Origin of the sequence: Gracilibacillus phocaeensis (assembly GCF_900626275.1) — a bacterium.
GTDB lineage: Bacteria > Bacillota > Bacilli > Bacillales > Amphibacillaceae > Gracilibacillus > Gracilibacillus timonensis.
The window spans coordinates 1,122,711-1,180,381 of the sequence record NZ_LR131144.1; the positions used below are offsets into that span (position 1 = coordinate 1,122,711).

At 40.3% G+C, this 57,671-nt stretch carries 59 protein-coding genes and 1 riboswitch (2 of these 60 cut by a window edge); of the genes, 19 read left to right on the forward strand and 40 right to left on the reverse strand.

Annotation, left to right across the window (positions count from 1 at the left end; all coding sequences use genetic code 11):
* A protein-coding gene (locus tag E0E32_RS13210; RefSeq protein WP_130859939.1) for an ATP-binding protein crosses the window boundary here: on the forward strand, nt 1-386 show its final stretch. 2,665 nt of this gene lie to the left of the window's left edge; only the last 386 of its 3,051 coding nucleotides appear in the window; the start codon falls outside the window, past its left edge; the stop codon is at nt 384-386.
* 145 nt (nt 387-531) lie between these two features.
* Here E0E32_RS13210 and E0E32_RS13215 read toward each other — a convergent pair whose 3' ends face one another.
* Together E0E32_RS13215 and E0E32_RS13220 are read right to left on the reverse strand one after the other, a co-directional pair.
* Entirely contained in the window at nt 532-1,062 is a 531-nt protein-coding gene (locus tag E0E32_RS13215) for a hypothetical protein (RefSeq protein ID WP_130859940.1), read from the reverse strand.
* Nucleotides 1,063-1,075: 13 nt separating this feature from the next.
* A complete protein-coding gene (locus E0E32_RS13220; RefSeq protein WP_130859941.1) occupies nt 1,076-1,528 on the reverse strand; it encodes a LytTR family DNA-binding domain-containing protein in 453 nt (150 codons plus the stop codon).
* A 653-nt stretch (nt 1,529-2,181) separates the two neighbouring features.
* Here E0E32_RS13220 and E0E32_RS13225 point away from each other — a divergent pair.
* From E0E32_RS13225 to E0E32_RS22290, 3 genes are all read left to right on the forward strand, one after another.
* Nucleotides 2,182-2,505: an ArsR/SmtB family transcription factor gene (locus E0E32_RS13225; protein ID WP_066193463.1), complete on the forward strand. Its 324-nt coding sequence runs from the start codon at nt 2,182-2,184 to the stop codon at nt 2,503-2,505.
* Nucleotides 2,506-2,588: 83 nt separating this feature from the next.
* Nucleotides 2,589-3,473 (forward strand): permease, encoded by an 885-nt coding sequence (locus E0E32_RS13230; RefSeq protein ID WP_130859942.1) that lies wholly within the window; start codon nt 2,589-2,591, stop codon nt 3,471-3,473.
* Between the two features lie 14 nt (nt 3,474-3,487).
* Nucleotides 3,488-3,637 (forward strand): hypothetical protein, encoded by a 150-nt coding sequence (locus E0E32_RS22290; RefSeq protein WP_162840602.1) that lies wholly within the window; start codon nt 3,488-3,490, stop codon nt 3,635-3,637.
* An 82-nt stretch (nt 3,638-3,719) separates the two neighbouring features.
* On the opposite strand, the gene E0E32_RS13235 is transcribed toward E0E32_RS22290, so the two are convergent.
* Nucleotides 3,720-4,346, reverse strand: coding sequence for a nucleoside phosphorylase (locus tag E0E32_RS13235; RefSeq protein ID WP_066193468.1), 627 nt, complete (start codon nt 4,344-4,346; stop codon nt 3,720-3,722).
* 662 nt (nt 4,347-5,008) lie between these two features.
* Between E0E32_RS13235 and E0E32_RS22295 the strand changes: the two genes are divergently transcribed.
* Together E0E32_RS22295 and E0E32_RS13240 are read left to right on the forward strand one after the other, a co-directional pair.
* Nucleotides 5,009-5,167: a hypothetical protein gene (locus tag E0E32_RS22295; RefSeq protein ID WP_162840603.1), complete on the forward strand. Its 159-nt coding sequence runs from the start codon at nt 5,009-5,011 to the stop codon at nt 5,165-5,167.
* 172 nt (nt 5,168-5,339) lie between these two features.
* Nucleotides 5,340-6,329 carry an LAGLIDADG family homing endonuclease gene (locus tag E0E32_RS13240; protein WP_130859943.1) on the forward strand — a complete coding sequence of 330 codons (990 nt, stop codon included), beginning with the start codon at nt 5,340-5,342 and terminating at the stop codon, nt 6,327-6,329.
* 552 nt (nt 6,330-6,881) lie between these two features.
* On the opposite strand, the gene E0E32_RS13245 is transcribed toward E0E32_RS13240, so the two are convergent.
* The 6 genes from E0E32_RS13245 to E0E32_RS13270 form a co-directional block, all read right to left on the reverse strand.
* Entirely contained in the window at nt 6,882-7,091 is a 210-nt protein-coding gene (locus E0E32_RS13245) for a hypothetical protein (RefSeq protein WP_130859944.1), read from the reverse strand.
* 88 nt (nt 7,092-7,179) lie between these two features.
* On the reverse strand, nt 7,180-8,001 hold the full coding sequence (locus tag E0E32_RS13250; RefSeq protein ID WP_066196540.1) for an undecaprenyl-diphosphate phosphatase: 822 nt from the start codon (nt 7,999-8,001) through the stop codon (nt 7,180-7,182).
* A 19-nt stretch (nt 8,002-8,020) separates the two neighbouring features.
* Nucleotides 8,021-8,740, reverse strand: coding sequence for an ABC transporter permease (locus E0E32_RS13255; protein WP_066193474.1), 720 nt, complete (start codon nt 8,738-8,740; stop codon nt 8,021-8,023).
* Nucleotides 8,733-9,653: an ABC transporter ATP-binding protein gene (locus E0E32_RS13260; protein ID WP_130860203.1), complete on the reverse strand. Its 921-nt coding sequence runs from the start codon at nt 9,651-9,653 to the stop codon at nt 8,733-8,735. The genes E0E32_RS13255 and E0E32_RS13260 overlap by 8 nt, the downstream gene beginning before the upstream one ends.
* A 60-nt stretch (nt 9,654-9,713) precedes the next feature.
* On the reverse strand, nt 9,714-10,772 hold the full coding sequence (locus tag E0E32_RS13265) for a sensor histidine kinase (RefSeq protein WP_130859945.1): 1,059 nt from the start codon (nt 10,770-10,772) through the stop codon (nt 9,714-9,716).
* Nucleotides 10,759-11,475 carry a response regulator transcription factor gene (locus tag E0E32_RS13270; protein WP_130859946.1) on the reverse strand — a complete coding sequence of 239 codons (717 nt, stop codon included), beginning with the start codon at nt 11,473-11,475 and terminating at the stop codon, nt 10,759-10,761. Before E0E32_RS13270 ends, E0E32_RS13265 begins: the two co-directional genes overlap by 14 nt.
* 137 nt (nt 11,476-11,612) lie before the next feature.
* Here E0E32_RS13270 and E0E32_RS13275 point away from each other — a divergent pair, with 137 nt between their 5' ends.
* From E0E32_RS13275 to E0E32_RS13285, 3 genes are all read left to right on the forward strand, one after another.
* Entirely contained in the window at nt 11,613-12,842 is a 1,230-nt protein-coding gene (locus E0E32_RS13275) for an N-acetylmuramoyl-L-alanine amidase (RefSeq protein ID WP_130859947.1), read from the forward strand.
* A 159-nt stretch (nt 12,843-13,001) separates the two neighbouring features.
* Nucleotides 13,002-14,228: an MFS transporter gene (locus E0E32_RS13280; protein WP_286171916.1), complete on the forward strand. Its 1,227-nt coding sequence runs from the start codon at nt 13,002-13,004 to the stop codon at nt 14,226-14,228.
* A gap of 182 nt (nt 14,229-14,410) precedes the next feature.
* Complete coding sequence (locus tag E0E32_RS13285) at nt 14,411-14,734, forward strand: hypothetical protein (protein WP_066193485.1); 324 nt, start codon at nt 14,411-14,413, stop codon at nt 14,732-14,734.
* Nucleotides 14,735-14,753: 19 nt separating this feature from the next.
* Here E0E32_RS13285 and E0E32_RS13290 read toward each other — a convergent pair whose 3' ends face one another.
* Nucleotides 14,754-15,179 carry an ester cyclase gene (locus E0E32_RS13290; RefSeq protein ID WP_130859948.1) on the reverse strand — a complete coding sequence of 142 codons (426 nt, stop codon included), beginning with the start codon at nt 15,177-15,179 and terminating at the stop codon, nt 14,754-14,756.
* Between the two features lie 79 nt (nt 15,180-15,258).
* A complete protein-coding gene (locus tag E0E32_RS13295; protein WP_130859949.1) occupies nt 15,259-15,975 on the reverse strand; it encodes an FAD-dependent oxidoreductase in 717 nt (238 codons plus the stop codon).
* A 230-nt stretch (nt 15,976-16,205) separates the two neighbouring features.
* On the opposite strand from E0E32_RS13295, the gene E0E32_RS13300 reads away from it, so the two are divergent.
* Complete coding sequence (locus E0E32_RS13300; RefSeq protein ID WP_130860205.1) at nt 16,206-16,556, forward strand: VOC family protein; 351 nt, start codon at nt 16,206-16,208, stop codon at nt 16,554-16,556.
* A 78-nt stretch (nt 16,557-16,634) separates the two neighbouring features.
* Here the strand turns inward: E0E32_RS13300 and E0E32_RS13305 are convergent, their stop codons facing one another.
* The 7 genes from E0E32_RS13305 to E0E32_RS13335 all read right to left on the reverse strand — a co-directional run bounded on the left by E0E32_RS13305 (nt 16,635) and on the right by E0E32_RS13335 (nt 22,376).
* On the reverse strand, nt 16,635-17,537 hold the full coding sequence (locus E0E32_RS13305; RefSeq protein ID WP_130859950.1) for a sensor histidine kinase: 903 nt from the start codon (nt 17,535-17,537) through the stop codon (nt 16,635-16,637).
* Between the two features lie 22 nt (nt 17,538-17,559).
* A complete protein-coding gene (locus E0E32_RS13310; RefSeq protein ID WP_286171918.1) occupies nt 17,560-18,306 on the reverse strand; it encodes an ABC transporter permease in 747 nt (248 codons plus the stop codon).
* Nucleotides 18,306-19,220, reverse strand: coding sequence for an ABC transporter ATP-binding protein (locus tag E0E32_RS13315; RefSeq protein WP_066193497.1), 915 nt, complete (start codon nt 19,218-19,220; stop codon nt 18,306-18,308). The genes E0E32_RS13310 and E0E32_RS13315 overlap by 1 nt, the downstream gene beginning before the upstream one ends.
* A gap of 118 nt (nt 19,221-19,338) precedes the next feature.
* On the reverse strand, nt 19,339-20,019 hold the full coding sequence (locus E0E32_RS13320) for a response regulator transcription factor (protein WP_066193499.1): 681 nt from the start codon (nt 20,017-20,019) through the stop codon (nt 19,339-19,341).
* Nucleotides 20,020-20,179: 160 nt separating this feature from the next.
* Nucleotides 20,180-21,127: a LacI family DNA-binding transcriptional regulator gene (locus E0E32_RS13325; RefSeq protein WP_066193501.1), complete on the reverse strand. Its 948-nt coding sequence runs from the start codon at nt 21,125-21,127 to the stop codon at nt 20,180-20,182.
* Nucleotides 21,128-21,141: 14 nt separating this feature from the next.
* Nucleotides 21,142-21,441, reverse strand: a complete 300-nt coding sequence (locus E0E32_RS13330) for a hypothetical protein (protein ID WP_066193503.1) — start codon at nt 21,439-21,441, stop codon at nt 21,142-21,144.
* Nucleotides 21,442-21,527: 86 nt separating this feature from the next.
* Nucleotides 21,528-22,376, reverse strand: a complete 849-nt coding sequence (locus E0E32_RS13335) for a formate/nitrite transporter family protein (RefSeq protein ID WP_066193508.1) — start codon at nt 22,374-22,376, stop codon at nt 21,528-21,530.
* Between the two features lie 213 nt (nt 22,377-22,589).
* Between E0E32_RS13335 and E0E32_RS13340 the strand changes: the two genes are divergently transcribed.
* Entirely contained in the window at nt 22,590-23,363 is a 774-nt protein-coding gene (locus E0E32_RS13340; RefSeq protein WP_066193510.1) for an arylamine N-acetyltransferase family protein, read from the forward strand.
* 48 nt (nt 23,364-23,411) lie between these two features.
* On the opposite strand, the gene E0E32_RS13345 is transcribed toward E0E32_RS13340, so the two are convergent.
* Nucleotides 23,412-24,053: a cupin domain-containing protein gene (locus E0E32_RS13345; protein WP_130859951.1), complete on the reverse strand. Its 642-nt coding sequence runs from the start codon at nt 24,051-24,053 to the stop codon at nt 23,412-23,414.
* Nucleotides 24,054-24,244: 191 nt separating this feature from the next.
* On the opposite strand from E0E32_RS13345, the gene E0E32_RS13350 reads away from it, so the two are divergent.
* Nucleotides 24,245-25,087: an aldo/keto reductase gene (locus E0E32_RS13350; protein ID WP_066193514.1), complete on the forward strand. Its 843-nt coding sequence runs from the start codon at nt 24,245-24,247 to the stop codon at nt 25,085-25,087.
* 64 nt (nt 25,088-25,151) lie between these two features.
* Here the strand turns inward: E0E32_RS13350 and cls are convergent, their stop codons facing one another.
* Nucleotides 25,152-26,606: a cardiolipin synthase gene (gene cls / locus E0E32_RS13355; RefSeq protein ID WP_130859952.1), complete on the reverse strand. Its 1,455-nt coding sequence runs from the start codon at nt 26,604-26,606 to the stop codon at nt 25,152-25,154.
* Nucleotides 26,607-26,887: 281 nt separating this feature from the next.
* On the opposite strand from cls, the gene E0E32_RS13360 reads away from it, so the two are divergent.
* Nucleotides 26,888-28,015 carry a CAP domain-containing protein gene (locus E0E32_RS13360; RefSeq protein ID WP_066193521.1) on the forward strand — a complete coding sequence of 376 codons (1,128 nt, stop codon included), beginning with the start codon at nt 26,888-26,890 and terminating at the stop codon, nt 28,013-28,015.
* Nucleotides 28,016-28,078: 63 nt separating this feature from the next.
* On the opposite strand, the gene E0E32_RS13365 is transcribed toward E0E32_RS13360, so the two are convergent.
* Nucleotides 28,079-28,807 (reverse strand): YkgJ family cysteine cluster protein, encoded by a 729-nt coding sequence (locus E0E32_RS13365; RefSeq protein ID WP_066193523.1) that lies wholly within the window; start codon nt 28,805-28,807, stop codon nt 28,079-28,081.
* A gap of 159 nt (nt 28,808-28,966) precedes the next feature.
* A riboswitch (Lysine riboswitch) is annotated at nt 28,967-29,150 on the forward strand.
* A 150-nt stretch (nt 29,151-29,300) separates the two neighbouring features.
* Between E0E32_RS13365 and dapA the strand changes: the two genes are divergently transcribed.
* Both dapA and E0E32_RS13375 read left to right on the forward strand, forming a co-directional pair.
* A complete protein-coding gene (gene dapA, locus E0E32_RS13370) occupies nt 29,301-30,191 on the forward strand; it encodes a 4-hydroxy-tetrahydrodipicolinate synthase (RefSeq protein ID WP_392388600.1) in 891 nt (296 codons plus the stop codon).
* 81 nt (nt 30,192-30,272) lie between these two features.
* On the forward strand, nt 30,273-30,716 hold the full coding sequence (locus E0E32_RS13375) for a YaiI/YqxD family protein (protein WP_066193525.1): 444 nt from the start codon (nt 30,273-30,275) through the stop codon (nt 30,714-30,716).
* On the opposite strand, the gene E0E32_RS22300 is transcribed toward E0E32_RS13375, so the two are convergent.
* Both E0E32_RS22300 and E0E32_RS13380 read right to left on the reverse strand, forming a co-directional pair.
* Nucleotides 30,710-30,874, reverse strand: coding sequence for a hypothetical protein (locus E0E32_RS22300; protein WP_162840604.1), 165 nt, complete (start codon nt 30,872-30,874; stop codon nt 30,710-30,712). The genes E0E32_RS13375 and E0E32_RS22300 overlap by 7 nt on opposite strands.
* A 15-nt stretch (nt 30,875-30,889) precedes the next feature.
* Complete coding sequence (locus tag E0E32_RS13380; RefSeq protein ID WP_066193527.1) at nt 30,890-31,642, reverse strand: alpha/beta hydrolase; 753 nt, start codon at nt 31,640-31,642, stop codon at nt 30,890-30,892.
* A gap of 32 nt (nt 31,643-31,674) precedes the next feature.
* Between E0E32_RS13380 and E0E32_RS22305 the strand changes: the two genes are divergently transcribed.
* Nucleotides 31,675-31,851: a hypothetical protein gene (locus tag E0E32_RS22305; protein WP_165445033.1), complete on the forward strand. Its 177-nt coding sequence runs from the start codon at nt 31,675-31,677 to the stop codon at nt 31,849-31,851.
* 3 nt (nt 31,852-31,854) lie between these two features.
* Complete coding sequence (locus tag E0E32_RS13385) at nt 31,855-32,136, forward strand: hypothetical protein (protein WP_235817589.1); 282 nt, start codon at nt 31,855-31,857, stop codon at nt 32,134-32,136.
* 68 nt (nt 32,137-32,204) lie between these two features.
* Here E0E32_RS13385 and cysK read toward each other — a convergent pair whose 3' ends face one another.
* The 4 genes from cysK to rhaB form a co-directional block, all read right to left on the reverse strand.
* Complete coding sequence (gene cysK, locus E0E32_RS13390) at nt 32,205-33,119, reverse strand: cysteine synthase A (protein ID WP_066196549.1); 915 nt, start codon at nt 33,117-33,119, stop codon at nt 32,205-32,207.
* A 384-nt stretch (nt 33,120-33,503) separates the two neighbouring features.
* Nucleotides 33,504-35,570, reverse strand: a complete 2,067-nt coding sequence (locus E0E32_RS13395) for a bifunctional aldolase/short-chain dehydrogenase (protein ID WP_130859953.1) — start codon at nt 35,568-35,570, stop codon at nt 33,504-33,506.
* Nucleotides 35,571-35,664: 94 nt separating this feature from the next.
* On the reverse strand, nt 35,665-36,924 hold the full coding sequence (gene rhaA, locus E0E32_RS13400) for an L-rhamnose isomerase (RefSeq protein ID WP_130859954.1): 1,260 nt from the start codon (nt 36,922-36,924) through the stop codon (nt 35,665-35,667).
* Nucleotides 36,921-38,330, reverse strand: a complete 1,410-nt coding sequence (gene rhaB / locus E0E32_RS13405; RefSeq protein ID WP_130859955.1) for a rhamnulokinase — start codon at nt 38,328-38,330, stop codon at nt 36,921-36,923. Before rhaB ends, rhaA begins: the two co-directional genes overlap by 4 nt.
* A 176-nt stretch (nt 38,331-38,506) precedes the next feature.
* On the opposite strand from rhaB, the gene E0E32_RS13410 reads away from it, so the two are divergent.
* Nucleotides 38,507-38,866, forward strand: coding sequence for a VOC family protein (locus E0E32_RS13410; RefSeq protein ID WP_066193539.1), 360 nt, complete (start codon nt 38,507-38,509; stop codon nt 38,864-38,866).
* Nucleotides 38,867-38,929: 63 nt separating this feature from the next.
* Here the strand turns inward: E0E32_RS13410 and E0E32_RS13415 are convergent, their stop codons facing one another.
* The gene (locus tag E0E32_RS13415; protein WP_130859956.1) at nt 38,930-39,304 is read right to left on the reverse strand and encodes a hypothetical protein; all 375 of its coding nucleotides are present in this window, start codon (nt 39,302-39,304) and stop codon (nt 38,930-38,932) included.
* Nucleotides 39,305-39,444: 140 nt separating this feature from the next.
* Between E0E32_RS13415 and E0E32_RS13420 the strand changes: the two genes are divergently transcribed.
* Nucleotides 39,445-40,359 carry a VOC family protein gene (locus E0E32_RS13420; RefSeq protein ID WP_165445034.1) on the forward strand — a complete coding sequence of 305 codons (915 nt, stop codon included), beginning with the start codon at nt 39,445-39,447 and terminating at the stop codon, nt 40,357-40,359.
* 82 nt (nt 40,360-40,441) lie between these two features.
* Here the strand turns inward: E0E32_RS13420 and E0E32_RS13425 are convergent, their stop codons facing one another.
* The 12 genes from E0E32_RS13425 to gltB form a co-directional block, all read right to left on the reverse strand.
* The gene (locus E0E32_RS13425) at nt 40,442-41,260 is read right to left on the reverse strand and encodes a GNAT family N-acetyltransferase (RefSeq protein ID WP_130859958.1); all 819 of its coding nucleotides are present in this window, start codon (nt 41,258-41,260) and stop codon (nt 40,442-40,444) included.
* A 21-nt stretch (nt 41,261-41,281) separates the two neighbouring features.
* Nucleotides 41,282-42,265: an AraC family transcriptional regulator gene (locus E0E32_RS13430; protein ID WP_130859959.1), complete on the reverse strand. Its 984-nt coding sequence runs from the start codon at nt 42,263-42,265 to the stop codon at nt 41,282-41,284.
* 1,123 nt (nt 42,266-43,388) lie between these two features.
* Nucleotides 43,389-44,648 carry a threonine ammonia-lyase IlvA gene (gene ilvA / locus E0E32_RS13435; RefSeq protein ID WP_066193552.1) on the reverse strand — a complete coding sequence of 420 codons (1,260 nt, stop codon included), beginning with the start codon at nt 44,646-44,648 and terminating at the stop codon, nt 43,389-43,391.
* Nucleotides 44,649-44,728: 80 nt separating this feature from the next.
* A complete protein-coding gene (locus E0E32_RS13440) occupies nt 44,729-45,430 on the reverse strand; it encodes an aspartate/glutamate racemase family protein (protein WP_066193554.1) in 702 nt (233 codons plus the stop codon).
* A 25-nt stretch (nt 45,431-45,455) separates the two neighbouring features.
* Nucleotides 45,456-46,229 (reverse strand): class I SAM-dependent methyltransferase, encoded by a 774-nt coding sequence (locus E0E32_RS13445; protein ID WP_130859960.1) that lies wholly within the window; start codon nt 46,227-46,229, stop codon nt 45,456-45,458.
* A gap of 65 nt (nt 46,230-46,294) precedes the next feature.
* Entirely contained in the window at nt 46,295-46,873 is a 579-nt protein-coding gene (locus tag E0E32_RS13450; RefSeq protein ID WP_066193558.1) for a YgaN family protein, read from the reverse strand.
* Nucleotides 46,874-46,976: 103 nt separating this feature from the next.
* Nucleotides 46,977-47,900 carry a manganese-dependent inorganic pyrophosphatase gene (locus tag E0E32_RS13455; RefSeq protein WP_066193560.1) on the reverse strand — a complete coding sequence of 308 codons (924 nt, stop codon included), beginning with the start codon at nt 47,898-47,900 and terminating at the stop codon, nt 46,977-46,979.
* A 77-nt stretch (nt 47,901-47,977) separates the two neighbouring features.
* Nucleotides 47,978-49,222 (reverse strand): glutamate-5-semialdehyde dehydrogenase, encoded by a 1,245-nt coding sequence (locus E0E32_RS13460; RefSeq protein ID WP_130859961.1) that lies wholly within the window; start codon nt 49,220-49,222, stop codon nt 47,978-47,980.
* Nucleotides 49,215-50,342: a glutamate 5-kinase gene (proB, locus tag E0E32_RS13465; RefSeq protein WP_066193563.1), complete on the reverse strand. Its 1,128-nt coding sequence runs from the start codon at nt 50,340-50,342 to the stop codon at nt 49,215-49,217. The genes E0E32_RS13460 and proB overlap by 8 nt, the downstream gene beginning before the upstream one ends.
* A 322-nt stretch (nt 50,343-50,664) precedes the next feature.
* Nucleotides 50,665-51,744, reverse strand: a complete 1,080-nt coding sequence (locus tag E0E32_RS13470) for a branched-chain amino acid aminotransferase (RefSeq protein ID WP_066193565.1) — start codon at nt 51,742-51,744, stop codon at nt 50,665-50,667.
* 208 nt (nt 51,745-51,952) lie between these two features.
* A complete protein-coding gene (locus tag E0E32_RS13475) occupies nt 51,953-53,449 on the reverse strand; it encodes a glutamate synthase subunit beta (protein WP_066193567.1) in 1,497 nt (498 codons plus the stop codon).
* A gap of 14 nt (nt 53,450-53,463) precedes the next feature.
* A protein-coding gene (gene gltB, locus E0E32_RS13480; RefSeq protein WP_130859962.1) for a glutamate synthase large subunit crosses the window boundary here: on the reverse strand, nt 53,464-57,671 show its 3' portion. 343 nt of this gene lie beyond the right edge of the window; only the last 4,208 of its 4,551 coding nucleotides appear in the window; its start codon lies beyond the right edge, outside the window; the stop codon is at nt 53,464-53,466.

Genomic DNA, 57,671 nt, shown 5'->3' on the forward strand with positions numbered 1-57,671 from the left:
TAGCCATAGAAAAACTTCGCTTTGGTGATCGGCTGACTATTCACTATAATATCGATGAGCAAGCTCAAATCCTTATACCATCTATGACGATTCAGCCTTTAGTAGAGAATGCCATACAGCACGGTCTTTTCGCGAAACCAATCGACGAGCCTACCTTCTCACTGTCGATCAAAGAGGAAGAAGACGTCATTGTCATCCGAGTAGAGGATAATGGTGTGGGCATACCAAAAGAAAAACAGGAGCAACTTTTACGTGGAGAAAGCCAGCGTTTCGGTTTTAAGAATCCTTTTGCAAAGCTTACATTGATTAAAAACGCCACATTTGAACTAGAAAGTGAAGAGGGGAAAGGAACAAGAATTTGGATTCGACTGAAAAGAAACGGGTGACCATTTATAGAACAATACATAGGTCAGCCTTGCTTTACCAAAGAAAACATAAAAAACTTTATAAAAGCAATATTCTAAAAAATAGACGTTCGATAAGAGCGTCTATTTTTATGACATATTTTTAGTGCTAGTGATTGGTATGCCATTACTCCTCATCAGCTAATAACTGGATTTTGAAAATATTTGTAATGCCGGTGCGGTCGGTGAATAGTGTGATGGAAACCAAATCACCTTCTGACAAATCAGAAAGCTGGATAACTGTATCCTGCTGATATATCCTCGAAAATTCTTCCAATATATCATCATATTGAAACTCACCTCGATAATTCTCATCATTGAGGGAAATACCATCAACTAATATAGAGTTCTCGCCAACTTCTTTTACTTCGGCATAGAATGTCTGAATATCAGAATGCGACAGTTCCCATGCATCTTCTTCGTAATCTTTATAAGCATTCATATATCCCACATAATAGCTAATCAATATGCCGGTGAGTAAAACGATAATGGTCATAACAATAGCGACTTTATTGGGGGGAACCATTTTACGCTTGCCTTCGGTTGCTCTTAAAGCCTTATTGATATGCCGTTTATAGACTTGAAAATAAACAACCACCGTAGCGACTAATATCATTAGAATGGCAAACAGTATGAGAAAATAAATAGGAAAACCCATGTAATCACCTCCTCTATATTCCGAAATATTCTTTAAAAATATAATAATAGCTTCTTGTAACATCCACACTTTTTCCGTTTGACATGGTCAGAATAAATTTTGACGAAAGAGTAGGTGTAATTCGCTGAACTCTATCCTTTGCAATGACAACAGAATTACTTATACGCAAAAATTTTGTTGGGTCAAGCAAACGGACAATTCGATATAATCGGTCACTAGCTTGATATAATGTTTCTTGCGTTTGAACTTCAACAGAGTGTCCGAATGTTTCGATATAAACAATCTCATCTACTGATAAAATAATCCGCTCATTGGTTTCTTTTTCTCTCACTGTCAAATGATCAATGAAGCTATTGGTTTCACTTAATACGAAGTCGGCAGTATCGTCTATTACAATCCCTCGTTCTTCGAGCGCACATTTGATTTCATCATAATGCTCATTGCTAATGTCAAGCTTGATTTTCAAATGGCAACCTCCTCTCGCTCCGCTGGGTACATGACCATTTTTCAAAAGTAGTATAGCAAACCGGATATTCATTTTTCAATATAAGAAGAACACTTTACAGAAATAGCCTCATAGATTACATCAAACAGCGTATACAGCAAAATCGGAAGGCAAGGGGCGGAATGAATGGTAACGTCGGGGAATGCGAAAGGCTCTGAGTAGTGAACACAGAGCCAATACGTGAGGAAGTAAACTTGGATATGTTGGCTAGAACGTAAGCCTAGATAAATCAAAGATAACCTATTCAGAGGAGAACCAGGATCAGAAACGAACTTGGAAAAACCGATCGTCCAGGATCGAAGAGTGTACAGCAAATGGGATCCAAATGGATAGATGCGTCAGATAATTCACATCATCTCCTTTATCTATCGGTACACCGATTCGTTTAAGGTCAACAGGAAGACGAAGGTTTAATTATTTCGGGCATTCGGATTATAGTGTGGAAAATCCATTTTAATATTTTTATTCGGACAAATCTCATTCGGAAAATCGTGTGTAAAAGGGACTATAACAATTCCATCAAATAAATTTGATTTAAATGGTTGCAATTTGAAATAATGAATAATATAATAACAATACATCAAACAAATTTGATATAAGGAAGTGAAACCAAAATGGTGTTACAAAATATAAGTGATACGAATCAACAGGAAATATTTAGAACTTACGAAGTTAAATTCAAAGCCTTGTCTGATCAAATCCGCCTGAAGATCATGTATGAATTAAACCAGAAAGGACAAATATGTGTTTGTGACTTAACTGAAATTATTGGTTTATCACAATCAAAATTATCTTATCATCTAAAGATTTTGCTTGATGTCAATCTAATTGAAAGGGAAAAAATCGGTACTTGGAATTATTATCGTTTAAATGAAGAAGAGGTAAGAGGACTACTCTCAGAAGAATTGTGCTGTATTTTTTATCCAGAGAGGAAATAAAAAATTTTAAGTTAAACATCAAATAAAATTGATCTATATATATCAATTTTTTTTGATTTAAAATGGAAAATGGAGGCAAAAAAATGGATAGTTTTTTGCAGTTTTTGAAAACATTTTTTACGCTTTTTATGGAGTTAACAGTGCTATTTATTTTTATCAGCTTTTTGGTGAGCTGGTTACAACAAAAGGTTACTGAGGATAGAATTAAACGGGTACTAGATCGTCCGAATAAATGGAGTGGTTATCTTTATGGAACAGGGCTAGGTGCTTTGACCCCGTTTTGTTCATGCTCCACCATACCAATTTTAGCGGGCTTATTATCTTCCAAAGCACCATTTGGTCCTTCAATGTCATTCTTGATTGCTTCACCTCTCTTGAATCCAGTCATCGTAATATTACTTTGGACCTTACTAGGATGGAAGTTAACACTTTATTATGTTGTCATTGTAGGGGTATTTTCAGTATTGATTGGTGTAGTTTGGAAAGCATTGGGGCTTGAGCATTCTGTTAAAAACGTGAACGTTAGAAAAGCAAGCAGTCAAGAGGACAATCTTAAGAAATCAAAGTGGAAATTAGCGCTTGAAGATGCTTGGGGATTCTTTTATCCATTACTGCCTTATTTATTAATTGGTGTTTTTATTGGGGCATTTATTTATGACTTTATTCCGCAAGAATTTATCGTCAAATATGCAGGAGGCGACAAGCCTTGGACAATTCCAATAGCCGCAGTTGCTGGTATTCCAATGTATATTCGTGCAGAAGCAATCTTACCTATTGGTGACGCTCTAGTAAGCAAGGGGATGGGGATTGGTTCCGTTATCGCCCTCTTAATCGGAGGAGCAGGGGCAAGTATTCCCGAAGTTGTCTTGTTGAGTAAGCTTTTCAAGAAAAAATTAGTGATTACATTTGTAGCTTCTATTTTGATAGTTGCTATTAGCACAGGATTTATTCTTCAAATATTTCTTTAAAGGAGGTGATTCGTATGGCAGAAAAAAAGTCAGGGCTTAAAAAATTGCTCTCTAAGTCCAATAAAGACTGTTGTAGTATTGAAATCGAGGAAGTAAAAGCCAGTGAAAAAGACTGTTGTGATACTACGGAACAGAAGAGTGATAAACAACAGAAAGAGGCTTGATGATCAGTCAGAATTTTTTGGCATCGAAACAAAGGACTTTCTAAAAAAGTCCTTTGTTTTTCGCGAGTGGCAGCACATACCACTAAAGGGTGAAAGTCCCGAATGCGCCGCCCAGCCGGAAAGCATTAGCTGACATGTAGTGCGCGTACTGTGAAGTAGCGTGCGGAGGACATGAAAGCAAACCTCTGACCAGAGCTGGGATCCCATGATGGCATGAGAGAAGGATGACTGTGCAAAACAACAGGAAGTCCAAATAGCTGGCAATCTCGACATGTTTGGTGTTTAGTGCTTGCTTGATGCAGGCTAAAAGCTGAAAGTCTGGAACAGCTGGATAAATTTCTTCCATATAAGCCTTGGTTGTTCCTTCATCACGGATAGCACCCGTTGCGACAAGAAGATCGCCAAGCTGCATTTCAGGTTGGAGGGCCCCGCAACTGCCTATCCGAATCGCATACTTGACCCCAATGTTCGCAAGTTCTTCCACACCAATTCCAGTGGATGGTCCGCCCATGCCAGTTGACATCACGAGTACACGAGTCCCGTTGTAGTATCCAATCAAACTTTTATACTCCCGATTAAAGACTAATTCCTTAGGAGAATCCAACCACTTTTTTAATCGATCTACACGTGCAGGATCACCAGGCAGGAGGACTTTATCAACTGCTATGTCATTTGATAATTGGATATGAGGCTGAACAGTTTTGGGCAAATTTTCACCTCCTTTTGTGAAATATATAACTTAATAAGCTGTTGTTCACTATGAGGTCAATCATAACGGAGATAAAATGTTTTCGTTTTCATCAATTGTATATTATTTTGAACTACCCCCACTTCATTTTCTAATGAAAATTTGAAGTGGGAGATTCCTGCGAACACCGGTGCATCCACCAGTTTTTTAGCAGGCTAACCCCGTCATCCCAACGGTTCGTGCTTTATATCTTGTACGCCCGACTCGCCACACGTCCTACTTTAGCTTGATTTTCGCAACTTCGGGTCGTGTGGGGCGACTGAACGTTGAAGATTTTACGTTGCAGACGATTTTCCTGCAACAACCTCCTATCTTCAGTTTTCAAAGAGCAACTTACAATCATATTATAGCACAAATGTTCGCTGTTTTCAACTATTTAGGATACTACCGACATTCATCTCCCACCTACTCATTGGGCTATGCCCTTCACATTCCTTGAGGTGGGAGTCTTCTGTCGGAGTTTGATAAAGGATTATTGGTAAATAGCAAAGACCAATTTTCATAAAAATGAAAGAAAAGGATGCATTTCCGGTAATTAGAATGAAACAGCCTAATTTTAGAAAAAATTGTCGTACAGCAGCTCCGTTGTTTGGTACATACTAAAAGACAAGGAGGTGTTAGCCATGGATAAGAAAGAGAAGAATAACAAGCAACCATTTGAAGGTGGTAAAGGCGTTCAAACGGTGCAAAATCAGTTGAATGAGAGTTATCAAAGTGGAGTGGTGGAAGACCAATTAAAAAACAATAGAGGAGTACATCATTTTAACAATAAGAGCAGATAATAAAAATAAGAATGTATCTATTTGTTGAAAGGACGTCGCTACTTGTTGATTACGATACTAAGTGGTGACGTTTTACATAGCGGGTGTATGGCTTGCAAATATAAAATAATATGTTAAAATCAATTCAGGAACACTAGTTCTCTTTAGTGGCGGTGGGAGGGGAAGAATAAATATGTGTCGGCGTTCTAGCAAAAGAAATTTAGAGATTAATGAAATTATCAAATTGTATGAAGATGGAGAAAGTACAACCGAAATCGCAACAATTGCAAACGTTTCCTCGAGGTATATTCGAATGCTATTGAAACAGCATCATGTTGAAATGAGACCACGCGGGAGCTGGAAGAGAAAATATACATTAAATGAAGATTATTTTAAAACATGGTCAAATAATATGGCATATATACTAGGTTTTATCATAGCAGATGGAACCATAGCTAGAGATGTTCAATTTGTAAGCATAGCTCAAAAAGAAAAATATATTCTTGAAGCTATAAGAGAAGAATTAGGATCCAATCAACCGATTGTTAAAAATAAAGATACCGGAGTTTATATGTTAACCATAAATAGTAAAGTAATGAAGAATGATTTAATCGAAATACATGGGGTAAAACCTAACAAATCAAGTACTATTGAATTTCCGCACGTACCTAAGGAATATATGAGTCATTTTATTCGAGGTTATTTTGATGGTGATGGTTATATTAATTACAAACAATATACCGTAACATTTGTAAGTGGATCCAAATCTTTTCTGGAAGCTTTGATTAACGTCCTGAAAGAAAAAGAATTTACGCCTCAATTCCAACAGCAAGGTGCAAATTATCGAGTACACATAAGAGGTAGAAAATCCGTTAAGTTATTTTCCGATTGGATATACAAAGATAAAAATGAAGGGCTCTACCTGATAAGGAAATATCATACTTTTAAAGAGGAAAAATTAGAGTTACATCAACTTGCGGATAGAAAACATGTAAATACGCAAGAGGCGATCATGAGACGAAAATTAAATTTTCTAACCATTTATGCCCTCACTCATTCCATGGAATATACATGTGCGTGCATCGAAATAAAACCAGCATCCATAAACAGGTGGATGAATAATGCTAAATTATTTAAGCGTAACTTTGAGTTTATAAAAAATGACATAAAAAAAAGTGAATAAACCGTATTTTCAGTAGATATATGGGATGTTTTAATGAATTTACTCCTTTTGAGTTTTATTTTAAAAGAGAAGGGTAGCTTAGAAAACGTTCAAAGGCAGGATTATAAAAATAAAAATCTAGTTAACATAATATATATTATCGGAAGTCGTAATAAAAAACAAAATTCTGTCTCATATACTAAGTATACTTTAGATAGTGAGACAGAATTTTGTTAAACACTAGGATGCAGTTTGTTTTTTTCTATATTATCTAATACTTCGTTATCAATTTCTAATCTTCAAACCACTCACAGCTTTAAAAAAATCTTTTGCAAATTAAAACAAATTCTTCCCGATGGCATATGCGCGGTTATTAAACCGAATTCTTTATCATTAACTGCATATGTACTAATTCGTTTCTTCATATTTGTATTTATGTCAATTCCCAAATCATCATTTTCTTCATCGCTTTACTATTTTCAAGATAATTCCTTTTGGTATACATTACCATCTTACTAATTCGACGCTGCACTAACAAGCCACCAGCCTACTCCTATGTATACTTAGAGGCAATCAATAAACTCTGGTCAAAAGCATTGCTGTTGGTAAGTATTCTTTAAAAGTGGTAATATCAGAGCTGCACACAACGCTGGTACGAAAGGAGAAATTTCCGCTTGTAAAGGCAATATCCGAATCACTTTCTTGAAATAGAGCCACATCTTCCCCGTCTTCATTTTGACAGGAGGTTGAGGTGTCTGAGATTCGATACGTGATATAGTCCACACCTTCTGGGGCGATAAATTCTTCTCCAGCTAGGATTGTATCCCGTTCCCCTGGATCACATGATACTTTTGAGCCAAAAGTTTCTTTATTATAAAAAAACGAGGGTCATAATGCCGACAATGATACAGTAAAACGCAAAATATTCGAGTTTTCCACGCAGCATGATATGCATAAACCACTTTAATGCAAAGTAGCTTGCGATAAAAGCGGTAATAAAGGCTATCAGATATGGCGCCCACAACTGAGTCATCGCTGGATCTCTTGTGATCTCAGGGATTTCTAATAGACCCGTACCTAAACTGACTGGGATATAGAGTAAAAAAGAAAAACGCAAGGCCGTTTCTTTTTTCATCCCAACAAGCATCGAAGCAACAATGGTTGCACCAGATCTGCTGATGCCTGGTGTCACTGCAATAGACTGCACTAGACCGACGATGATCGCATCTTTTGTCGACAAATCGCCATCTTGTTTACGACCACGTAAGTTGCGAATCATCCAAAGAGCCAGTGCTGTGACTAACAGCGTAATTCCGACGACTTCTGTTCCATTTAAAACTTCACCAAGTACATCTCCGAATAGCAGGCCGATAATCCCAACAGGAATGGTTGCAATCACCAAATAGATCACAAACATAAAGTCCTTTTTCGTTGCTGGCTCTCTTTTTAATAGAAAACGGCATGTATTCATGAATAAACGAGCGATATCCTTACGATATATCAGCATAACAGCAAGCAAAGAAGCAAAATTGACGAATATTTCAAAAGATAATCCCTCTGTTTCCAGGTTAAATAATTTCCTGACAATAATGATATGACCACTAGATGATATGGGTATTGGTTCTGTGACTCCTTGAACAAGACCAAGGATAAAATATTGCAGTAAAGTCCAGATCTGACTAAAAGATTCCATCATTTGATTCCCTCTCTTTTTAATGAATATCTGTTTTCTGAAAATAGGCGATCATCATTACAGCCCCAGCCAGCGCCGTAATGGCAATCATTGTATAAGAATATTCAGCTGGATAAGTGGCCGGAAGTGTTTGATTTGCTATATCACCTGCTGCTGCCCATGGAAATAACCCTCTATGTTCTGAATTACCTGCCATAACGTTGATCAGCGTGATAATAATCGTAAAAATGATGGTGGGGACATAATTTTTCATCACCAATGTAACGAATATGATGGGAGTGGAAAGGATAAATAATAATACGCCACCCGTAACAAATTGCTGCAATGATGCTAATAACAGCGAAGTGCTCCAACCATCAAACTGTAGTAATAAACCTATTCCGGCAGTGAGGCACCAAGCCAGTGCGGTTAACAGTGAAATCCAGATGAATAGTAACATCATCTTGCTCACCATGAAGCTTAGACGGGACACAGGGATAGTTAGTAAATTTTTTAATGTGTTTTCCGTGTATTCCCGATGAAAAAGATAAGTTGTTACTACTCCATATAACGGAACGCCTATAATAAGAACGGTATACAAATTGACTTGAAAGAAAAGCTGATCGAAAAGAATTGTCTCTTCACTAATGTAGCTTGCAACCACTACAACAAAAGGAGCTACTGTAGCGCCAAGTATGCTTATCAACAGCATGCTGGAGCGTTTTAATTTTAAACATTCCGTCCATAATAAACTAACCAATGGCACCACCTCCAACTAGTTTGGTAAAGTAATCTTCCAGTCTGTCTTCGTTTATCATTATTTTGAATACTTCTATCCCATGTTCAACCAACGCTTGATTGATCTTTCCTTGTTGTCCTACATGAGAATAGATACGAATGTTGCCCCCAAGATGAACTACATAATCAACAATACCAAAGTGTTTTTCCAAAATCATCGCTGCTTTATGATCGTTAGAGACCTGAAATTCTAAATACTTGCGATTCCTTTCTTTCATTTGCTGAAAGGAGATTTCTTCTAGAAGTTTGCCCTCGTGAATCATCCCGATATGGTCAGCTAATTGTTCGATTTCCGATAAAATATGACTGGACACAAAAATCGTTATGTTTCTTTCTCTTGCCAGTGTTTGAATCATGTTTCTCATTTCTTTAATGCCAATTGGATCTAAGCCATTGGTAGGTTCGTCTAGTATTAATAATTCTGGGTAATGAAGCAGAGCTCTAGCGATTCCTAACCTTTGCTTCATGCCTAACGAATATTGTCCCACTAGCTTTTTTGTTTCATGCTGTAAATCAACTATCTCTAAAGCCTCTTCCAGTGCATTTCTCTTATGAACCCCCATGATTTTCGCATTGATTGATAAATTTTCTTTTGCGGTTAGATTTTCATAAAAACCTGGCACTTCTACGATGGAACCTATCCGTCTTAAAATATCTTTTTGATGTTTAAAGAAATTCTCCCCAAATATTTCGATGCGTCCAGAGGTTGGTTTAATCAATCCCAATAGCATGCGGATGGTAGTCGTTTTTCCGGCTCCGTTTCTGCCAAGAAAACCGTATATGTCTCCTTGATTTACCGTTAAATGAAGCTGATCTACAGCATGTTGCTGCTGGTAAGTTTTCGTTAAATGGGACGTTTTAATAATTTCGCTTATGGTAAACACCTGCTTTCCCTACTTATAGTTATATTATAAGGAACAAATTTTAAAACGCCCTTAATGATTTCTTAATTGTTTCTTAAAAAGGTTTTTTTCGTCATATTTAGGAAGGGAAAAGCCGAAAGTCGTTCTTGTCCAGGGGTTGCTCTCCACCCAAATCTTTCCGTGCTGTTTCTCTACCAGTGCTTTTGCAATAGCTAATCCAAGACCGCTCCCCTTGTTCCATTGATTTCTGGATTGGTCCACGCGATACATCTTGTCAAATACATAGGGCATATCTTGATCACTTATCCCAGGACCCTGATCCCAAATCAAAAGCTGATACTCATTAGCCGATTCAGTTAGTTCTACTCCTAGCACCTTTCCTTCTTTCCCATAATATAAGGCGTTTTTTAGGAGATTGCCGATAACCCGTGTCAAACTCAAACGATCTGCTTGAATAAAACAGGTTTTCTCTGGAATGGTCGTATGTAATGCAATGGCTTCTTGTTTTAAATCAGGCAAGAACGCAATCAATGATTCTCTTGTTATTTCAGCAAAATCTAACTGCTCTTCTTCCAAATGGATTTCATCCGCATCTATTTTGGCCATATGAAAAAGTTCATCCACTAGATGTTTTAAACGGCTTGATTTTCTGGATATGATATCCAAATACGCTTGTTTTTCTGTTTCTGACGCTGCTATACCATCCTTCAAGGCATCGATATAGCCAATTATGGATGTAAGCGGTGTACGAAGATCATGGGAAATACCTGAAAGTATCTTCTCTCGTGCTTGTTGTGATTGTAACGATTGAATCTGTATTTCCTCTGCTTCTTCTATTAATTCATTGATGGAAAAAATGATATCATCTAACGTATGGTCGGGATTCGTCCATAATCTGGTTTTTAAGTTTCCTTGAACAGCTCGCTTGATGGCCTTATTTATTTGCTTTAACTGTAAAAAAGTACGAATTCTCATCCCAATTAACATCACAGTGATAAGAATTAGCAACGTAAATAGCACATCTATAGCTTGTTCTTTAGCCGGTCCGTTAACAGAAGTATCGATAAGAAAGATACCTGCTAATATAAAAAATTGGCAGACAATAAGTAATAATACCTTATCCTTTTTCATCGTGTTCACCTACAAATTTATAGCCTATGCCCCAGACGGTTTGTATAAATACTGGATTTGATGGATCCCTCTCTATCTTTTTTCGTAGTTTTCTAATATGAACCATGACGGTATTGTCATCCTCAATGTAGCTGCTTCCCCAGACATTGCGAAATAACTGTGTTTTGGTGAAAACCTGTTCCGGATGGGAAGCTAGAAACGTCAGTAATTCAAATTCTTTAGCGGTCAATGGGATATCCTGTTCATGAGCAGTAATGTTATATTTTTTTCGGTCGATGGTTAAATGTGGATACGTTATCGATGTATGCTCGGTCGTACTTTCTTCACTTCCCAGCACCAAGTATCTTCTAATTAATGCCTTTACCCTGGCAATTACTTCATTAATACTGAATGGCTTTGTCAAGTAATCATCCGCTCCAATGCCCAACCCCAGCACCTTATCTACTTCTTGGTCTTTTGCTGTAAGCATTAAGATCGGCACATTAGACGTTGCTCGAATCCTTCTACATACTTCTATTCCGTCTAGCTTTGGCATCATCAAATCCAATAGCAATAGATTATAGGAATGTTGATGACACGCTTGCAACACTTCTTCCCCATTAGCCACTACGTCTACTTGATATAACTCTCTTTCTAAGTATTTTTTTAGCAAATCACGGATTTCTTTCTCATCATCCGCCACCAGTATACGTATCTCTTCCATATGTTCACCTGCTTTTTTAAAAGTTTTTATCTCTTAACCTTCGAAACTTCAATAAATATTGAAATAAAAGGTATATTCATAAACTAGATTGGCAAACCTGTCAATATTAGAAACTATGAATCGGAGGTTTATCCAATATGAAGTATAACATAATCATAGGTATCGCTTTTTGTGTTTGCCTATTTATTTTCTTACCTAATGTGCATGCAAATGATGGAAAAATGTACGAGGTCAATGCAGAAAAAGTGGAATTACGAGACGCACCTGCTCAGGAAGCAAATGTAGTTGCTGAGTTGCAGCGCGGTGCAAAGGTAACGGTGTTTGAAGATTCGTATGGTTGGGGCGAAACCTTTTATAACGGTGAGAAAGTCTGGGTTGCTATCCACCTGTTATCAGAAGTGAATGCGAATCAAGCAGCTGATTCAGACAGAGAAACAGAGACTACTACATCGGAAGAAGATAGACAGTTATATCATGTGCAAGCACCTGCCGTCAATGTGCGTAACGCACCTGATACCCATGCAACGATTATAACAACATTAAATAAGGGAGACAGGGTCACTATTTTTCAAGAAAAAAACGGTTGGGGTAAGACCTATTATCAGAATAAAGAAGTGTGGATCGCTTTATATCTGCTAGATAAAGAAACGGAGAAAGTAGATAACGAGAAACCAACGGAAAAGGAGATAGCGAAGGCATCAGCAAAGCACAAGCAAGTAGCGTCCGCAGTAACCACAGATCAAGAAAATAGTGACAAAGAACAGAAACATGTTGAAAAAGCACAGGAAGAAATACAGACAGATCCAACAAAGCAAGCTAGTGAAAACACGTTAGAGGATTATCATATTGTGATCGATCCCGGTCATGGCGGTAAAGATCCCGGCGCCATTGGATCCGAAGTAAATGAAAAAACGTTAACGTTATCTACGGCAAATAAATTAGCAAAACAGTTACGTGATAAAGGGGTTTCCATTACCTTAACGAGGACGAATGATACGTATATTCCATTAGAAGAACGAGTGAGTATCAGCAATTCCGCACAAAAAGCCATTTTCATTAGCTTACATTATAATGCCTCGACAGAAACAGCGGCACGTGGAATCGAAACGTTTTATCACGATGGTGTAGAAGATCAAAAGCTTGCGAAATCTGTTCAGGCCTCATTGATTGATCATGCGGAACTTCAAGATCGCGGAACAAAGCAAGCAGATTTTCAAGTGTTAAAGGAGAACAAGCAGCCAGCCATTCTAGTAGAGCTTGGGTTTATTAGTCATGGGGAGGAACAGCAGCTGATTCAAACCGATCATTATCAAGAAAAAGCGGTTGCAGGAATAATAGCTGGTTTAGATACTTATGTTCATGGGTAACACCCCCTATCCCTTAACGATGCTGCTCGTTAAGGGATAGAGTTGTTTATTTTTTTACTACCTCATCCAAGTAAGCATAACATTTTCCATTCAGTTAACTTAGCGCTATACTATTATTTAGGGTAACGAAATAAAAAGGACTAAAGAAGGGATAATATAGTGAATGTAGAACAAGTCGCAAAGCGTAATGCAGCTATTATGTGGTTTGCGAATTTTTTTATTGCCGCTAGTTTGACGATGGTCATTCCATTTCTATCCTTATATATTGAAACATTAGGCAATTATTCTGATGACTATGTCCAGCGTTGGTCCGGCTGGGTATTTGCTATTTCTTTTTTAATCGCCTTTATTGTTTCGCCATTTTGGGGTAGATTTGGTGATAAACATGGACGGAAAATATTTTTGGTTTTTGCTGCATTTGGTCTAGGCATTAGTGTATTCTTAATGGGCTTTGTTACCAATGTGACGCAGCTTTTTTTCTTACGCTTATTTATGGGTTTTTTTACTGGTTTTATTTCTATGTCACAGGCGTTTATCTCTACCCAAACACCTCCAAAAATCGCTGGAAAAGTACTAGGTACGTTACAAACGGGTAATGTCACAGGTAGTTTATTAGGGCCGCTTTTCGGTGGGATATTGGCGGATGCGTTTAGTTATTCTGCCACCTTTCAATTAACTGCCGCTACTTTATTTATTGCCGCTTTTCTAGTAACGTTTGGTACAAAAGAGTTAAAACAAAAAACAAAACAAGCAGAAAGTCATTATTCGGTTGGTCAGGTGCTACAGCACATTATTAGTAAGCCGGTATTGGTGGTCATTATGCTTGTCTCGATGTTTGTGCAAGTAGCCAATTTTAGTATACAACCGATTCTTTCCTTATATGTCAGCGAAATTCATGGACCGGCAAGCATTGCCTTCTTTTCAGGTCTTGCTTTTTCCGCTGCTGGTTTAGGAAATTTATTAATGTCGAGAAATTGGGGTAAGTTAGGAGATCGAATAGGCTATGAAAAGGTACTGGTTATTCTTTTATTCTTATCAGCCATTTTCTTCTTACCAGGGGCGTTTGTTGGATCGATTTGGCAATTAGTAGTGGTTCGCTTTCTATTAGGAACAGCAATTGGCGGTGTCATTCCGCTTCGAACGGCCTATATTCGTGAGGTTTCTCCTTATCAAATTCAAGGGGAAGTACTAGGTTATAACACAAGTATTCGTTTTCTAGGTAATATTATCGGTCCAGTAGTGGGTGGCTGGATTGCAGGGCTTTATGATATTGCCGCTGTCTTTATTTTTAGCAGTGTGTTATTGCTATTAAGTGCCATTAGTCTGCTTATGACCATCAAGCGTGATCAGAAACAAGGGTTGGAGCAATCTCCTGTTCATTCCTAAGTTGAATAATCAAACAAAGAGCAGGTTCGAGGTCAATCCACGCAGAACCTGCTCTTTGTTATCTTGCCTTCTCTATGTATGGAACCGATTGCTTATCCCTTGTTTATCATTTAAAATAAGTTATTAAAAATAACATAGGAGAATGCCTTATTTCAAAATTATGCTCAGGGTTTGCCCTTCTTTTGTTAACCTTATTATTGGTCTATGATTATTTCCCTATCCAACAATTAGTAGTTTCTAAGACGACGGTTAGCATGCTGCTTCTTGTCTGTATCCTTATCAGTCTATTTTTTCAGCGTTACACAAAGAATGATAGACAAGATGGACTGAAATGGCAAGCGTTTATAACGATTTATATCCTATGCCTGATCGGGATATTTTCCCTTTTAGGCGGCGAGTCTTCGGTGGGTATTTCATTTCATAACGGTTTTTTCTGGATTGTTTTATTGATTTCTCTAGCTGAAATGTTCTTTCAATGGAAAAAGCCTGAATCGCGGGAACAGTAAATTAAATGGTGCTACAGCTTCACAGCATACCCATCTGCTGCATAAAATGAACCCCATCGGAACTTACCCAGTAATCTTTGATTTTTCCGTCCTCCAGAAAGAAGATATCCATCCCTTGAAAAGCTATCACTTTCCCTGCCTTTGCCTGTGCACCTGGCATCGTTCCGTTATACGTGCCGGTGAAACGCCATCGAGCAGATACATAATTTCCTTCTTCGATAGGCCCTGTTTCAATAGACATCTTTACATCGTCAAAGAAGGCACACCCGCTCCCAATCATATCTTTTAGCGCTTCTGCCCCCTTCTGCCTTTCCGAATTTTGCTGGTCAAGCCTTGCTTGATGTACGGTACAGTCAGGGGATGTTATGTCATCCAACACAGATATATCTTGATTCCATGCCTGAACCCAGCGTTCGTATATTTGTTTCCCATTATGCACGACCATCCTCATCAACTCCCTGTTTAAAAAGGGAGAGGTGAAAAGCACCCCTTCTCCTCCCTTTTTCCTTATGGACACCATTTGTTTAATATCCAGCAAATTCCTTGGAACGGATGTTATCTTCATTCACACCCGCTTCTATCAGCATATCTTGCATCGCTTCCACCATACCGCCGGGACCAGACAGGTAATAGATCGGTTTATGGATATCGGAAACGTAACGTTTGAGCAGCTTGGCACCAATATGACCACGTTCACCACCCCATTCATCGGCACTTGACCTTGTCATAACCGGAACAAATTGGAAATCAGGATTTCTTTCTGCCATTTCCTCCAAATCGGATAGAAATGGGGCATCTTCTGGGGTTTTATTGGAGTATAATAACGTTATCTCATGATCTGTCTCTTGATTCGTAGCCTCGGCAATCATGCTGCGGACAGGTGTGATCCCAATACCGCCAATAATAAATACAGCCGGAGTGGATTCTGTTTTGTGGAGGGTGAAACTTCCGCTTGCTCCATCAAATTCGACCTCGCTTCCCTCTGGTAAATCCTTTAATTCCTGCTTAAAAGCAGAATCCCTTATGCGCGTAGCCGTCACTAATTCATTTTCGCTCGGTGCATAGACCAGCGATAAGGCTCTTTTATTCCCTTCTTCATCTGTTTTACTTGGGTTAATCAGCTTAATATGAGTGAGCTGACCTGCTTTAAAATCAAATCCATCTGGCATTTCCCAATGAAACGCCATCGTATCTTTGGCCACTAATTCTTTTTTCTTTAAAGTGATTTTTTGATTTGCCATTTTTATTCGCTCCTTTATGATGAAACTCCTTTATTTGAAAATCATATGTTATTTTGCTATATCCTATTTCTACCCTTATTTTTCCTTTGCTAAACAGGCAGTTGTTCCTAAAGAAAATGCTGCCAACAAATAATGTTGGTGAAAGGAGTACTTTCCTATATTGCAATGTGCATATGACGTGATTAGAATAGTAGTAATACCATCATGATTTTTTTATAAGGAGGATAATGATGAAGGTTAAACGTATTGTTGCTAATATTGAAACACCTGAGATGGAAAAGGCTGCTTATTTTTACGGGGAGATTCTTGGATTGGATCAGTTGATGGATTTGGGGTTTATTACAACGTTCGGTTCGCATGATAAAATGGATACACAAATTAGCTTTCTCTCACAAGGAGGGTCTGGAACGCCTGTCCCTGATCTATCAATGGAAGTGGACGACTTGGATGATTTATTGGTTCGTGTGCAAGAAGCAGGGATTGCTATTGAATATGGGCCAGTCGAGGAACCTTGGGGGGTTCGGCGATTCTATGTCCGCGATCCTTTCGGCAAGCTGATTAATATTCTTGTTCATCTATAAGTAAGCACAGGGAGAGCGTCCATTTGAACTAAATGGACGCTTTTATTTCATGTGCGCTGCTCTTATCACTATTCGACCTTATTTCCTAAACCAAACCTCTATTTGAAATTCATTTTCATGCAGATAGGCGGTTACATGGCCTCCTTGCTTGTCAACCAACTGTTGTACAATGTGCAAGCCTAAACCTAAATGTCCATCCGCGCGGCTCTGATCTATCCGGAAGCTTCTATCAAACATACGTTCGACATCTTTTTGATTAACGCCAGTAATATCATTTGCGGCATGTAAACGAACATAGTCGTCCTCTTCGACCCAGTCGATAGAAAAATAGGTTTGCGCATAACGCAATGCATTCTGGATGATATTATTAATGATTCGATGGACAGCCTTTTTATCAGCCCATATCGGTGATACAGGTGTTTCTTCCATCTTTACCTGCAAGTTACTTTTCTCAAAATCGTTATAGAACATCAGCATCGTTTCTATTACGATTTGATCGAGTGATACCTGTTCGATCTCTAAAGGCTGATCAGCTGAATCTATTTGCGAGATCTCATAGAACATATCTACTGTCATGGTCAAGTGGTCCATTTTCTGCTGGATAATCTGTAAAAACTCGCTTCTCTCTGCTTCTGATAAGGAAGGGTCATTTAACAATTCCGTAAAACCTTGCATAGAGGTTAACGGTGTTCTCAAATCATGTGAAATATTGGTAATTTCCTGCTTGAGTTCTTTTTCTCGTTTTTGTGCTTGCTGCTGATCCTGTTTAAATAACCGAAGCAACTGATTAATTCGAGAAAGGAAACGAACAACATTTTTATTGCGTGTGTTGGTACGAACCAGCTCATTGGTACCGAAATGTTCGATGATATTCATTAGTTGATGGGTCATGCCCTTGATCTCCCAATGAAGAAATACCAGCCTACCTATGCTGATGACTAGCAGGACCGCAAGTACGATGATAATCAACCAGCTGCTCATGGTTATGTCTCCCCTTTTTTAATCAATCGATGTTTTGTTTAGTGAATTTTCTTGCCCCGAATAGTAATGCAGGAATGGCAAGCACAATGCCTGTTATCCAACAACGAAAATCAATGGAAGTGGCTTGAGCCATAAAATCATTCAAGTTGCCTCTTAATAAAATGTCTGGTCCATACTGGTAAAGTTGATTTAATCCGGAGATCGGTCGAAAAATGGAATAAACGAACTCACCAGAATACGTAAATAGGACAAACAATATAATGATGATGTAAATGGTATTAATCTTTGTCATTTTCATGCTATGAATGATCGTAAATCCAGCGAATACAAGCGGGACCATATTGGTAAGAGCGATAAGAAAATTGGTGATAGATTGCTCCTCTTTAGCTAAGAGACTTTCTCCCAAACCAACGATGAAGAATAGACTGACCACACATAATAAGAGAAAGTAGCTTAATGTAAGCATAAATTTAGACCAAAAAATTGACTTTCGTGAAATACCAAAAGAGATGGCTTGTTTTATCAGTGTCATGTCCTTGCCAGTCAACATCAAATTAAACAAAAAAGCGATAATAACTAGAAAAGTCCCACTACTCACCACATTCGAATACAAAAATCGACTCGTAGCATAAGGAAAGTCAGTTTCAATCTGATTAAAAAAATATAACAGCAGAGCGGCCATCATTTGAAGCAGAAGGCAAATGCCACCTGTTACGTACAGACTTGGTTTTCGCAATAAACGATAGTGTTCACTTTTGATATAATTCATCATTGGATCTCCTCCCCGACTAATCCTAGGAAAAATTCTTCCAAGTTAAGAGCTTCTAAACGAAACTCCATTACCACCACCCCATTCTCAATCAAGAGGCGATTGATGTTACCAGCTTCTTCGATATAGTTTTGGATCGTAATCATTTGATCAGGAAGGACTTTATATCGAATATCGCCATAATTTCGTTCTAATAATTGCACCGCCTTAGCTGTATCCTCGACCTTCAGTTGGATTTGTTTTCTACTTTTTTCATCTAAATCTGCTTTGCTTAAGTCTTCCACTACTTGACCATCCTTCACAAAAACAAAGCGTGTGGCCAGCAGTTGTAATTCCGTTAAAATATGACTGGAAATCAAAATCGTTATTTGTTTTTCTTGATTGAGCTTCAGCAGCAGTCGTCGCATTTCCCTAATCCCTTCCGCGTCTAAGCCATTGATTGGTTCGTCCAGCACCAAACAATCGGGGCTGCTTAGTAGCGATAATGCTATGCCTAGTCGCTGTTTCATGCCCATGGAATATTCGCGGAATCGTTTTTTCTTTTGCTTGGCCAAGTCCACAATTTGCAATACTTCCTGAACTCGCTGCTTTTCCACCACGCCTCGCTGGATGCGAAAGTATTCGAGGTTTTGACTGGCGGTAAAATCTGAGAAAAAGGCCGGTGTTTCAATCATAAAGCCCATTCTCTTTTTAGCCTCCGCTAAATCATTACCTGTAGCACCAAATAAGTGAATATCACCCGCTGTCGGCATGAGTTGTCCCGATAACATCTTAAAGATCGTTGACTTACCGGCTCCGTTTTTCCCAATTAGGGCACAGATTTCTCCCTTCCCCACGGAAAAATCTAGTGGTTTGATTACTTCCTCCTTCTTAAACGTCTTTGTCAATTGGTTGGTTTGTATGACGGTATCCATCGCATTGACTCCTTCACTAAATATTCTTTCTTGATACGTATAGTTTAGCGCAGGTGTCTTTAAAATCCTTTAAGCAAAATATAAAGAAATCATAAAGTTAATGGAACGAATCGGCGCATTATACTAACATAAACCCTACTCCCCAAATCGTTTTAATATACTCATCTGGGGTGATGTCAGCTATTTTTTTGCGCAGGTTGGAGATATGTACACTGATGGTATTGTCATCACCTACATAGGTTCCTTTCCAAATTTTTTCATAAATCTCTTGTTTGGAGAAGGCACGGTCGGGATGATCGATCAATAAGCATAAGATATCCAACTCGGCTTGTGTGAGCTGTAAGGGTTGTTCTTCTAAAGTCGCTGCATATTTATGGAGGTCAATCGATAAACCTCGCCATTTTTTCTCTGCTTTTTGTTCCGGCTGTGTCGCGGATTTTCGTAATTGTACTTCGACACGGGCTTCTACCTCTTTCTGGTGAAAAGGTTTGGTGATATAGTCATCCGCTCCCATCTGCAAGACTTGCACCTTATCCTCGATTCCAATCTTGGCAGAAATGACGATAATCGGGATGGCGCTTTCTTCTCGGACTTGAGTAATCAGCTCCTCTCCACTAATACCGGGCAGCATCAAATCTAATAAGATGAGATCAAAGGATTGACGCTGCAGTTGCAGCAGTCCTTCGGTACCGGAATAAGCCGCAACAGTTGCTATCCCAGCCTTGGTCAAAATCACCTGCAACAATTTACTAATTTCTTGATCATCTTCTATCAATAAGACGTCTTTTCCTGATTTCAATTCTACCACTCGCCTTTTTACTATAATCTTTTTATTGCTATTATTATTCCAGATTTTCTGGCTTTGTACAATAGCTTACCTGGATAACGCAAATGGACAGCATGAAAAAACGCATTCGCTCATAGTTGGAGTGAATGCGTTTTTCACTAAAAAGGATGCGTTACATGGATTGCCTCTCCACCATTTGGTAGGGGATGTTCACCTTTTCTTTTGATCGATGAATCACGAGGTTCAAGGCTTGTTCTCCAATTTTCGTTAGCTGATGATCGACGGTGGACAGTCCCAAGCCGATACCCACGGGTTGATTTTCTTGACCGATAATCGCTACATCACTTGGTATTTGTAGTTGTTGCGACTGAGCATACAAATAAATGCCGCCGGCCACTTCATCTCCATTGGCATAAATGGCAGATGGTCGTTCAGGCAATTGCATAAATTGCTGAGCTGCTGCATATCCATCATCTAAAGACTGGCAATTTGTAATGTGGTAGCCAGCCGGTATGTCTCCGAAAATCTCTTGATATGCAGCGATGATTTGTGTGGTACTGTTGCTTGCGAGCCTGGCTGTTGTAAAAGCTACGGCTTGGTGTCCCTTGTTTTTTAATAATTGCAGGGCATCTAGGAAAGAACGATAGCGATCTGTATAGGCACAACCAATCTCCGGTTGCTCGGTAAATTCACAAGAGATAATCGGACCATATTGGCTGTATGGAACAATCTTCTCCCAGTCATTGGCCCTAGAAGTAAGGATGATACCATCAAACAGCTTACTTTTTATTTTTTCTAAGTAGCCTATTTCTTTCGCTTTATCATATTGAGAAGGTAGCACGGTTATTAAATAGTCCTGTTTTGAAGCCTTGTTTAGTATACCGTGTAACAGCTGATCAAAGGCCGTATTGTTGTTATAGGGCAGAATAACGCCTATATTTCTAGTTTCGCCGCGAATTAAATCAATCGCATGCTTATTTGGCGTATAGTTTAACGCTTCGATGATGTCTAAGACAGCGGCTCGTTTATCACTCGCGACATACTTATAATTGTTAAGGACTCTGGAAACAGTGGATACCGATACACCTGCCTGTTTAGCAATATCGTGAATATTTGTCATCCGATCGCTCCTATTTACTGGATTCTGTTTTGAAATTGTCTCATAAAATCACGCAGGTTGCCACGATATAGCCATTTTATTGTCAGCTCATCCTCCCCAACCATGAATGTAGAGTGATCTATTCCACTTTCTTGCTCTTTAAACCAAAGAGAGGTCTCCATCTTCATAAATTGATGACTTACGACATACAATCTTTTATTGGTTAAATATAAGTCACCAAAATAGATTGTCTGCATGCCATTAAAACCTTCAAATAATCCTGTTAATGTCGAATACAGTTTTTCACCTTGTTGCAGATTTCGTATATGATTCATTGGTTCTCCTCCTTGACTTGAAATGGGTATAGATTCACTCTAATTGATGAAATGCATTTCAAGTCAAGCAAGATTTTCTACTCACGCTATTTAAATTCTGAGGACCATTCTGGCTCTTCTTTTCTTTGTTCTTTGTTTAAAGCTTTCTGAAGAGCAGGTTTCTCTGCGGTTTGCTTATCGGTTACGCCATACCAATAGGCGGCTCCGATAAAGACAGCCCCACCGACGATATTACCAAGGGATACCGGGATGAGATTGGCAAACATGCCCACTAAAGACACAGTTTCTGGGTGAGGCACCAATAATGCTAACGATAATAAGGACATATTGGCCACACTGTGCTCAAATCCAGATGTAATAAAGGCAAACAAACACCAGAAAATCATAATTAATTTTGCCGTTTCGTTTTTCAGTTTAAAGGAACACCAGACTGCTAAACAAACAAGAATGTTACAAAAGATCCCGCGTACAAACAATTCCATAAACGGTGTGTTCATCTTACCACTGGCCAAGGAAGTAACATAATTGGCCGTCTCCCCAGTAGCTAAACCAGAATAATAGAACAGCACGGCTATCAAAATCGCTCCGACAAAATTGCCCAGATAACTATAGAGCCATATATTCCCGGCATCTAAGACCGTTGTTTTCTTCGTTAACCATCCAATGGTCATTGTCATATTATTCCCTGTAAACAGATCGGCGCCTGCCATAATGACAAGACTCAAAGCAACACCAAAGGCCATTCCTGTCACAATTTTGGTACCGGCAAACTGTTGTGGTTCCAGCAGACCGCCAATTGTAGCAATTAACACGATGCCAAGCCCGACAAAAAATCCGGCAAGCATGGTCATTACTAAATACTTGCTTTTACTCGTTTGTAGTTGATTTCGTTTGGACACAGCCGTATTGCTTAAGGCAGTTATCGTTTCCTTCACTGTTTATTCCCCCATTGTCTGAATTAATCAGCGTACTTCGCCTTTTATGTGAATATATTCACATAAAACAAAAGACTACTTCGGCTTCTTTATTATGTTACCTCTATTATAGCATATTGTAACATGGAGATGTATAAACATTTTGTGTCAAGTACAACTATCGCTTATAATGAAGAATAAGTAACGATGTATTTTTTGTTTGGAGGGATATAGATGAAAGCACAGCAATCACCTAATGTAAGCGATTATTTGAAGCGGATCAAGTATGACGGGCCATTAGATGGGAGTGCCAACATGCTTGCTCGTTTGCAGGCAAGCCATCTACATACCGTGCCTTATGAGAACCTTGACATCCTGGATCAGGTGCCGCTATCACTAGCTATTCCTGATGTATTCGACAAAATTGTCACGCGAGGCAGAGGGGGTTATTGTTTTGAATTGAATGCCCTATTTGGCTGGCTGCTTCGGGAGCTTGGCTATTCGGTTACGGATTATTTTGCCCGATTTTGGCGTGATGAAACCGATTTGCCGCCAAAACGACGCCATCACGTATTACAAGTGGAAACAGAGGGGAAACTTTATTTATGTGATGTCGGTGTGGGTGGTATTATCCCTAAGCGCCCAATTGAAATGGTGGAACGACTTGAACAGCGCCAGGGAGAGGAATGCTATCAATTGGTGAGAGATTCACAATTTGGCTGGGTGCTCCAGGAATGGAAAAAAGATCAATGGCAGCGACTCTATTCTTTCTCAGAGGAACCACAGCTGCCACGTGACTTTTTGATGGCCAATTATTGGTGTGAAAACAGCCCGGATTCTATTTTCACCAAGACAGTGATGTTGTCTGTCTTCACAGAGAATGGCAGAAATACGGTAGCTGGAGAAGAATTTCGATTATTTACTGATCAAGGAGTGCAAACGTTCACTCCGGCAAATAACGAAGAATATACGCAAGCTTTAAAAACTTACTTTGGGATCGTTCGATAAGCTGGTTACATGTACAACAATGAGGAATAACTCTTTGTTATACAAACATTAATAAGCACCATGATAATAAGGATATGTCGGATAAAAGGTTGACGACGTTTGCCCTGTGTATGGATAGGTATAGGGTAAATATTCTGTATAAGTAGTCTCTTGCCTCTGACAGCCATCAGGTGGCCCAATAATGACCGTTTGTTTAATGGGTTCTACTGCCTCCTGCCACTCCTGTTTATCTAAACAATAACTATTGGCCATAACCTCACTAGGTGTTAAACGCAAAATATCGGAGCCGAATATCGCTTGAGGATATGGGGCATCAAATATTGCTAACAAGTGCGTATCGTCCACCGTTGCTACTTCATAATGCCAAAAACCTTGAGGAACATTAGCGATTTGTCCTGGCTGAATCGGAATATGATGAAGTTGATTGGTGAAAGGATTAATAAAAGAGACGATTGCCGCTCCACTGACACAATATACGATTTCAGAGGCATTTTGATGAATATGCGGCTCTACATATTTTCCTTGACTTAAGTAAATATCAAGGATAGAAGCATTTCCCAATGTGTTAACTTGGTCCCTGCCCACAGCATTAATAAAATTTTGCTGATCTCTTTGGAAAAACGGATTGTTTCGTAAATCGAAATAAAATTGGTTATTAGGTGACTGATAATCAATATATAAGACTGCCATTTTTCTGACTCACACCCCCTATCTTATTTAGGTGTGATCAGTATATGATACATCCGCCCAAACGTTCCTTTAGCCGTGTTTATCAAAAATTAAGGTTTCCTCCTCTTGACTATTCGAGCTCCCCTAGGAGTCGCAAGTTTAAGGTTTCCTATCAAAGGGTAATAAGGATATGGAAAGGAGAGATGCTAAAAATGATTAACCAAATACCAGTAAAAACGCTACATGATGGCGTAGTTATTCCATCGGTTGGATTTGGTACCTATCAGTTAAAAGGAAGTCAAGGAGCGCAAGCTATCAACCATGCCATTACCAATGGTTACCGATTGCTAGATACTGCCTATAACTATGAAAATGAAGCAACTGTTGGAGAAGCTGTCCGACGAACCACGGTGCCACGTGAGGAATTGTTCATTACCTCAAAGCTGCCTGGTCGATATCATCATTATGATGATGCTGTCACTACCATTCAAGAGTCACTCTATAGAGCCAATCTCGATTACTATGATTTATACTTAATTCATTGGCCTAACCCAATTCAAGATCATTATGTGGAAGCTTGGCAGGCCTTAATAGATGCAAAGAAATGGGGCTATATCCGTTCCATCGGTGTATGTAACTTTATGCCAGAGCACTTGGAGCGTTTGAAAGAAGAAACAGGGGTATTACCAACGATTAACCAAATCGAATGTCACCCATTCTTTAACCAAGCAGAGCAACGTAAATGGAATGAGGAGCATCAAATTGTCACGGAATCTTGGAGTCCCATCGCCAGAGCAAACGAAGTGATCGAACACAAAGAGTTGCAAAAGATTGCTACTCAACATGGAAAAACGGTAACGCAGGTTATTTTACGCTGGCATTATCAGTTAGGGGCGATTGCTATCCCTAAATCAGCTACCCCTTCCAGGCAAAGAGAAAATATTGCAATCTTTGATTTCGAATTGACACCAGCGGAAATGGAGGCCATCAACGACCTTACGAAACCACACGGTCGTATCAATGATCAAAACCCTGCGGAATATGAAGAATTTTAAATCACAATTATAAAAGCGCAATGGAGTTCTATGAAACTCTCATTGCGCTTTTGCTAGATTTTCACTATAAGATGGGTGAAAGTAAACGTGAAACCCCTTCTTTGAATTTAATCCATAAGGAGCGTTGATGATAGCGTTCTTTAGTAAGTACCGAGCAATGTTCTGTGTCTTTCTCAAACAACCGATAAAGCTGACAAGCTTCTTCTTCATCATAGATGACGGCATTGACTTCAAAATTCAATCGAAAACTGCGAGAATCAATATTCATTGTTCCCACAGAAGCAACTTCTTGATCGACGACGATGGTCTTGGCATGCAAGAACCCATTCTCATAGAGTAAAATCTTCGCACCATAGTCGATTAATTCACCCACATAGGACCAGGTTGCCCAATACACAAATGGATGATCCGGTTTGCAAGGGATCATAATCTGCAGATCGACGCCGGAAAGTAAGGCCATCTTACAGGCATCGATAAAACTAGTATCCGGGATAAAATAAGGGGTTTGAATCCGTATGCTTTCCTTAGCCGACATGATCAATTTGATATACATATTCTTAAGGTGTTCTGTTTTAGAGTTAGGACCGCTGGAGATAATCTGAACAGGGGACTGGCCACTCTGTTGGCTGTTTTGAAAACAAAACTCCTGATAATTCCAAAGCTCTCCTTTCCCCGCTTGGTGCCAGTCTAAAATAAACCTTCCCTGAATATCATTAATCGTTTGGCCAGTGATTTTCAGATGGGTATCACGCCAGTAGCCGAACTTTTTGTCTAACCCTAAGTATTCGTTACCTACGTTAAAACCGCCAATATAAGCTATTTTGCCATCAATAATGCAAAGCTTGCGGTGGTTGCGATTATTGATACGAAAATTGATCGGACCTAAAATAGATGGAAAAAATACTTCCACCTCCCCACCTGCTTCACGCAACGTTTTAAAAAAGGCAAGAGACAATTTCTTCGAGCCTATTTCATCATAAAGAACCCTTACTTTGACTCCTTGCTTCGCCTTCTCTGTTAGCAAATCACGAAGCCGAATCCCTAATGAATCGGGCTGGATGATGTAATATTGCAGATTAATTTCTTTTTCTGCCGATTGGATATCCGCCAGCAAATGATCAAATTTGTCATGCCCATCATGAAAAACAGTCAGCTGGTTATCTGTTGTCAGCAAGGAATTAGAAGAGCGCAAATTCATTTCAATCACATCTTTGTGTTTCTTTAATAAGGGAGAACTCAGTAATTCCTTATTATTGATTGCCTCCACTTGTGCATCGACCTCTTCTTGTAGAAACTCCTGCTCTTCTGCTGTTAAACCGTAGAAATTCTTATGTTTTACCTTACGTCCCAAAAAGATATAAATAAGAAAACCGACAATCGGAATAAAAAATAACACCAAGATCCACGCAAGGGTAAAACCGATTTCCCGTTTTTCAAAAAAAAGTACACCAATAGCTAAGATGATATTTATAACGGTAATAATAGTTACAATAATGGGTATGATATTTCCTAGTTCCATGATTTTTCTCCTTTTTTGAGCAATGAGTACGCTTAATAGTGTAACATGATTTGCGATGCTTGTCTTCCATAGAAGGACAATCTCAATGGTTGGTATAGTTGTCTATCTGTATAAATGAAGTTATAGAAAACAAGTTTTTTATTTGCTTGCCTATACGTACAAGTAGGCACCTGGACGATGTGCTTCATTCTCTAGCTTATTAAGACATTTTTCGTTATAAATGCCTCTGTTCATGATATAATATGGCTGTTAGACATATAGAATCAGTCAGGAGTGAGAGTTTGCCGAAAATCAGAACAATACTTTTTTTACTATTGGTTGCTGGTTTGTTGTATTATTTTTATGCGGATGATTATAAGCAGCAAGGTGCTTCAGGAGTGTGGCATGAAATGAAGCAAGATGCTTCTGATATCAGCAATAGTGAATGGATGACCACTTCTCTTGCATATATCGATGATTCGATCAACTACCTAATCGATAGTGTCTCAGGATGGATTGGAGAAACGGACGAATCTAATCCCTCTGTCGCTTCCCCGGAATTAGATGAGCCGACAGAGCAATCCTTTTCCGTCCACAATATAGAAATCATGGAAGACAAACAAAGTGTCGAAGCAGAACTACCTGAGCCAGCAAGAGTCAGCAAAAATGAATATAATACAGAGTGGTACACTTATCATGAACATTATCAAAATTTCTTGATGGTGGCATACAATGACGCTGGACAAGTAAGCGGCTTGTATACCAATCAAGACTTGCTACGCTCCAAAGAGGAGATTAGCCTCTCGAATACAAAGCAAGACGTTCGTGATGTGTATGGAGAACCGATCGATACGATGCAAAAAGGGTTGGTTCGCTATCGAATCAATGATGAACAAGCGCAAGATACCTTCGAGATAGATAATAACTACGTTACCTTTTTCTATGATGAACATCAGAATGAGCAGATTGCTGCTGTTCAAATTATTTCAAAAGATATGGAAAATCAGAAAGAGAATTTCTTTGGAGAGCCTGATGATTCGTTGCAGCAAGGTTTTGAATATCAGTTGTTTGATTTGACGAATGCGGCCCGAGCCAAATTTGACCAACCCATCCTGGAATGGTATGATCAAGCACAAACGACGGCGCGAGGACACAGTTTGGATATGGCAGAGAATAATTATTTCAGTCACGAAAACTTAGAAGGAGAATCCCCATTTGATCGTTTAGAAGCAGATGGCATTCGTTTTCGTACGGCGGGGGAGAATTTAGCTGCCGGACAATCTAGTAGTATATATGCCCATCAAGGCTTGATGAATTCAGAAGGGCATCGCAAAAACATTTTACATCCGGATTTTCGCGAAATGGCCGTTGGCGTGGCCTTTCATGATGATGGCCAGCCATTCTATACGGAAGCTTATTTAACACAATAAACGAAGCAAAAGCTAGACGAATAGTCTAGCTTTTTTTTGCAGTGTCTTACCTTATTGTTACCTTTACGCTTCCTTTAACCAATTGATCAACAAATCCTCTTGGTATACATCGTCGGGGTAGTTCACGCCTATTTGTTCATCTGAGTCATACAGCACTTGAAGCAGTTCATTAAAGGCGCCCATATATTCTTGATACAAAAAGTCATAGCTGATCGTTTCCTTGGGCATATGATTTTCTTCACACGCCTTTGGATCGGTATAGTTTACATAGGTTCTGCATGGTAACGGACGAAACTCATAAGCCAGACAGGTATTGGTCTCTGTGTTCAATAAAACACAAGGAAGGTTGGCCTTTTTATAGGATAGCTTTGCTTCTGGATCACCCGCTATATCCACATTCCCCAGCGAATCTACTTGATCTTGATACCGGTGATAATAGTCAGCTATATGGCGCTTAATAAATGTCTTGCGATCAGCTGGCATCTGGTTGATGGCTTGTTTCATTAAATCGGCTTCCATTTTAGTAATAACAATCGGGAAATAGCAACAAAAGGCGCACCCCATTTGACAGGTCGGTTGCAGATCTGCTGTAGCTTCCATACCCGCTATTTCTTCGTTAACGGCTTGTAATAATAATTGAAAAGCCTGATGAATCTTTTCTTCGTTTGATAAACGCGGAGTATCGACTAAATAATCAACAATTTGATCAAAGCGATCCTGATTGATTTGATACTGTTGATTAATTCTTTGGCAACGACGTAATACTTCTTCGTAACTGATATATCGTGACATCTTAACAACCTCTGTTTTTAGTTTAGTAGCTCAAGTATAACACGAATACATCGGTTGAGATATCCTCTTTCCAAAAGAAATCTCTCACTTCTCTTGCGCATCCCCTCTATTTCTGATATAGTGGTAATCAATTAAATAGTCAGCTTCAATTTATATTGAAGTGAGAATAGAGGCGCAAAAACCATTAGTACCTAGTTAGAGGACGATGCTCCAGTGACGACTAGCGGAAAGGGGAATTTGCCGAAGTAATATAGACAGACATCTGATTATATTGCTGGTCTTGCATTGAATAAATGCCGGGCTGTCATATAGTTTCTTAACTATATGGAGGGCTATCTCACGCATCGAGATTAGATAATTCCGAGGTGCAGTAGTGAATCCCTTCATTACTGCACTTTTTTGCGGTGTTGGGATATATCTTATCGGATGAGATACCCTCTATTCATTGAAGGCTTAATGGTTTGACAAAAACATGAATAGAGGAGCATGCATAATGAATTTTGGAAATGTTTTAACCGCAATGGTCACCCCTTTCCAATCAAATGGAGAGATTGATTATGGAAAAACCGAATCGCTTGTCAATCACTTAATTTACAACGGCACAGATGCCATTGTTGTCGCAGGGACAACTGGAGAATCCCCTACTTTATCCAAAGAGGAAAAATTAGAATTGCTACGTTTTGTGGTGAAAATTACCCATAAAAGGATACCTGTCATTGCGGGTACAGGGTCAAATAATACGTACGAATCGATCGAAATGACAAAAAAGGCAGAAACGATTGGTGCAGATGCCGTCATGTTGGTTGCCCCGTACTACAACAAACCGTCTCAAGAAGGATTATATCAGCATTTTAAAGTGATTGCTGAATCAACGAGCTTGCCAGTCATGCTGTACAATATCCCCGGAAGAACAGGTGTAAACGTAGAACCAGAAACGATTATCGCACTGTCCCAGATAGAGAATATTGTTGCAGTTAAAGAGGCTAGCGGCAGTCTAGATGCTATGACGACAATTATAAGGGACACCGATGCGAATTTCTCGCTATACACGGGAGATGACGCCTTAACCTTGCCAGCGGTAGCGATTGGTGCAAATGGCGTGGTTTCCGTTTCCTCGCATATTATTGGAAATGAGATGCAAACCATGGTTGCAGCTGCACAATCTGGTCAAATCGAAAAAGCGCAAGCATTACACCAATATTTACTGCCAGTGATGCAGGCGATGTTTATGGCTCCTAGCCCAACACCAGTTAAAGCGGCTTTGCAGCTACAAGGAATAGACGTTGGCAGTGTACGCCTACCTCTCGTTCCATTGAATGACGAACAGCAGCAGATCCTGGGGCAGCAGTTACATTTTTTACAACAGCATTATTATATTGGCTAAACAGATAAACTTGGCTTATCACAAGCCAAGTTTTCTTTGTTTTGCTATACTATACGTATGTTATGACAAAGGGGTTTTTATATGCAAATTATCGTTGATGCCGATGCTTGTCCTGTTACGGATATTGTCATCCAAGAAACAGCAGCGTTCCATATCGCTGTTACCTTGGTAAAAAACTATAATCATTTTTCGATGGAAGCCTATCCTGATCATGTGAAGGTAACCTATGTAGACGACGGAGCAGATGAGGCGGATTATCGCATTGTTAAATTGGCGCATCCAGGCGATGTAGTTGTTACACAGGATTTTGGCTTGGCTTCTCTTTGTTTACAGAAGGACTGCCTTGTCTTACATCATAAGGGCTTCCTCTACCGCAAAGAGAAAATCGATCAAATGCTGCAAGAACGTCATATAAGCGCTAAGATGCGCAAGGCCGGAAAACGAACCAAAGGACCAAAAAAACTAACCAAAGAACATAAAGAAAGCTTTCGTAGCACATTACGAAAGCTATTAACGAATTACTGATTAGTCGATTGTTCTTCATCTGGCGCTTCCACAATTTCAGCGATTTTGCTAATTTGCCAGCGTTGCGCGGTGTCATCGTTCACTTCATACGTTTTACCCGCTCGTAACAGTTCATCATTATAGGTGGATTGCACGAGCATTTTTACTTTTGTTGTCATACATTCTCTCTCCTTTTAGCTGATATGGTTTTGTAACCACTCTAGACAAGCTTGTTTCCAAGCGGCTGTTGCAGGGTGTTCATCTGCTAGCCCCAATCCATGTCTGCCATCCTGATAAACGTGAAGTTCATAAGGAATCTCATGTTTCTGTAGCGCCATTGCATAGGCCAAACTATTATTGCAAGAGACTGATTGATCATTTGCAGTGGTCCAGATAAAGGCTGGGGGTGTATGGGAATGCACTTGTCCTTCACAGGAATATTTATCCTTCCTTTCTTGGGACGGTTGTTCTCCAATTAAATTGGTTCTGCTTCCTCCATGAGTATTTTCTTTCATCGTAATCACAGGATATCCAAGAATATGAAAATCAGGCCGAGAGTCTTGTAGGTAACAGTTACTGATATAAGCAGCCAAGTGACCTCCAGCTGAGAAGCCTAGCACCCCGATTTTGCTATCAGATGCAAGTCCCCATTCGCTTCTTTTGATTTTTAATTCTAGTAATGCTTGCTGCGCCTGTACTATCGTTACTTGTTTTTCAATAGGAGCCACCTGGTAGCGCAAGACACAAGCGTGAAAGCCATGATCATTCAGCCATTGAGCAACGGGTTCTCCTTCGTGATAGGCTCGATGTCCATATCCTCCGCCAGGAATGACTAAAATGATGGGGCTGTGGGGCTTATTAGATAAGATATAGGGCGTTAAACTAGGGATATCTTCGTGCAAATATTGCTCTTCCCAATGAACTGATTGCTGATCAATGATTTTCATCTATTCCTCTCTCCTTTATGCTTCATTTGCTAATGCCATGTAGATTTTTTCAAAAAATAGGTGTTTACCCTGCCGCATTTATTGGAACGACCATAGGCTACTATCAAGTGATCAGCATTTATCCTGGTGACCATTTATTTGTTGTATCTGATGGCTTCTTCTTGATAATCATCACTCTGTCTGTAATTTTTGATAGGAAGGGAATGTGATATATGCAACCGTATCATCAAATGACACCACCGTCATATTATCCGGCCGCACCACCACATCCGCAAATGGATGAACGATTTATAGGAGGCCCATTCGGCCCTTTAGGCGCAGGATTGTTGGGATTTGGGTTAGGATTTCTAGGGGGAGAACTAGTGGATCGTCCTCCTTATTATCCACCTTACCCACCATATTATGGTCCGCCATACGGGCCACCTTATGGACCGCCTTTCGGACCGCCTGGACCACCATTTCCACCCGGACCTCCGTTCTACGGCCCATTTTAATCAAAAAGCTCATCTTCAACGTTACCCTCTTGCGACCGCTTTTTTTGCAAGAGGGTTTTGCTGTTGGTTTAAAATAAATCCATACTTAGATAACGTTCCCCGGTGTCTGGAGCGATGCAGACTACCTTTTTGTCTGGTCCGAGTTTCTCGGCGACTTGGATGGCAGCGAAAACGGCCGCACCAGCAGACGGCCCAACAAATATTCCTTCTTGTGAGGCTAAACGTTTGAATGTCCGAATCGCCTGGTCATCGGTAACTTGAATGATCTCATCATAAATAGACGTATTCAGAATGGCCGGAATAAATCCTGGACTAGTTCCGACTAGTTTATGTTTGCCAGGTTTTCCACCTGATAAAACTGGTGATCCTGCCGGTTCAGCGACCGCAATGTGAAGTTCCGTCAAGTGTTCCTTTAATACCTCGCCCGTACCTGATATCGTACCACCTGTTCCTGCCGTAGCCACAAATCCATCTAGGCGATGATCCATCTGTTCTAATATTTCAAGCGCTGTTGTCTTTCGGTGAATGGCAGGATTCGCTAAGTTTTCAAATTGCTGCGGCATAAAACTGTTTGGAATGTCTTGTGCTAGCTGCTTCGCCTTTTTAATGGCCCCGGGCATTTTTTCCATACTGGGTGTCAGTACAACGGATGCTCCATATGCCTTTAAAATATTGATCCGCTCTTGCGTCATATTATCCGGCATTACTAACAGGCATTGATAACCTTTCGCAGCCGCTGTCATAGCTAGTCCAATTCCTGTATTTCCGCTTGTTGGTTCAATAATCGTAGAGCGTTCCGTTAATAAGCCTTGTCTTTCTGCTTCATCAATCATATGATAGGCAGCTCGGTCCTTTACGCTTTTGGACGGATTAAACATCTCTAATTTTACATAAACATCTGCTATGTTGTCTGGTGTGATGCGATTAAGTTTTACCATGGGCGTGTTGCCTATTAACGCCGTCATGTTTTCAAATAGATTCATTTCATTTGCTCCTTCCACAATATCTATTCCTATGATAGCAGGGATGTCGATTTAAATCCAAGTATTATTATCGAAAAAGTAGTGAGAGCATAGAAATGACGGATAGGATAGATTATGGAAGTTTACTTGATTGATCGTTCGTTCTTATTGCATTTTATGGACTGCTTGTCTGTCATCTAGTATAATGTCGTTAAGACAAATCGAGTTCGATACTGTATTACTATCCAAAGCTAGATTCGGCAACCTGGATCGTTCAAGGTTAAAATTGTTCCACATTCTATCATATCAAGAATGTTATATTTTCCTATCTTTTTAAAAAGTTCATCTCCGTTTAAATAACGAAGATGAACTTCATTTGTAATGGTATAAAAATCCACTGCCGGCTTATCGAGTGAAAGCGGCAGCTACTCCTCCATCCACTGTTACCATACAGCCCGTGGTTTTAGCAGATCGCTGCGAAGCCAAGAAGGCAACTGATTCTGCGATATCCTCAGGAAGTATATTAACATTCAAGATCGTACGTTTGCGGTAGTGTTCCTCCAAATCATCGGTTCCAATACCATAAGAGGAAGCCCGCTCTTGTTTCCAAGAAGAATCCCAAATTTTCGAACCACGAATAACGGCATCTGGTAAAACGGAGTTGACACGGATACCCAATGCACCACCATCTGCGGCAACCGTTCGGGCAAGATGGACCTCTGCCGCTTTTGCTGTACTGTATGCGGCTGCATTTTTGCCGGCATAGATGGAATTTTTCGACCCGATAAACACCATATTGCCACCAATTGCCTGTTCTTTCATTAACTTAAATACTTCTCGAGCTACTAGGAAATAGCCAGTAACTAAGACGTTCATATTCAAATTCCATTGCTCCATACTTGTTTCCTCAAACGGACTAGAACTAGCCAGACCTGCATTATTTACCAGGATATCGATACCACCATATTGTCGAATAGAGGCAGCGATTGCTTGTTTAACATCTTCTTCTTTTGTCACATCCATTGTTACCGCAAAGGCGCGATGGCTGCCATATTGTTGATTGATCGAATCAGCCAAGTCGGCCGCTCCTTCTGCGTTAATATCTGCAATGACGACATGGGCTCCCTCTTCCAGTAAACGGTAGGCTGTTGCTGTACCGATCCCGCCAGCTCCTCCCGTAACAAAGGCAACCTGTCGAGAGAAATCAGACTCGGCTGGAGCTAAGCTCAGCTTATACAATTCTAACGGCCAGTACTCGATCCGATAGGATTCTTCCTCGTTAAGCGAAACAAAATGACCCAACACGCTCGTCCCGCTCATCACAGCAATGGCGCGGTAATATAATTGCTCACTAATATTCGCAGATTTCCAATCCTTCCCTGTGTTGAACATTCCCACACCTGGAATCAAGATGATACGCGGTGCCGTTTCCATGATTTGATCACCTGCTACTTTATTCCTTTCAAAATAGGCGAGATATTCCTGTTGGTAATCAGCAATCCCTTGTTGAATTTTTTCTTTTAAGACCCCTGTATCGCCTGATTGAGGATCCCAATCAATGAATAATGGAGCGCGTTTAGTATGAACCAGATGATCTGGACAAGCAGCGCCGATTTGTGAAAGTGTCTGCGCCTCTATACTATTCACGAAGGATAGTACTTGTTCGTCATCGTTGTAAGTCACCAGCATCTGTTTATCTTGACTTACTTTTCCCCGTATAAACGGCATAACCTCTGCCAACAATGCTTCTCGTGCAGCTGGCTGTAAAGATGTATACTTTTCCCCACCAAACAGCTTTTGTCCTGCAGCTTTTTGTTGAATAAAGGTTTCTGCTTCTTGAATGACCTCGATTGTTTTTGCATAACTTTCTTTCGAGGTTTTACCCCAAGTAACCAAACCGTGTTTCTCCATAATAACGAGTTCTGCTTTCGGATTATTTTGTACACCTTCTGCAATCATTTTGGACAGCTTGAACCCCGGACGGATATAAGGAACCCAAACAAAACGATCTCCATAGATTTCTTCGGCAATTTGTTGACCATTATCGGCGCAGGCTATACTAATAATGGCATCTGGATGGGTATGATCAACGTGTTTAAAAGGTAGAAATGCATGTAATAATGTCTCAATCGATGAACGTGGATGGCTGGCATCGATCATGCAGTGCCCCAAGTAAGCTACCATATCCTCATCAGACATATCCTCACGTTCGAGTAATGGCTGAATATCCGACAACTTTAATCCGGTGAAATTCGATTTCTTCATCGTGGCCAAATCTGAACCGCTTCCCTTGACCCACATTACTTCAATGTCTTCCCCTTTAAAATCTTTTTCTACCGTTTTGGCGGAGGTATTTCCCCCGCCGATATTAACGACTGAACGATCAGAACCTAATAGATTCGAACGATAAACAAGTGTTGCTAGCCCTTCCCCATTTGCTGCTTGGTCATTATCCCAATGATTTTGAACCATAAACATCCCTCTCTTTTTGTTTACTTTTATTTGTGTGGGTATTTCTGTGTTTATTCTCCCATAAAAACAAAAATAAAGCAACAAAAATCGAAATTTAGCTATCTCGCTGTGACAATATCTCTTTTTCATAGGTTTTAACAGGATCCAGCCATTGTTCCTGCACAGGTACCCCCATCTCTTGGCAATAATAATCCCAAATTGCCCCGAATGGATAGGTCTTAAATTCTTCGAATAAGGCTAATCGTTCAGTGAAGTTTCCTTCTTCTTGTAATTGTTTTAAATAATCATTTGGCATTAAAAGAGCATATAATAGAGCTTTTATCATATTTCGTGTCCCAATCGTCCAAGCTGCCACACGGTTAATGCTGGCATCAAAGAAATCTAGACCAATCATCACCTTATCCAGTGCGTCATTTCGGACAATTTCCAAACCAATTTCCCGCAATTCATCATCTAATATCACCACATGATCACTATCCCAGCGTACGGGCCGTGATACATGGAGCGCCAGCTTATCCTGGAATAATAGCAAGGAAGAAATTTTGTTCGATACCATTTCGGTCGGATGATAATGACCGGAGTCTAACAAACATAGAATATTATTTTTTAGGGCATACCCCATATAAAATTCGTGGGATCCGACAACGTATGCCTCTGATCCAATTCCAAATAATTTACTTTCCACGGCGTCCACGGATAACGAATCATCAATATCCTCAGCAAGGATTTCGTCAAGCGATTCCTTTAGTCGTTGACGTGGAGTGAGTCGATCACTTGGAATATCCTTATAGCCATCTGGCACCCAAATATTGTTTAAAGAAGTCTGACCTAACTCTTTGCCAAAGTATTCACTTATTTTACGAGATTGAATACAATGACGGATCCAGAATGCACGAATAGCTGGATCTGGGTGTGCTAAGGTTAAACCATCCGCTGCCTTAGGATGAGAAAAAAACGTAGGATTAAAATCCAGGCCAACCCGTTGCTGTTTGGCCCATTCTACCCAATTGGTGAAATGTTTTGGTTCCAAGGCATCGCGATCAACGATTTCTCCTTCTGTTTCCGCATAAATGGCATGAAGATTAATCTTATGCTGACCAGGAATCAATGCTAACGCCTGTTCCAAGTCATTCCTTAATTGCTCTGGATTCGTCGCCTTCCCTGGATAATCCCCAGTCACATCAATACCACCAGATAGTTCTTGCTGATCTACTTCAAATCCTCCGATGTCATCACCTTGCCAACAGTGAATGGAGATAGGAATTTGCTTCAACTTTTCTAAAGCATCCTCTACGGACACCCCCCATTTTTCATACTGCTGTTTAGCTGTTTCATAGTTTTGTTTGATACTCATTTTATCACGTCCCCCTTATATTGTTTCATTGGAAATGAATGACGCACTAGTTGTCTGGCATGCTCAAGCGAATCCATTTGTCCTGTTGCAATCATCTGGGCAGTGATATTACCAATTGCCGTTGCTTCTTCTAAGCCAGCGCACACCTTTCTGCCTGAGATGGATGCAAGTTTCTGATTCATATACTTATTTTTACTCCCCCCACCTATAATATAAATGGTTGGATAGTGCTTTCCTGTTAAGTGTTCCATTTGTTCGATAGTCATTTGATAGGAATGGACTAAACTATCAAAAATACATTTTGCCAATTCTCCAGCTGTACGGGGGATCGGTTGATCTGATTCCCTGCAATAACCTTGGATGGCAGTAATCATACTGGGTGGATGGAGAAAGCGACTATCATTAGCATCCACTGTTGCATTGAAATCAGCTTCCTGATAAGCAAACTCTACAAAATCACTATAGCTATAGTCTTGACTTAGTTCTTTTTTGACTTGCTGGATCATCCAGAGCCCCATGATGTTTTTTAGAAAACGTATTTTTCCTGCTGCACCGCCCTCATTGGTGAAATTAGCAGTCAGTGCCTCTTCCGTTGTGATCGGCTGATCGATTTGCACCCCCATCAACGACCATGTGCCGGAACTTATATAAATGACTTGATCATCCGGAACAGCAAGAACGGCAGAAGCCGTATCATGCGTGCCCGGCAACACGACACCCAATTCATAACCCAATTGTTGGGATATTTCACTTGTCACTGGTCCAAGCGATTGCATCGGATTCGTAATTTCTTGAAAAAAATGGGTTGGAATATGCAATTTTTGCAGTATTCCTTGATGCCAATCTTTTGTTTTGGCATCTAATAATTGCGTGGACGTAGCATTGGTGTATTCATTGACGATTCTGCCGGTCAATCGAAAATGCAGATAGTCTGGAACCATTAGAAAATAGGCGGCATGCTCCAGTTTGTTTGGGTTTTGATGATAGAAAGCATACAACTGATAGATGGTATTAAACGGCTGAAATTGAATACCTGTTTCACGGTACAATTCTGTCGATGGAATGATTTCACACACCTCTTCCATGATTCCCTCTGTGCGAGAATCACGATAGGCAACGGCGTCGGTTATTCGTTCTTTTTGTTCATCTAGCAAGACAAAATCGACTGCCCATGTGTCAATCCCTATCGTTGTCGGCTGCAAATCCTGTGACGGACAAGCTTTTAATCCGTTGATGATTTCATGAAAAAGCCCATCAATATCCCAGCACCAATGCCCATTCTGAAATTGCATATCATTAGCAAAGCGATGTACTTCCTGCAGCTTCAGTTGTTGCCCTTCTAAGAAACCAGCCATTAACCGCCCGCTTCCCGCTCCAATATCAACAGCAATGTGACATTTTTGCATTTTTTCACTCCTTTTTGTAAGCGATTTATATATTATTATAAAAGGGATAAATATAAAAAATAATAACGAAATTTATATTATTAATGTCTATTTTTGCGAAATGCATAGGTTAAGTAATACATGGAAATGCCTCGGGAAATATGATAGGCTTAGCATGCAGGAAGGAGATTGATATCATGTTAATAGGGATTGATCACGTTCAATTAGCGGCTCCGGAGAATAGCGAAGAAGCGGCTCGTACTTTTTTTGCGGATATATTGGGGATGGAAGAAATCGAAAAACCGGAAAATTTAAAAAAACGTGGTGGAGTTTGGTTTCAGTGCGGTGCCCAGCAGTTACATATTGGCATTCAGCAAGGATTTGCGCCTGCCACCAAAGCACATCCAGCCTTCGCCATAAAAGATATCCATCAATGGAAAGAAAAATTAACCAACAACGGTGTAGTCATCAAAGAAGATGAACCGCTTGAAGGAGCTGAAAGATTTTATGTCGATGATCCTTTCGGCAATCGATTGGAGTTTTTAGAACGTCTCTAATTCATAAGAATAGGATAAAGGGTGCAGACTAGACAGCGCTGTTGTGTTTCCCCTTTTTCTTTATTATGATGAGAAGAGCAGCTTAGGCCCTTTTAGCTGATTACGCTGTTTTTGCAACCGTATCATCATCAGTATATCAATCAGCAGGCTGACAGCCAATCCCACGGTAAGCATCATGTTCAACTCATGCAAAAACAACAACCAAAACACCGCAACTATTGTATATAGTGCAGATAAACCATAGCATACCAAACCAAACATTAACCAGAAAGATCGTTTGGTTAGATAACCAATGATAAACGATAAAATCAGGATAAAGACAGTAGCAGTGACGATAAGAAATAGATAGTTATCCGCACGCCAATAGAAAAAAACCTGTGATAAAAGACCAAGACACCATAAAACAGAAAAAAAGAGCACAAACTTGCTTCTTTCCACATCCCTCCCTCCTTGTAATCATCCTTATTTTTAGCAAGCGCTTTCTTATCCATGCTTCTAAAGCATAACATAGGGACCAGACGCTGTATAGGATCATTATATGATATGATAGATATAATCTAATGAAGGAGGAGTATGCCATGCAGAAAATAGTTTATCACCTTTGGTATGACAAAGAGGCAGAAGAAGCAGCAACGTTTTATACTTCTATTTTCCCGGAGTCAGATATCATGGAGACAAACATGATACAAGACACGCCGTCTGGTGATGTAGCAGAAGTCTCATTCAAGCTTTGGGGACAGGAATTTACGGCGATCAGTGCTGGGCCATATTTTAGCTTTAATCCCTCGATTTCCTTTATGGTAAACTTTGATCCAGCACGAGACAAACATGCCAAGGATAAGCTTGATGAGGTTTGGGACAAACTAGTGGATGGTGGCACGGTTTTAATGCCACTTGATACCTATCCATTTAGTGACCGTTATGGATGGATTCAGGATAAATATGGACTCAGTTGGCAGTTGATACTAACGAATCCCGAAGGTAAGGAGCGTCCTACCATCCTCCCCTCACTTATGTTTGTCGGGGACCATTGTGGAAAGGCAGAAGAAGCAGCTCAAATGTACTTGTCGGTGTTTAAAGATAGCCGTCATGGCTTACTCGCTCGCTATCCTGCCGGAATGGAGCCAGATCAAGAAGGATCTGTTATGTTCTCTGATTTCATGTTGGAAAATCAATGGTTTGCTGCCATGGATAGTGCCCAGGATCATTCTTTTTCCTTTAATGAAGCCATTTCATTCATGGTCTATTGCGATTCTCAAGAAGAACTGGATGATTATTGGACAAAATTGTCGGCAGTGCCGGAAGCAGAACAATGTGGCTGGTTAAAAGACCGCTACTCTGTCTCTTGGCAAATCGTTCCTCGCGAGCTTGAGGTATTAATGAAACAGGCAAGTCAAGAAAAGCGACACCAAATAAATCAAGCTATCTTGCAAATGAAAAAACTGGATATTCAAAAGATAAGAACGGTTTATAATAATCCGTCTCGCGCTTAGCTTTAGTTGATTGCAGAGAATATTAAATGGGGCAAGTTGGTTGATACATAAGTATGAACGGACTTGCCTTGAGTCAAATGTTTTAGCGTTTACTCTTGAGTTGCGTCCAAATAGCTTTGGTATAGGCAATCTCCATGCCCATTTTTTGCATATTTCGCATGCTAGTACTAGCAAACGCCGCTTGTCCGACAACCAAATCACAATGATTTTGCAAGGCTTGTGCCATTCGCCAATTGATCAATGCGGAGTGACATCCTCTCCCCCTATACTGTGGAAGCGTTGCTGCAGCTGCTAATATTGCCGCTTTCCCTTGTTGGTAATACACACCAACTCCGATTGGTGCGTCATCTTCTTTAGCGAGAAAAAAATGCCATCCAGGTTTTTTATACAATACTTGATTATTTACTGCGATACCCTCACTTAAACTGCTTGGTAAACCAAAGCCCTCAGCATAGATAGCACCAAACGTCATAAAGTCCTCCATATGCATTTCGGTAATCGTAAGTGCAGGATGCTGCCCAGCGATTGGTTGAGGTACACCATATAACACCGTATGAAAATCGCTGTGATAAAATCCTTTATCATGCAAGGTCTGAAACAAAGCAGGAGAAGTGTCCCCTGGCACAATCTCCAATCGACAAGGGATCTCCCTTTTATGATAAAAATCGATGATATCATCGATATACGGTTCTCCTCCAGCAGTGAGACCGATCACTTTATTAAAACTAGGTCCCGGAATGCCTTGGCAAGAGAATAAACTGGCCCCTCCCCGTTCCATTAACTCAATGCCTAATGGATTTCCTTCTAATTGTTTCAACGTATGTAAACGAGATGATAAGGCATTGCTTTCCGCGTTCTCTATTCTTTTTGTCAACGAGAGTGAAAGACCAGATAGCTGCATATTATTCCTCCATTTTTTTTGCTAAATTTCCTCTTTCCGTATTTGTTGTTTAAAAACCTTAGGGGTCTGATTAAATTTCTTCTTAAACAAACGATAGAAATAACTGATATTTTCATAGCCAACCTCTTCGGCAATTGCCTGGATCGACAAATCACTATACATTAACAAATTTTTGGCAACTAGTAATCGCTTTTCCTGAACCAAATCTTTAAAATTGGCATTGGTTAACGTCTTAATGCGCTTACTTGCCCAATAGCTAGATTGTTTATATTGAGCAGCCAGCATTTGCAGGCTAGCCGTCTTGTAATGGTTTTCAATATAACGAAACACCTCTGCTACAAAAGCGTGCTCTGCTGCTTGCGTTGCGTTTTGTTGTGATTGGTGCTGTTGTTCTGCTAATTCAAGTATCAATAACCCCATCAAAAATTTGATCTTCGACTTAGCTAAGATAGAATCATTCATCATCTCTATTAACAGCTGTTCCATTATCTCCTGGATACGAGCAGAACCGGAAACGGGATAGTACAAAAATTGGGCATATTGATCATAGTTAAACATACTATTCATCAAAAATTGGACCATCTGGTTTTGAATAAATCCGGAAGAAAAATTGGACAAAATATAATCAAAAAAGGCCGGATGAATAATAAAGTTAATCACAATATCTTCTCGGCCGCACGCAGCTAGTTCATGTTCAATATGTTGATTGAGCAGCAAGATATCTCCCTGTTTTAAATGGATTTTTTGATCAGCTACCTGTTGTCGAAATTGCCCACGAAAGACATAATTCATTTCAATAAAATCATGAGTGTGTTTAGGGAAATCGATAAAACGAGGGTGCTTACGGATCATGATCAGCTCGTCTTTTAGAAATTTATCACTTTGCACGACAAAGTCAGAGGTCATATCCGTATACATTTTCTTGTTGACCGCTTGATTTCCAGCTAAAATGGCTTGTTCTTCCGGTGTCTCTTGTGCTAGTTTCTCATACAGGACAGACTGCATAGGATCCCCTCCATTCAACAGGTTGATAAGTAAGGTTAGACGAAACCTTGTGCGCAATGGTTAGATGGATTATCTATAATCGACCATTGTTAAAAGAAACTCCTAAGATTAAAATTCCCATCATCCACCCTGATACTACCTGAAATGCCTTTTTCATCGTCCGAAATTCCCCTTTTATCATAGCCAGACTAACCCCCTAACCTTAAAGTAAGAGCCATCGGCACCCTGGGGTTCGTTCAAAGTTAATATCATTCGAGATTCTATTATACAGTAATATGTTTTCCTAAGATGATATTTTTTTACCTTATTCAGAAAAAACGGGCAAAATTTGTCCGGTGCTTTACCGACCACTCAAAGTAGCCACTGAACTGGCGATAAGATAGATTATGTTAAGTAGCCCACTTTCCTTAGTGGTGAGTTTGACCGGATTTTTTGTGCTAGGCGAGCGCTGCGGGAATATGCTGCGCTTTCCATGGGGACGGCTTCAGCTAACTAAAAAGAAAAGCACTTTTTAGTGGATCTTCAGCTCGTCCTGTTCCCATAGGAGTCTCCGCATATTCCCTCCGCTAGGTAAAAGTACAACAATGGTTGTTACTGCTAGAATGAAGGGTTCTAGGTACCTAGACAGTGTTGTAGCGAAAGGAGAAAATCGTCAGCTGATTCTTCGGTTGCGTAATGATCATGCTACAAATATAAAAGTCATAACGTAGGATCAAACCGTTCTCAGAAAAAGGTTATGCGGTTTGCTTATTGGCAGAAATATAGTGTCTGGAACACTTCATCTTCGCAACCATTCGATTGTAGTGCTACTACCCAGCGGAGGAAATAGGTGGAGACTCCTGCGAGAAAAGCGCAGTGTGAAGACCCCGCAGGAAGCGTTCTTTGCTGACGAGGAGGCTGAGCCAAGCTCGCGGAAAGCGGAACCTATTTCCGGAGCGCTGTCTAGCACTGACAAACAATCAACTTTACTACATGGAATAATGGAACTAGATACTTTACATCATACATCTTATCGGTATCACCATTCGTTCAAGATCAAAATCGGTCCACATCCTTTCATACTCAGAATTTTATACTTTCTTATCTTTCAAAAAAGGGCTTGAATAAGCCCTTTTTTGATTCATCATATTAACAGCTGGAATAATTGTTCATCTTTGTTAATCTCGATATAGGAGAAGCCGTTCTTCTCCATCCGTGACAGTAATAAATGATAGTCTGTGGCATGCTGTAGTTCAATTCCTACCAATACAGGCCCTTTATCACGATTATTCTTTTTGGTGTATTCAAAACGAGTGATATCATCACCTTCGCCTAATACTTCACTCATAAATTCGCGTAAAGCCCCAGCTCGTTGCGGGAAATTAACGATAAAATAATGCTTCAACCCTTCATAAATCATGGAACGCTCCTTAAACTCCTGCATACGATCAATATCATTATTTCCACCACTGACGATGCAGACAACGTTTTTTCCTTTGATTTCATCTTTATAATAATCCAATGCCGAGATAGGTAAAGCCCCGGCAGGTTCTGCGACAATCGCGTTTTCATTATAAATATCCAAGAGGGTTGTACAAAGCTTGCCCTCCGGTACTACAGCGATATCATCGATAATCTCTTTGGCGATATCAAATGAAATATTCCCAACCTGCTTCACACTGGCACCATCGACAAATTTATCGATCTTATCTAGCTTTACATTTTCCCCTTTTTCGATAGCGGCTTTCATCGATGAGGCTCCCTCTGGTTCTACTCCAATGATTTTAGTGTCTGGACTGATGCTATTTATGTAAGAACCAACACCAGAAATCAAACCTCCGCCACCGACTGCCATAAAAATATGAGAAATAGGTTCTTCCATGGTATCGAGAATTTCAAGACCTATCGTGCCTTGTCCAGTAATGGTCCTTGTATCATTAAAAGGATGAATGAAAGAAGCGCCGTGCTCTTCACAATATTCCATCGCTTGTTCAAAGGAATCATCGAAAGTGTCTCCGATTAGACGAATTTCAACATAGGATCCGCCAAAAAATTCGACGCGGTTCACCTTCTGTCTCGGTGTTGTACTTGGCATGAAAATAACACCTTTAACACCTAATGCTTTACATGAATAAGCGACTCCTTGTGCATGATTACCTGCACTGGCACAGACGACACCGTTTTGTAGTTCATCTTCTGTTAAGCCTTGCATTAAATTGTATGCCCCGCGGATTTTGAACGAACGCACCACTTGTAAGTCTTCACGTTTTAAATAGACATTACAATCATACTTATCGGATAAAATCGTATCACGCTGTAATGGCGTTTTTACTACCACATCTTTTAATACTTGATTGGCAATGATGATATCTCTTACTTGAATTGGATTGACTTTTGTACTCATTCTAAGACCCTTCCTACTTCTGTTTATTACTATTATACTAACATAAAGAAGACAAATAGAAAATATATTTTGCTTCTTACCTAATCTTTTTTGACTATTAGTGCATCATGGACAGCTGTTGTAGCGTGGATCACTGTCGTATCAAAGAGTGGCACTTCTATATCGCTTGACTGGATTAATAAGCCAATCTCTGTGCAACCTAAGATAACTCCCTCCGCTCCATTGTCGACTAGATCCTGAATCACCTGTTGAAAATACGCTTTCGATGATTGCTGTATTTGTCCCAGACATAATTCTTCGTAGATTATTTTATTAATCTGGATTCTTTCCTGTTCATTTGGTATCAACACACCAAGCTCGTTATCCTTCAAGTGTGATTTATAAAAGTCTTGTTCCATTGTATATTTTGTTCCTAGCAGTCCGATGGTTTGGACATCCGTTTGCTGAATATGTTTCACTGTAGCGTCGGCGATGTGAAGGATGGGGATCTGGATTGATTCCTGGATCATGTCCGCGACTTTATGCATCGTGTTGGTACAGATAACAATAAAGGACGCACCTGCACGTTCTAAAGCTGCAGCGGCTTCAGTAAGGATATTTCCAGCCTCTCGCCAATTTCCAGCAGTTTGATGTGTTTCAATCTCTGCAAAATCAACGCTGTATAAGATACAGGATGCGGAATGTAATCCACCTTGTCTTCGTTTCACTTCTTCATTGATTAAGCGATAATACTCTGCAGACGATTCCCAGCTCATTCCACCGATTAAACCAATTGTTTTCATCATTACTCTCCTCATATATTAGTAATCATATATCCATTATCCCATAATGAAATAATGATGTTTTTCTTTTTAATTGTGTAAAACCAAACTGAACAAACCGTTTACTCTGCCAATGGTCTTTCAAAACAACTCGTCTGCTTGCTACTCGTTTGGCCTCTTCTATCGTTAGCCCTGACAAGCTATTCGACAGCACGGTTCCTTGAAGTGCTTGGATATGGATCGATTCAGTAATGGTTTCGGTAAACATGGGATCAAAATAAACGACATCATAACTGTTGTCTGGAAGTGTCTGCAAATGCGATAAATGCTCAAGACCGATTACTTCTATGCGACGCATCGCCTCATTTAATATTGGGAAACCGGTATCTAGTGTAGATAGTCCTTCTTTTAGTAAGATAGACAACGAGGCGCTCCCCTCTAATCCGGTAACCTTACCAGCCTCTCCTACTACCAGACTCGCAATCGTGCTATCACACGCTAGGCCTAAGGTACAATCTAACAAGGACATTCCTGTCTTTAATCCCGTTGCGGAAATAAAGGTATCAGACTCCCCGTTGGCTATACGTTTTGCTCTGATCATTGCCAAACTGGGGTGAAAAAACACCTTTTCTGTTTGATGCAGGGGGGAAAGATACAGCTGATCACTCCCGACAACAAGCACATCCTGCTGATATTGTCTTTTCAAGGCAGTGATCGAATCCTTCTTGCGCGTTACATAATGGAGGTTATATTGGTTGGATAACTGCCGTGCTCGCTCCGTTAAACTGGCCTTCGTACGTCCTGCTGTTGTTATAATCATTGCCTCAGTTCCTCTTTATTATTTATCACGACTATTATACCTATCAGTCTGGTTGACATGATTTTTCACTTGATTAGCTTCCCCCTAAACACATAAGCCTCTTGGTACCCCTGCAATACCCCTATATGCTGATCTGGCTCTGTAAAAAAGGATTGGTTTATCCCACTAACGGCACCTTCTTGATCTACATAAGCCAGTACGGCAAATACTGCCTGTTCATTCCATGTTTCTTGCGGAAAGGTATTTTGTGAAATAAGATAATCCTCTCGTTCTCCCTCCCCCGTCAGTTCGAAGGTGACACTGCCACTGGAACCTTCGTCTATCATGGCCATCGCTCCAGTTGGCGTGTAGGCGAGTTCAGACATCGAAAACAAAATAGATCCCTCTCTGTTTTCAATATGACTAGATAATACATTCATTCTTTCTTCGACTAATTCCCCATTTTCATAGCGATCTACCCAAAGCTCGATCTCTTGATAGTCCTCGGTTAATTGATAATCAAACACCGAGACATTATCAGAAAGGGCATTGATAATCAACTGCTCCCGATTGGTTAACTGGCTGGGTTCGATGCTGTTTTGTTCATTATCGGTACACGCGATTAGGAAACAAAAAGTAATCATCGCTACCATCTTTTTTAACAATCGACTCCCCCCTGTTTTTCTCTAAATCATTCAAGTTGCATCGGGAAATAAGACAAAGACAGGTAATCCCTTGTCACCTGTCTTTGATCATGATGTTGGTCTATTAAAATACGTTCTGCAAATTCGGAACGACTTGTTTCTTGCGGGAAACGACACCTGGTAGTGGAGCTGTTTGATTATCTAATGTCACATCAAAGGCAGCTTCTACCTTGGCAAGTTCATCCCCTGCTGCAAGTATGACGGAATCATTATTCAAGATATCTGTAATAACAAAAGCAAACAAGGATAGTCCTTTATCGGCAATGGTTTTCTCAATAACCGGTTCAATTTCTTGGCGGAGTGCTAACACGTCATTTATTTCCACGGTATTCACTTGAGCGATTTCTACTTTTTGACCATTCATATCAAATTCCTTGGCATCCATGGTAATCAGTTCTTGCGCAGATTTATCACTAAGATCTGCACCTGCCTTAAGCATTTGGAGACCATAAGTTTCTGCGTCTACCCCGGCAATAACAGCTAGTTCTTTCGCAGCTGCTACATCTTGTTCCGTACAAGTAGGGGATTTGAATAATAAAGAATCAGATATGATGGCTGACAGCATTAAACCAGCAATATTCTGTTTCATTTCTACGCCGTGTTCTTTATATAGTTTGTTTAAAATCGTTGCCGTACAACCAACTGGCTCTGCACGATAATAAAGTGGATCTTTGGTTTCAAAGTTGGCGATACGATGGTGGTCAATAACTTCCAGCACTTGTACGCGATCAATATCATCAGCACTCTGCTGACTTTCATTATGATCCACCAAGATGACTTGATCTACTTCATCTGATACATTCTCTACCATACGTGGTGCTGCATGCTGGAACTGATCTAACGCGTATTGTGTCTCATTGTTAACCTCACCTAAACGAACAGCCTCTACATCTTCTCCCAAGGCCTGTTTCAACTCCGCATACGCAATAGCTGAACAGATGGTGTCCGTGTCCGGATTCTTGTGTCCAAAAATTAATGTGTTTGTCATCTCTCCATACTCCTTTTTTCACTTGTGTTTGCAACCTATCGTACATTATACAGGAACTGTTGGCAAAGAAAAATAGTTTATTTGATTTGTCCATTTCCATACAATAAATATTTATTAGAGGTTAATGCTTCTAAGCCCATTGGTCCACGCGCATGCAATTTCTGAGTACTAATACCAATCTCGGCACCAAATCCAAATTCGAATCCATCAGTAAAACGAGTCGAGGCATTATGATAGACGGCTGCGGCATCGACTTGATTCATAAAATCAACCACATGCTGCTCATTATCGGAAACAATCGATTCCGAGTGGGTAGTGCCGTATTGATTAATATGATCAATGGCTTCTTGAACTGATTCAACGGTTTTGATCGCCACAATGTAATCATTAAATTCTTCATAAAGGTCTTCTTCTGTAACTGGGTGGATATCTTCCCCATATTTTTGAGTGAAAGTATCACCGCGAATTTCTACATTCTTCTCTTGCAAGGCAGAAATTAACTTAGACAGGTGTTGTGCTGCCCAAATTCTATCTACTAATATGGTCTCCACCGCATTACAAACAGATGGACGTTGTGTTTTTGCATTAACAGCCACTTCAATAGCCATCTGCACCTCTGCAGATTCATCAATAAACAAATGACAATTTCCCGCTCCTGTTTCTAATACTGGTACCGAAGAATTGGCTACTACGGTGTCAATTAGATTTTTCCCACCTCTTGGGATTAGTACATCGAGATAGTCATTTAATTGAAACATGTCAGAGGCTGTTTGCCGGCTTGTATCTTCGATTAATTGTACCGCACCGTCTGGTAAACTCGATTGCTTTAAGGCGTCGTGGATAACCTTCACCAACGCCGTATTGGAACAAATGGCAGATGAGCTACCGCGTAACAGTACGGCATTCCCTGTTTTCAAACACAGGCTGGCTGCATCAATTGTTACATTTGGTCTCGCCTCATAAATCATGCCGACTACACCGATTGGCACACGTACTTTTTTTATAAGGAGACCATTTGGGCGTTCCCATTCCTCCATTACCTTACCAATTGGATCGGTTAATTCGGTTAACTGAACTAACGCATCAGCCATTTCTTCGATGCGTTGTGCATTTAAGACGAGTCTGTCGATCAAGGATTCACTTAACCCATTGTGACGACCATTATCGATATCACGCTGATTTTCTTGAACAATAAACTCTGTTTGTTTTCGTAATTCACTTGCCAAAATGAGCAATGCCTGATTTTTTTCCTTCGTTGTACTCGTCCCGAGGGCCGTTGTCGTACCCTTTATTAGTTGTGCCTTTTGTATTAAATCACTCATAGTAATACGCCTCCTTTATAGATAATACCAAGCGATCTCGATGAATCACTTCTGGCTTGCCTCGATCGGATTGCTTCATGGCTACCTTACTGGACTCTCCCTTGGCCTTGATTAGTTCTTGGGAAGAGTAGTTCACCTGCCCTTTAGCAATTACTTTGTCATCAAAAACGACATCAACGACATCGCCAGCCATAAAATCACCTTCTACCCATTTGATACCTGCAGGAAGTAAACTTCTGCCATCATGGATAACGGCTTCGCTGGCTCCCTTATCGATATGAAGCTTACCTGCCGGATTGGAATGGAAGGCAATCCACTGTTTTTGTTTACGATAGTTACTGGTTAAATCTTCGCCAATATACGTCCCGTCTCCCCGGTTTTCCATAATGTTTAGTAACTTATTTTTCCCTGATCCTGTTCCGACAAATACCTTCACACCAAGGGAAAGGGCCGTTTTTGCTGCCAGTAGTTTTGACTTCATCCCCCCTGTGCCAAACTTCGATCCGGAATCGGTGTTGGTTTGCTGGACAATATGCTCCGATAAACGATTCAAACGGTCATAGCGTTTAGCGGAGGGATCTGTGTTCGGATTCTTATCGTATAATCCGTTAATATCTGTAAGAATAATCAAAAAATCGGCGTGTACCAGTCCACTGACCAAAGCAGAGAGCATATCATTATCCCCAAAGGTTAGTTCATCAATAGCTACCGTATCATTTTCATTAATAATAGGAATAACATCACGTTTTAATAATTCGGTTAGCGTAGAAAAAACATTGCTGTACTGCATCTCATTACGGAAGACATCCTTGGTTAAGAGCAGCTGGGAAGTAACCATATTATATTTCCTAAATTCGTCAGTATAAGCTTGAATTAACAAGCCCTGCCCTACAGCAGCTGCTGCTTGTCTGCCAGCTACTGTGACAGGTCTTGTCGGATAACCCAAGTCAAAGAAACCAGCGGACACCGCGCCGGAAGAGATCAGAATGACCTCGACATTTTGTTTTTTTAGTGCAGCAATAGCTGACGTATGTTCCTGCAGTTTTAATAAGTCTAAACCACCATTTTTGTTGGTTAACGAACTACTGCCAATTTTCACCACAATTCGTTGCTTTGCCATCTCATTCACGCCTTTTATTATGGATGCTAAAAGCCCTCCTCATCCTTGATTATAAGGACGAAAAGGGCTAATTCCGCGGTACCACCTTGTATTGATCATCATGTGACGATCCTCTTAAGCTCGCTAACGCCGAGTAACGGTTAAGTTTACGCTTAACAGTTCATAGAGCAGGTTCATTGATCTAGCGGGCGATGGAACCTTTCAGCCGGTGGATTCCATTCTCTGCATGCCATAGCATCAACTAATGACTCTAATCATTACTTTTGGATATAGTTTCTATCATTATAGCCAATTTCGCACGATATCTCAAGCATTATTTTTCTTAAACAAAGCTGACGGACGTGGTCCAGTTGAATACGTCTTTTTCCGTGCCATATTGGATACCGGTAAGTGTATCATATAATCGTTTCGAGATTTCACCGATTTCGCCATTATTAATAACCATTTTCTCATTTCCCCAAGCTAATTCGCCTACAGGAGAAATAACGGCAGCCGTACCGGAACCGAAAGCCTCTTCTAGCTCTCCTTTTTGATAATAATCATAGATTTCTTCCATCGTGATACGGCGCTCTATAATGGGAAGCTCCCAGTACTTTAACAATTCAATAACGGAATCTCGTGTGACCCCTGCGAGGATACTACCGTTTAGCTCTGGTGTAATAATCTCGCCATTAATTTTAAAGAATACGTTCATGCTACCTACTTCTTCGATGTATTTCTTTTCAACACTGTCTAGCCAGAGTACTTGTTCATAGCCTTCTGCAGAAACAACTTCTTGCGCTTTCAAACTGGCGGCATAGTTTCCGGCCGTTTTTGCTTCCCCGGTCCCGCCTTTCACTGTACGTGCATAACGACTCTCCACTGCAATCTTAACCGGGTTGATACCTGATTCATAATAGGCACCAACAGGAGAAAGAATCACGATAAACTGGTAAGTAGCCGATGGCGATACACCCAAATATGGTTCTGTTGAAATAATAAAGGGACGAATATACAAAGATGTACCCGGTGCGCTTGGTACCCAGTCTTGATCAATATGTACCAAGTGTTTAATGGCATTGATGCCAAATTCTTCGTCGATTTCAGGGATGCACATTCTTTCGTTGGAATGGTTTAAACGCGCCATGTTTTTATCTGGACGGAACAACTTGATTTGACCTCTATCTGTTTTGTAAGCTTTTAAACCTTCGAAAACAGTTTGACCATAATGAAAAATGATCGATGCAGGATCCAAGACAATTGGCTGATACGGTACAATGCGCGGGTTGTGCCAGCCTTCCTGTGGTGAGTAGTCTTGGATAAACATGTGATCGGTGAAGTATTTTCCAAAAGAAAGCTGATCATCTTGAGGTTTTACCTTTGGATTTTCGTTTTTGATATAGGTGATGGTATACTCTGACATAAAAAAGACTCCTTATTTAAAAATTCTACATATCCTCTATTTTATTACTAAATGAGCAGTTATGACAACTATTTATTCTCGAAAAGCTGATAAATAACGCAAACCATCTTATCGGAGATAGTCAGAATGGTAGTTTTGATTTGATGTTTCCTTCAACGATTAAAAACCCATCCCCCACGGTTTGTTTGGCGGGAGATGGGTAGAGTCCTTACATATTAGCGACAGATGGAAGTGTTGTTTGCCCCATTAAAAATTCGTCGACATGGCAAGCAACTTCTCTGCCCTCATTAATTGCCCAGACAATTAAGCTCTGTCCGCGACGAACGTCACCGGCAGCAAAAACATGTTCTACATTTGTACGGAAGTCACCATACATTGCGTTTACCTTATGGTTAGTTGTTTGCACATCAAAGGCATCTAAAACGGGTTGTTCCGCACCCTGAAAACCAATGGCGATCAAGACTAGTTGTGCAGGCCATACTTTTTCCGTGCCTGGCAATTCTTCAAAGACAAAGATGCCGTTTTCATCACGAGTTTTTTTCATGTCTATGGTGTGCAATTCTTTCAATTTGCCATTTTCATCCGTGACAAACTTCGTCGTTTGAATGGAATACTGACGAATATCCTCTCCAAATGCTGCCTTTGCCTCCTTATGGGCATACTCTAGGCTAAAGACTTGTGGATAGGCCGGCCATTGATTCTCTTCTGCTCGTTTGATTGGGAGCTGAGGATGTTTACCGAATTGAACAATGCTTTTGGCACCTTGTCGCAGTGCCGTTGCGATACAATCCGCACCAGTGTCTCCACCGCCAATCACAATCACGTCTTTTCCTTCTGCATTTAATTCTTGCTCTAATTTTACTTGATCATCCAATAATTTCTCTGTAGACCTTGTGAGATAGTCCATCGCAAAACGTACTCCTTCTGCCTCGCGTCCTTCCAACGGTAAATCACGGTGTTGTTGAGCACCTGTACACAGAATAACAGAATCATAGTCTTGTTTAATGGTATTTGCAGAAATATCTTTACCGACTTCCGTATTTAAAACGAAGTCAATTCCCTCTTGTTTCAATAAATGGATGCGGCGTTCCACTACGTCTTTATCTAACTTCATATTAGGAATACCATAAGTTAATAATCCTCCAGCACGATCTGCACGCTCAAACACTGTTACCGAGTGACCTGCCTGATTTAATTGATCAGCTGCCGCTAAACCAGCTGGCCCTGATCCAATAATGGCTACCTTTTTACCTGTACGATGTGATGGGATTCGAGGTTCTATCCAACCTTCTTCAAACCCTTTATCGATGATTTTCTGTTCGATATTTTTGATCGTTACCGCTGGATCATTAATCGCTACGGTACAAGAACCTTCACAAGGTGCAGGGCAAACTCTTCCTGTGAATTCAGGAAAATTGTTTGTTTTCATTAAACGATCGAGTGCCTCTTTCCACTTTCCTTTATAAACCAGATCATTCCATTCAGGGATCAAGTTATAGATAGGGCAGCCTGATGTGGCACCTGCTATATCTGTTCCGATGTGGCAAAATGGCGTGCCACAATCCATACAACGTGCTCCTTGTGTCTTAGCTACCTCATCAGAGAAAGGAGCGGAGTATTCTTTCCAGTCATGAATTCTTTCTAAAGGATCACGTTCATTAGCTGTTTGACGTTCGTAATCCATAAACCCTGTTGCTTTTCCCATTTTCCCTCTCCTTTCTATTTGGTTAGTACCTCTTCTGGGTCTTGTGCTACGGTTATGGTTCCATTTTTCTTTGCCATAAAAGCTTGATAACGAGCCTCTTCTTCTGATAAACCTTGAGCTATCAAGGCATCAATTTGCGCTAACATCTGCTTATATGCGGTTGGAATAACCTTGACAAAGCGTTTTGCCTCGTCTTCCCAATTATTTAATAGCACAGCAGCCTTCTCACTATTGGTATATTCGTGATGATTGATAACCATTTCTTTTACATGTTCGATTTCTTGCGTATTCGTTAATGACTCAAATTGAATCAGCTCATCATTGCATAGTGCCTTGAATTGTTCCAGGTCACTTGGCAGAACATAGGCAATTCCTCCAGACATACCAGCGGCAAAATTTTTACCGACATTACCTAGAATGACGACACTTCCTCCTGTCATATATTCACAGCCATGATCTCCAACACCTTCTACAACGAGTTTTGCACCACTGTTTCTCACAGCGAAACGTTCTCCAGCATACCCTTGGATGTAACCTTCTCCACTGGTTGCCCCATAGAAAGATACATTTCCGGCAATCACATTATAGCTAGGGTTAATCGTAGATAGTTCTGACGCACGCACAATGATTTTCCCACCTGATAAGCCTTTACCAACATAATCATTGGCATCGCCAGTGACAGTCATTGTCATCCCAGATGGGATAAATGCTCCGAAGCTTTGACCGGCAGAACCCCTAAAATGCAGATTGATCGTGTCTTCTGGCAGCCCTTTTTCACCATGCTTCTTGGAAATCTCGCTGCCTACAATCGTACCAACCACTCGATTGGTATTTTGAATGGGATAAGATGCCTCTAAAGCCTCACCGGTCTCAATCGCACGTTTTACTGCCGGAAGAATATGTGCTAAGTCCAAGGATTCCTCCAGACGGTGATCTTGTTTGGTGCTATTTCTGCGATGACCTTTTGGCTGGTACAGTAACGTTGCCAAATCTAAATATTTGGCTTTCCAATGCTGTCCTGCCCGTTCTGACACTTCTAATACGTCGGTGCGCCCGATCATTTCATCGATCGTTCGGAAACCTAATTCAGCCATGATTTCACGAACTTCTTCCGCAATAAATTGCATATAATTGATCACATGCTGTGGGTCACCACTAAACTTTTTACGCAATTCTGGGTTTTGCGTGGCCACTCCGACAGGACAAGTATCTTTATGACATACTCGCATCATGACACAACCAACTACGACAAGCGGAGCTGTGGCAAAACCATATTCTTCAGCACCCAGTAAGGCCGCCATTACAACATCCTTACCTGTCAATAATTTTCCATCTGTTTCTAAAATGACACGATCTCGCAAGTCATTTAACATTAACGTTTGGTGCGCCTCTGCTAGACCCAGCTCCCACGGCAAGCCTGCATGTTTGATACTGGTCTTTGGCGAAGCACCGGTACCGCCGTCATAGCCAACGACAGAAATAACATCGGCATTACCTTTTGCCACACCTGCTGCAATTGTACCTACACCCGATTTGGCTACCAGCTTCACACTGACACGAGCATCTCGATTGGCATTCTTTAAATCATGAATCAATTGAGCCAAATCCTCAATCGAATAAATATCATGATGGGGCGGCGGCGAAATCAAATCGACACCAGGAGTAGAACCACGCACATCGGCAATCCATGGATAGACCTTATCGGATGGCAGCTGACCTCCTTCACCAGGTTTTGCCCCTTGTGCCATTTTGATTTGAAGTTCTTTGGCGTGGACCAAATAATGACTCTTGGCACCAAAACGTCCGGAAGCAACCTGTTTGATCGCACTGGAACGCAAATCGCCATTAGCATCCTTTGTAAAACGACCTGGCTCTTCGCCACCTTCTCCACTGTTGCTTTTACCACCTAAGCGATTCATGGCAATAGCTAACGTTTCATGTGCTTCTTTACTAATCGAGCCATAGGACATCGCTCCTGTCTTGAAACGTTTTACAATGGATTCTACTGATTCCACTTCCTCAATCGAGATGGACGTAGCTGGTTTAAAGTCCAGTAAATTTCGTAAAAAGCCAATTCGTTCTTTGTTTGCGGCCTTGGAAAATTTCTTAAATAAGCTGTAATCTCCACGTCTGCAAGCCCATTGCAGAGTATAGATCGTTGTTGGATTAAAGGCATGATGCTCTCCTGTTTTACGCCATTGAAAATCGCTCCCGGCATCAAGGGACGCAATGATTGCCTCTTGATAGCCTGTCTGATGATGCATTTCTACTTCGCGCTGGATAACATCTAAGCCAATACCATCAATCTGAGAAGCTGTTCCTGTGAAATAATCTGCTATCACCTGTTTACTAATCCCAACTGCTTCAAAAATTTGTGCCCCACGATAACTTTGAACCGTAGAAATGCCGATTTTCGACATAATCTTGACGATGCCTTCTGTTGCTATATCAATAAATTTCGTTTGTATGGTTTGAATATCCGTTGCTAAACGATCTTGTAGAATCGCTTCATAATAGGTTTGATACACCAGGTAAGGATGAATAGCATCCACACCAAAACCTAAAAGGGCCGCAAAATGATGTACTTCTCTTGATTCTCCAGTCTGAGCGATAATGCTCACTTTTGTACGGATTCCTTCACGAACTAAATATTGATGTAAACCGCTCACGGCTAATAAGGCTGGGATTGGTTTGTGATTTGCATCCAAGTTTTGATCACTTAATACAATAATATTTTTTCCTGCTTGAATCGCTATTTTTGCTTGAGTAAACACTCGTTTCAGTGCTGATTCCATATCATTAGTAAATAATGTATCAATTACTTGTGCGTCTAAACCGTCCATTTGATTGGTAGTAATTTTATGCAGTTGGTTATTGGACAAGATCGGTGAATCTAACCGAATACGCCTCACCTGCTGTTCAGATGGATGAAGCACATTACCCTCGCTTCCTAGCCAGGTTAGCATGGAAGTAACCAATTGTTCTCGATAGGCATCAATCGGCGGGTTGGTGACTTGTGCGAATAACTGTTTAAAATAATTAAATAAGCTTTGCGGGCGTTCTGATAAGACAGCTAATGGCATATCATTCCCCATTGCACCAATAGGATCTTTTCCATTTTCGATTAAAGGCAGTAAATATTTTTCGATATCCTCCGTCGTATAATGAAAAGCTTTCTGTTTTACAAGTAATTGTGGATCAAGTTGAACATCATTCTTTGCTGCTACGTCAAGCTTAATCGCTTGTTTAGCTAACCATTCGTTATACGGGAAAGCCTCTGCTACCTCGCGTTTGATTTCTTGGTCTGAGATAATTCTGCCTTCTTCCATATCTAATAACAGCATCTTGCCTGGACTTAAACGTTCTTTCAATAATATATTTTCTTCCTCGTAATCAATCACACCAACCTCTGAGGAATAAATAATATAATCATCTTTGGTGACATAGTATCGAGCAGGGCGTAAACCATTACGATCTAGAATAGCACCAATCTGTTTCCCATTAGTAAAAGTGATCGAAGTTGGGCCATCCCACGGCTCCATCATCATACTGTGATATTGATAAAAAGCACGTTTTTTTGCATCCATATGTTCATTTTTATCCCATGGTTCTGGAATTAACATCATCGCTGCATGAGCGGGTGTTCTGCCAGCAAGTGTTAGAAATTCTAATGCATTATCTAAAGTAGCAGAGTCACTTCCGCCACCATTAATGATAGGGAGAATCTTATTTAAATCATCTCCAAATGCATCCGAGACAAATTGTTGTTCTCTTGCCCTCATCCAATTGATGTTACCTCTTAAGGTGTTAATTTCACCATTATGAATCAAATAACGATTCGGATGAGCTCGTTCCCAAGAAGGAAACGTGTTCGTGCTAAAACGTGAGTGTACAAGTGAAAACGCTGATACGAAATCCTTGTCTTGCAGATCCAAATAAAAAGAATCTACTTGCTCCGGTGTTAATAAACCTTTATACACAATGGTACGATTGGAAAAACTTGCTGCATAAAAACGAATCGATTGTTCCTTCGTCCAGCTTTCTACTTGTTTTCGAATAATATACAATTTACGCTCGAAAGCTAGCTCTTCCATTTGATCACCTGCTGCAATAAACACCTGTTTCACCACTGGTAGGGTTTCAATCGCTCCTTTACCAATGTGAGATGGATCAACGGGTACGTCACGCCACCCTATTAATGATTGTTCTTCTTGATCGATTA

Excerpts from the sequence above, each read along its gene's own strand:
- E0E32_RS13215 (WP_130859940.1), bottom strand. The coding sequence starts at position 1,062 with ATGGGTTTTCCTATTTATTTTCTCATACTGTTTGCCATTCTAATGATA.
- E0E32_RS13225 (WP_066193463.1), top strand. The coding sequence starts at position 2,182 with ATGGTGTTACAAAATATAAGTGATACGAATCAACAGGAAATATTTAGA.
- E0E32_RS13230 (WP_130859942.1), top strand. The coding sequence starts at position 2,589 with ATGGATAGTTTTTTGCAGTTTTTGAAAACATTTTTTACGCTTTTTATG.
- E0E32_RS22290 (WP_162840602.1), top strand. The coding sequence starts at position 3,488 with ATGGCAGAAAAAAAGTCAGGGCTTAAAAAATTGCTCTCTAAGTCCAAT.
- E0E32_RS22295 (WP_162840603.1), top strand. The coding sequence starts at position 5,009 with ATGGATAAGAAAGAGAAGAATAACAAGCAACCATTTGAAGGTGGTAAA.
- E0E32_RS13240 (WP_130859943.1), top strand. The coding sequence starts at position 5,340 with ATGTGTCGGCGTTCTAGCAAAAGAAATTTAGAGATTAATGAAATTATC.
- E0E32_RS13250 (WP_066196540.1), bottom strand. The coding sequence starts at position 8,001 with ATGGAATCTTTTAGTCAGATCTGGACTTTACTGCAATATTTTATCCTT.
- E0E32_RS13265 (WP_130859945.1), bottom strand. The coding sequence starts at position 10,772 with ATGAAAAAGGATAAGGTATTATTACTTATTGTCTGCCAATTTTTTATA.
- E0E32_RS13270 (WP_130859946.1), bottom strand. The coding sequence starts at position 11,475 with ATGGAAGAGATACGTATACTGGTGGCGGATGATGAGAAAGAAATCCGT.
- E0E32_RS13275 (WP_130859947.1), top strand. The coding sequence starts at position 11,613 with ATGAAGTATAACATAATCATAGGTATCGCTTTTTGTGTTTGCCTATTT.
- E0E32_RS13290 (WP_130859948.1), bottom strand. The coding sequence starts at position 15,179 with ATGGTCGTGCATAATGGGAAACAAATATACGAACGCTGGGTTCAGGCA.
- E0E32_RS13295 (WP_130859949.1), bottom strand. The coding sequence starts at position 15,975 with ATGGCAAATCAAAAAATCACTTTAAAGAAAAAAGAATTAGTGGCCAAA.
- E0E32_RS13300 (WP_130860205.1), top strand. The coding sequence starts at position 16,206 with ATGAAGGTTAAACGTATTGTTGCTAATATTGAAACACCTGAGATGGAA.
- E0E32_RS13305 (WP_130859950.1), bottom strand. The coding sequence starts at position 17,537 with ATGAGCAGCTGGTTGATTATCATCGTACTTGCGGTCCTGCTAGTCATC.
- E0E32_RS13310 (WP_286171918.1), bottom strand. The coding sequence starts at position 18,306 with ATGAATTATATCAAAAGTGAACACTATCGTTTATTGCGAAAACCAAGT.
- E0E32_RS13315 (WP_066193497.1), bottom strand. The coding sequence starts at position 19,220 with ATGGATACCGTCATACAAACCAACCAATTGACAAAGACGTTTAAGAAG.
- E0E32_RS13325 (WP_066193501.1), bottom strand. The coding sequence starts at position 21,127 with ATGACAAATATTCACGATATTGCTAAACAGGCAGGTGTATCGGTATCC.
- E0E32_RS13330 (WP_066193503.1), bottom strand. The coding sequence starts at position 21,441 with ATGAATCATATACGAAATCTGCAACAAGGTGAAAAACTGTATTCGACA.
- E0E32_RS13340 (WP_066193510.1), top strand. The coding sequence starts at position 22,590 with ATGAAAGCACAGCAATCACCTAATGTAAGCGATTATTTGAAGCGGATC.
- E0E32_RS13345 (WP_130859951.1), bottom strand. The coding sequence starts at position 24,053 with ATGGCAGTCTTATATATTGATTATCAGTCACCTAATAACCAATTTTAT.
- E0E32_RS13350 (WP_066193514.1), top strand. The coding sequence starts at position 24,245 with ATGATTAACCAAATACCAGTAAAAACGCTACATGATGGCGTAGTTATT.
- cls (WP_130859952.1), bottom strand. The coding sequence starts at position 26,606 with ATGGAACTAGGAAATATCATACCCATTATTGTAACTATTATTACCGTT.
- E0E32_RS13365 (WP_066193523.1), bottom strand. The coding sequence starts at position 28,807 with ATGTCACGATATATCAGTTACGAAGAAGTATTACGTCGTTGCCAAAGA.
- dapA (WP_392388600.1), top strand. The coding sequence starts at position 29,301 with ATGAATTTTGGAAATGTTTTAACCGCAATGGTCACCCCTTTCCAATCA.
- E0E32_RS13375 (WP_066193525.1), top strand. The coding sequence starts at position 30,273 with ATGCAAATTATCGTTGATGCCGATGCTTGTCCTGTTACGGATATTGTC.
- E0E32_RS22300 (WP_162840604.1), bottom strand. The coding sequence starts at position 30,874 with ATGACAACAAAAGTAAAAATGCTCGTGCAATCCACCTATAATGATGAA.
- E0E32_RS13380 (WP_066193527.1), bottom strand. The coding sequence starts at position 31,642 with ATGAAAATCATTGATCAGCAATCAGTTCATTGGGAAGAGCAATATTTG.
- E0E32_RS22305 (WP_165445033.1), top strand. The coding sequence starts at position 31,675 with ATGCCATGTAGATTTTTTCAAAAAATAGGTGTTTACCCTGCCGCATTT.
- E0E32_RS13385 (WP_235817589.1), top strand. The coding sequence starts at position 31,855 with ATGCAACCGTATCATCAAATGACACCACCGTCATATTATCCGGCCGCA.
- cysK (WP_066196549.1), bottom strand. The coding sequence starts at position 33,119 with ATGAATCTATTTGAAAACATGACGGCGTTAATAGGCAACACGCCCATG.
- E0E32_RS13395 (WP_130859953.1), bottom strand. The coding sequence starts at position 35,570 with ATGGTTCAAAATCATTGGGATAATGACCAAGCAGCAAATGGGGAAGGG.
- rhaA (WP_130859954.1), bottom strand. The coding sequence starts at position 36,924 with ATGAGTATCAAACAAAACTATGAAACAGCTAAACAGCAGTATGAAAAA.
- rhaB (WP_130859955.1), bottom strand. The coding sequence starts at position 38,330 with ATGCAAAAATGTCACATTGCTGTTGATATTGGAGCGGGAAGCGGGCGG.
- E0E32_RS13410 (WP_066193539.1), top strand. The coding sequence starts at position 38,507 with ATGTTAATAGGGATTGATCACGTTCAATTAGCGGCTCCGGAGAATAGC.
- E0E32_RS13420 (WP_165445034.1), top strand. The coding sequence starts at position 39,445 with ATGCAGAAAATAGTTTATCACCTTTGGTATGACAAAGAGGCAGAAGAA.
- E0E32_RS13425 (WP_130859958.1), bottom strand. The coding sequence starts at position 41,260 with ATGCAGCTATCTGGTCTTTCACTCTCGTTGACAAAAAGAATAGAGAAC.
- E0E32_RS13430 (WP_130859959.1), bottom strand. The coding sequence starts at position 42,265 with ATGCAGTCTGTCCTGTATGAGAAACTAGCACAAGAGACACCGGAAGAA.
- ilvA (WP_066193552.1), bottom strand. The coding sequence starts at position 44,648 with ATGAGTACAAAAGTCAATCCAATTCAAGTAAGAGATATCATCATTGCC.
- E0E32_RS13440 (WP_066193554.1), bottom strand. The coding sequence starts at position 45,430 with ATGAAAACAATTGGTTTAATCGGTGGAATGAGCTGGGAATCGTCTGCA.
- E0E32_RS13445 (WP_130859960.1), bottom strand. The coding sequence starts at position 46,229 with ATGATTATAACAACAGCAGGACGTACGAAGGCCAGTTTAACGGAGCGA.
- E0E32_RS13455 (WP_066193560.1), bottom strand. The coding sequence starts at position 47,900 with ATGACAAACACATTAATTTTTGGACACAAGAATCCGGACACGGACACC.
- E0E32_RS13460 (WP_130859961.1), bottom strand. The coding sequence starts at position 49,222 with ATGAGTGATTTAATACAAAAGGCACAACTAATAAAGGGTACGACAACG.
- proB (WP_066193563.1), bottom strand. The coding sequence starts at position 50,342 with ATGGCAAAGCAACGAATTGTGGTGAAAATTGGCAGTAGTTCGTTAACC.
- E0E32_RS13470 (WP_066193565.1), bottom strand. The coding sequence starts at position 51,744 with ATGTCAGAGTATACCATCACCTATATCAAAAACGAAAATCCAAAGGTA.
- E0E32_RS13475 (WP_066193567.1), bottom strand. The coding sequence starts at position 53,449 with ATGGGAAAAGCAACAGGGTTTATGGATTACGAACGTCAAACAGCTAAT.